General features: G+C 38.2%; 54 protein-coding genes and 1 other annotated feature (1 of these 55 running past the window's edge). Of the genes, 37 read left to right on the top strand and 17 right to left on the bottom strand.

Annotation, left to right across the window (positions count from 1 at the left end):
• The 14 genes from BUB93_RS02050 to dnaA form a co-directional block, all read right to left on the bottom strand.
• Nucleotides 1–680, bottom strand: partial view of a zinc-dependent alcohol dehydrogenase gene (locus tag BUB93_RS02050; RefSeq protein WP_084116840.1) — the 5' portion only. The gene continues 361 nt to the left of window position 1, outside the view; the window shows 680 of its 1,041 coding nt (coding positions 1–680); the start codon lies at nt 678–680; its stop codon lies off the left edge, out of view.
• A gap of 27 nt (nt 681–707) precedes the next feature.
• The gene (gene rpe, locus BUB93_RS02045) at nt 708–1,370 is read right to left on the bottom strand and encodes a ribulose-phosphate 3-epimerase (protein WP_073269413.1); all 663 of its coding nucleotides are present in this window, start codon (nt 1,368–1,370) and stop codon (nt 708–710) included.
• Between the two features lie 18 nt (nt 1,371–1,388).
• Nucleotides 1,389–1,847: an RpiB/LacA/LacB family sugar-phosphate isomerase gene (locus tag BUB93_RS02040; protein WP_073269412.1), complete on the bottom strand. Its 459-nt coding sequence runs from the start codon at nt 1,845–1,847 to the stop codon at nt 1,389–1,391.
• 1 nt (nt 1,848) lies between these two features.
• Nucleotides 1,849–2,907, bottom strand: coding sequence for a galactitol-1-phosphate 5-dehydrogenase (locus tag BUB93_RS02035; RefSeq protein WP_073269411.1), 1,059 nt, complete (start codon nt 2,905–2,907; stop codon nt 1,849–1,851).
• A gap of 13 nt (nt 2,908–2,920) precedes the next feature.
• Nucleotides 2,921–3,568 carry a ribulose-phosphate 3-epimerase gene (gene rpe / locus BUB93_RS02030; RefSeq protein ID WP_073269410.1) on the bottom strand — a complete coding sequence of 216 codons (648 nt, stop codon included), beginning with the start codon at nt 3,566–3,568 and terminating at the stop codon, nt 2,921–2,923.
• 14 nt (nt 3,569–3,582) lie between these two features.
• The gene (locus BUB93_RS02025) at nt 3,583–4,203 is read right to left on the bottom strand and encodes a KpsF/GutQ family sugar-phosphate isomerase (RefSeq protein ID WP_084116838.1); all 621 of its coding nucleotides are present in this window, start codon (nt 4,201–4,203) and stop codon (nt 3,583–3,585) included.
• Entirely contained in the window at nt 4,190–4,630 is a 441-nt protein-coding gene (locus tag BUB93_RS02020) for a hypothetical protein (RefSeq protein WP_073269409.1), read from the bottom strand. Before BUB93_RS02020 ends, BUB93_RS02025 begins: the two co-directional genes overlap by 14 nt.
• 18 nt (nt 4,631–4,648) lie before the next feature.
• A complete protein-coding gene (locus BUB93_RS02015) occupies nt 4,649–5,134 on the bottom strand; it encodes a PTS sugar transporter subunit IIA (RefSeq protein ID WP_073269408.1) in 486 nt (161 codons plus the stop codon).
• 337 nt (nt 5,135–5,471) lie between these two features.
• Complete coding sequence (gene gyrA / locus BUB93_RS02010; protein WP_073269407.1) at nt 5,472–7,919, bottom strand: DNA gyrase subunit A; 2,448 nt, start codon at nt 7,917–7,919, stop codon at nt 5,472–5,474.
• A 12-nt stretch (nt 7,920–7,931) separates the two neighbouring features.
• A complete protein-coding gene (gyrB, locus tag BUB93_RS02005) occupies nt 7,932–9,839 on the bottom strand; it encodes a DNA topoisomerase (ATP-hydrolyzing) subunit B (RefSeq protein ID WP_073269406.1) in 1,908 nt (635 codons plus the stop codon).
• Nucleotides 9,840–9,881: 42 nt separating this feature from the next.
• Complete coding sequence (gene recF / locus BUB93_RS02000) at nt 9,882–10,991, bottom strand: DNA replication/repair protein RecF (RefSeq protein ID WP_073269405.1); 1,110 nt, start codon at nt 10,989–10,991, stop codon at nt 9,882–9,884.
• A gap of 2 nt (nt 10,992–10,993) precedes the next feature.
• On the bottom strand, nt 10,994–11,224 hold the full coding sequence (locus BUB93_RS01995) for an RNA-binding S4 domain-containing protein (RefSeq protein ID WP_073269404.1): 231 nt from the start codon (nt 11,222–11,224) through the stop codon (nt 10,994–10,996).
• Nucleotides 11,225–11,259: 35 nt separating this feature from the next.
• Entirely contained in the window at nt 11,260–12,363 is a 1,104-nt protein-coding gene (gene dnaN / locus BUB93_RS01990; protein WP_073269403.1) for a DNA polymerase III subunit beta, read from the bottom strand.
• Nucleotides 12,364–12,551: 188 nt separating this feature from the next.
• A complete protein-coding gene (dnaA, locus tag BUB93_RS01985) occupies nt 12,552–13,910 on the bottom strand; it encodes a chromosomal replication initiator protein DnaA (protein WP_073269402.1) in 1,359 nt (452 codons plus the stop codon).
• A gap of 425 nt (nt 13,911–14,335) precedes the next feature.
• Between dnaA and rpmH the strand changes: the two genes are divergently transcribed.
• The 23 genes from rpmH (at nt 14,336) to rsmI (ending at nt 33,233) form a co-directional block, all read left to right on the top strand.
• Nucleotides 14,336–14,470 carry a 50S ribosomal protein L34 gene (gene rpmH / locus BUB93_RS01980; RefSeq protein WP_073269401.1) on the top strand — a complete coding sequence of 45 codons (135 nt, stop codon included), beginning with the start codon at nt 14,336–14,338 and terminating at the stop codon, nt 14,468–14,470.
• 112 nt (nt 14,471–14,582) lie between these two features.
• Nucleotides 14,583–14,870, top strand: coding sequence for a ribonuclease P protein component (gene rnpA, locus BUB93_RS01975; RefSeq protein ID WP_423230797.1), 288 nt, complete (start codon nt 14,583–14,585; stop codon nt 14,868–14,870).
• On the top strand, nt 14,867–15,076 hold the full coding sequence (yidD, locus tag BUB93_RS01970) for a membrane protein insertion efficiency factor YidD (protein WP_073269399.1): 210 nt from the start codon (nt 14,867–14,869) through the stop codon (nt 15,074–15,076). The genes rnpA and yidD overlap by 4 nt, the downstream gene beginning before the upstream one ends.
• Nucleotides 15,077–15,131: 55 nt before the next feature.
• On the top strand, nt 15,132–15,806 hold the full coding sequence (locus tag BUB93_RS01965; protein ID WP_073269398.1) for a YidC/Oxa1 family membrane protein insertase: 675 nt from the start codon (nt 15,132–15,134) through the stop codon (nt 15,804–15,806).
• The gene (gene jag / locus BUB93_RS01960; protein ID WP_073269397.1) at nt 15,807–16,433 is read left to right on the top strand and encodes an RNA-binding cell elongation regulator Jag/EloR; all 627 of its coding nucleotides are present in this window, start codon (nt 15,807–15,809) and stop codon (nt 16,431–16,433) included.
• Between the two features lie 31 nt (nt 16,434–16,464).
• Complete coding sequence (gene mnmE / locus BUB93_RS01955; protein WP_073269396.1) at nt 16,465–17,847, top strand: tRNA uridine-5-carboxymethylaminomethyl(34) synthesis GTPase MnmE; 1,383 nt, start codon at nt 16,465–16,467, stop codon at nt 17,845–17,847.
• An 8-nt stretch (nt 17,848–17,855) separates the two neighbouring features.
• On the top strand, nt 17,856–19,754 hold the full coding sequence (mnmG, locus tag BUB93_RS01950; RefSeq protein WP_084116834.1) for a tRNA uridine-5-carboxymethylaminomethyl(34) synthesis enzyme MnmG: 1,899 nt from the start codon (nt 17,856–17,858) through the stop codon (nt 19,752–19,754).
• Nucleotides 19,744–20,454, top strand: a complete 711-nt coding sequence (gene rsmG / locus BUB93_RS01945; RefSeq protein ID WP_073269395.1) for a 16S rRNA (guanine(527)-N(7))-methyltransferase RsmG — start codon at nt 19,744–19,746, stop codon at nt 20,452–20,454. The genes mnmG and rsmG overlap by 11 nt, the downstream gene beginning before the upstream one ends.
• Before the next feature lie 14 nt (nt 20,455–20,468).
• A complete protein-coding gene (gene noc / locus BUB93_RS01940) occupies nt 20,469–21,278 on the top strand; it encodes a nucleoid occlusion protein (protein WP_073269394.1) in 810 nt (269 codons plus the stop codon).
• Nucleotides 21,279–21,421: 143 nt separating this feature from the next.
• Nucleotides 21,422–22,195, top strand: a complete 774-nt coding sequence (locus BUB93_RS01935) for a ParA family protein (RefSeq protein WP_073269393.1) — start codon at nt 21,422–21,424, stop codon at nt 22,193–22,195.
• Nucleotides 22,192–23,043 carry a ParB/RepB/Spo0J family partition protein gene (locus tag BUB93_RS01930; RefSeq protein ID WP_073269392.1) on the top strand — a complete coding sequence of 284 codons (852 nt, stop codon included), beginning with the start codon at nt 22,192–22,194 and terminating at the stop codon, nt 23,041–23,043. The genes BUB93_RS01935 and BUB93_RS01930 overlap by 4 nt, the downstream gene beginning before the upstream one ends.
• 31 nt (nt 23,044–23,074) lie before the next feature.
• Nucleotides 23,075–23,593 carry a hypothetical protein gene (locus tag BUB93_RS01925; protein ID WP_073269391.1) on the top strand — a complete coding sequence of 173 codons (519 nt, stop codon included), beginning with the start codon at nt 23,075–23,077 and terminating at the stop codon, nt 23,591–23,593.
• A 20-nt stretch (nt 23,594–23,613) separates the two neighbouring features.
• Nucleotides 23,614–24,255 (top strand): CvpA family protein, encoded by a 642-nt coding sequence (locus tag BUB93_RS01920; RefSeq protein WP_073269390.1) that lies wholly within the window; start codon nt 23,614–23,616, stop codon nt 24,253–24,255.
• A 28-nt stretch (nt 24,256–24,283) separates the two neighbouring features.
• Nucleotides 24,284–24,469, top strand: a complete 186-nt coding sequence (locus tag BUB93_RS01915; protein WP_073269389.1) for a DUF951 domain-containing protein — start codon at nt 24,284–24,286, stop codon at nt 24,467–24,469.
• A gap of 105 nt (nt 24,470–24,574) precedes the next feature.
• Nucleotides 24,575–24,862, top strand: a complete 288-nt coding sequence (rpsF, locus tag BUB93_RS01910) for a 30S ribosomal protein S6 (RefSeq protein WP_073269388.1) — start codon at nt 24,575–24,577, stop codon at nt 24,860–24,862.
• A gap of 15 nt (nt 24,863–24,877) precedes the next feature.
• The gene (locus BUB93_RS01905) at nt 24,878–25,321 is read left to right on the top strand and encodes a single-stranded DNA-binding protein (protein ID WP_073269387.1); all 444 of its coding nucleotides are present in this window, start codon (nt 24,878–24,880) and stop codon (nt 25,319–25,321) included.
• A 16-nt stretch (nt 25,322–25,337) separates the two neighbouring features.
• The gene (gene rpsR, locus BUB93_RS01900) at nt 25,338–25,565 is read left to right on the top strand and encodes a 30S ribosomal protein S18 (RefSeq protein ID WP_073269386.1); all 228 of its coding nucleotides are present in this window, start codon (nt 25,338–25,340) and stop codon (nt 25,563–25,565) included.
• A gap of 248 nt (nt 25,566–25,813) precedes the next feature.
• Nucleotides 25,814–27,739: a DHH family phosphoesterase gene (locus BUB93_RS01895; protein ID WP_084116832.1), complete on the top strand. Its 1,926-nt coding sequence runs from the start codon at nt 25,814–25,816 to the stop codon at nt 27,737–27,739.
• A complete protein-coding gene (gene rplI, locus BUB93_RS01890; protein ID WP_073269384.1) occupies nt 27,736–28,182 on the top strand; it encodes a 50S ribosomal protein L9 in 447 nt (148 codons plus the stop codon). The genes BUB93_RS01895 and rplI overlap by 4 nt, the downstream gene beginning before the upstream one ends.
• A gap of 30 nt (nt 28,183–28,212) precedes the next feature.
• A complete protein-coding gene (gene dnaB / locus BUB93_RS01885) occupies nt 28,213–29,538 on the top strand; it encodes a replicative DNA helicase (protein WP_073269581.1) in 1,326 nt (441 codons plus the stop codon).
• A 164-nt stretch (nt 29,539–29,702) separates the two neighbouring features.
• Nucleotides 29,703–31,091 (top strand): NAD(P)/FAD-dependent oxidoreductase, encoded by a 1,389-nt coding sequence (locus BUB93_RS01880; RefSeq protein ID WP_073269383.1) that lies wholly within the window; start codon nt 29,703–29,705, stop codon nt 31,089–31,091.
• A 14-nt stretch (nt 31,092–31,105) separates the two neighbouring features.
• Nucleotides 31,106–32,395, top strand: coding sequence for an adenylosuccinate synthase (locus BUB93_RS01875; protein ID WP_073269382.1), 1,290 nt, complete (start codon nt 31,106–31,108; stop codon nt 32,393–32,395).
• On the top strand, nt 32,379–33,233 hold the full coding sequence (rsmI, locus tag BUB93_RS01870) for a 16S rRNA (cytidine(1402)-2'-O)-methyltransferase (protein WP_242945276.1): 855 nt from the start codon (nt 32,379–32,381) through the stop codon (nt 33,231–33,233). Before BUB93_RS01875 ends, rsmI begins: the two co-directional genes overlap by 17 nt.
• A gap of 50 nt (nt 33,234–33,283) precedes the next feature.
• On the opposite strand, the gene BUB93_RS01865 is transcribed toward rsmI, so the two are convergent.
• A complete protein-coding gene (locus BUB93_RS01865; RefSeq protein ID WP_073269381.1) occupies nt 33,284–33,523 on the bottom strand; it encodes an AbrB/MazE/SpoVT family DNA-binding domain-containing protein in 240 nt (79 codons plus the stop codon).
• A 343-nt stretch (nt 33,524–33,866) separates the two neighbouring features.
• Nucleotides 33,867–34,101, top strand: a binding site (T-box leader).
• 49 nt (nt 34,102–34,150) lie between these two features.
• Between BUB93_RS01865 and metG the strand changes: the two genes are divergently transcribed.
• The 8 genes from metG (at nt 34,151) to BUB93_RS01825 (ending at nt 46,479) form a co-directional block, all read left to right on the top strand.
• Nucleotides 34,151–36,076 (top strand): methionine--tRNA ligase, encoded by a 1,926-nt coding sequence (gene metG / locus BUB93_RS01860; RefSeq protein ID WP_073269380.1) that lies wholly within the window; start codon nt 34,151–34,153, stop codon nt 36,074–36,076.
• A gap of 102 nt (nt 36,077–36,178) precedes the next feature.
• The gene (rpmE, locus tag BUB93_RS01855; protein ID WP_073269379.1) at nt 36,179–36,391 is read left to right on the top strand and encodes a 50S ribosomal protein L31; all 213 of its coding nucleotides are present in this window, start codon (nt 36,179–36,181) and stop codon (nt 36,389–36,391) included.
• Between the two features lie 138 nt (nt 36,392–36,529).
• Entirely contained in the window at nt 36,530–37,384 is an 855-nt protein-coding gene (gene prmC, locus BUB93_RS01850) for a peptide chain release factor N(5)-glutamine methyltransferase (RefSeq protein ID WP_073269378.1), read from the top strand.
• Nucleotides 37,385–37,412: 28 nt separating this feature from the next.
• Nucleotides 37,413–38,246 (top strand): PRD domain-containing protein, encoded by an 834-nt coding sequence (locus BUB93_RS01845; RefSeq protein ID WP_073269377.1) that lies wholly within the window; start codon nt 37,413–37,415, stop codon nt 38,244–38,246.
• A gap of 142 nt (nt 38,247–38,388) precedes the next feature.
• Nucleotides 38,389–40,386, top strand: a complete 1,998-nt coding sequence (locus BUB93_RS01840; RefSeq protein ID WP_073269376.1) for a glucose PTS transporter subunit IIA — start codon at nt 38,389–38,391, stop codon at nt 40,384–40,386.
• Nucleotides 40,387–40,622: 236 nt separating this feature from the next.
• The gene (gene nuoE, locus BUB93_RS01835) at nt 40,623–41,153 is read left to right on the top strand and encodes an NADH-quinone oxidoreductase subunit NuoE (protein ID WP_084116830.1); all 531 of its coding nucleotides are present in this window, start codon (nt 40,623–40,625) and stop codon (nt 41,151–41,153) included.
• A 1-nt stretch (nt 41,154) separates the two neighbouring features.
• Nucleotides 41,155–42,903 (top strand): NADH-quinone oxidoreductase subunit NuoF, encoded by a 1,749-nt coding sequence (gene nuoF / locus BUB93_RS01830; RefSeq protein WP_073269374.1) that lies wholly within the window; start codon nt 41,155–41,157, stop codon nt 42,901–42,903.
• A gap of 18 nt (nt 42,904–42,921) precedes the next feature.
• Nucleotides 42,922–46,479 carry a molybdopterin-dependent oxidoreductase gene (locus tag BUB93_RS01825; protein ID WP_073269373.1) on the top strand — a complete coding sequence of 1,186 codons (3,558 nt, stop codon included), beginning with the start codon at nt 42,922–42,924 and terminating at the stop codon, nt 46,477–46,479.
• Between the two features lie 42 nt (nt 46,480–46,521).
• Here the strand turns inward: BUB93_RS01825 and BUB93_RS01820 are convergent, their stop codons facing one another.
• Nucleotides 46,522–47,205 (bottom strand): TetR/AcrR family transcriptional regulator, encoded by a 684-nt coding sequence (locus BUB93_RS01820; protein WP_073269372.1) that lies wholly within the window; start codon nt 47,203–47,205, stop codon nt 46,522–46,524.
• Nucleotides 47,206–47,385: 180 nt separating this feature from the next.
• Here BUB93_RS01820 and BUB93_RS01815 point away from each other — a divergent pair, with 180 nt between their 5' ends.
• The 6 genes from BUB93_RS01815 to cas2 all read left to right on the top strand — a co-directional run bounded on the left by BUB93_RS01815 (nt 47,386) and on the right by cas2 (nt 57,395).
• Entirely contained in the window at nt 47,386–48,606 is a 1,221-nt protein-coding gene (locus BUB93_RS01815) for a reductive dehalogenase (protein ID WP_073269371.1), read from the top strand.
• A 253-nt stretch (nt 48,607–48,859) separates the two neighbouring features.
• Complete coding sequence (locus BUB93_RS01810) at nt 48,860–51,304, top strand: glycoside hydrolase family 3 C-terminal domain-containing protein (RefSeq protein ID WP_073269370.1); 2,445 nt, start codon at nt 48,860–48,862, stop codon at nt 51,302–51,304.
• Nucleotides 51,305–51,714: 410 nt separating this feature from the next.
• The gene (locus tag BUB93_RS01805; protein ID WP_073269369.1) at nt 51,715–52,836 is read left to right on the top strand and encodes an aldo/keto reductase; all 1,122 of its coding nucleotides are present in this window, start codon (nt 51,715–51,717) and stop codon (nt 52,834–52,836) included.
• A 223-nt stretch (nt 52,837–53,059) separates the two neighbouring features.
• Nucleotides 53,060–56,302, top strand: coding sequence for a type II CRISPR RNA-guided endonuclease Cas9 (cas9, locus tag BUB93_RS01800; protein WP_084116828.1), 3,243 nt, complete (start codon nt 53,060–53,062; stop codon nt 56,300–56,302).
• A gap of 12 nt (nt 56,303–56,314) precedes the next feature.
• Nucleotides 56,315–57,214, top strand: a complete 900-nt coding sequence (cas1, locus tag BUB93_RS01795; RefSeq protein WP_073269368.1) for a type II CRISPR-associated endonuclease Cas1 — start codon at nt 56,315–56,317, stop codon at nt 57,212–57,214.
• On the top strand, nt 57,207–57,395 hold the full coding sequence (gene cas2 / locus BUB93_RS01790; RefSeq protein ID WP_084116826.1) for a CRISPR-associated endonuclease Cas2: 189 nt from the start codon (nt 57,207–57,209) through the stop codon (nt 57,393–57,395). The genes cas1 and cas2 overlap by 8 nt, the downstream gene beginning before the upstream one ends.
• Nucleotides 57,396–57,410: 15 nt before the next feature.
• On the opposite strand, the gene BUB93_RS01785 is transcribed toward cas2, so the two are convergent.
• Nucleotides 57,411–57,671 (bottom strand): ATP-binding protein (locus BUB93_RS01785; protein ID WP_159432049.1); only part of this gene is annotated, 261 nt, incomplete at its 5' end.

Here is a 57,671-nt window from a genome sequence, read left to right as displayed (position 1 = left end):
ATTTGCTCCAAGTTTTCTTCTTGAAGATTTACAGTCTTTTCTACACCGAGTTTCTTGGCTATTTCCATCCTTGGGACATCCTGAGTAAGACCTGCAAGTATTACTTTAGATCCACAGGCTTGAGCAGCAAGGGATGCAAGGACGCCTATCGGACCAGGTCCCAAAACAACTGTAGTAGAATCTAATGTCACCGGCGTCTGCTCAGCCACTGCATGAATCCCACAGGCCAATACTTCAACCATAGCGCCTTCATCGTAGGTCATTTCATCGGGCATCTTTATAAGGCTTGTTTCAGGAACTACTATGTAATCTGCAAAGCCTCCGTTTTCCTTTGATCCGATCCCTCTTCTGTTTATGCAAAGATTTGTAGCTTCAATTTTACAGAACCTGCACTCTCCACAAACTTCATAAGTGGTCATTACGATTACTCTATCACCAGGTTTCACATTTTTACAGCCTTCCCCAAGCTTGTCAACGTCACCTGATGCCTCATGTCCCAAAATTACCGGCAACTGAAGCCTGTCGCTGCCGTGCTTCCAGTATCCGATGTCAGTAGCGCATATACCTGCTCTTTTGACCTTAACCCTTACAAATCCCTTTTGCGGTTCCGGAACTGGAAATTCTCTTATCTCCAATTTTTGTTCTTCATTCAAACAAAGACCTTTCATTGTTTCTGCCATTTTGTTAGCCCTCCTATATTTTAAATATTATTTAAAGCTATCTTTCATTTCCTGAACCAATGCTTTGTAGTCTGCATCATCACCTTTGAAAATTGATGATGTTCCTGCAACCAAAACGTTTGCTCCGCTCTTGACGCAATCGGGTATAGTCCCTGAATTTATGTTGCCATCAACAGAAATCAACAGCTCAGGATTGAATTGGTCCGCCATTTCCTTAATAGCAGCAATTTTTTCAAGCTGCGAATATATGAATTTTTGACCTGCAAACCCAGGATTTACAGTCATAACAGTGACCATTTCGATATCCTTGATTATGTATTTTAGCTCCTTGTGATGAGTAGCAGGATTAATGACAACTCCTGGTTTCATGCCATTTTCCCTTATGCTTTGAATGTCTCTATGAATATGCTTTACGGCTTCTAGATGTACGCTCAAATAATCTGCCCCGGCTTTTGCCATGGTAGGGTAATATTGCGAAGGTTCCCATACTGCCATATGAACATCAAATGGTATCTCTGTCGCTTTTTTCATGTCTTCCAAGAGATATATCCCCATCGCTATATTGGGAACGTAAGAGCCGTCCATCATGTCAAAATGTATCATGTCAACATTGGCCTCTTCAAGTCTTTTCAGCTCTTCTCCGTATTTCAGAGAATTGCCGCACATTATCGATGCTGAAATTTTAACCATTTTTTACCTCCGGCATATTTATTTAACCAAGTACTTAGACTCCATATCGTGGAGCTGTGCGATTCTTGGTATAAACCTTCCACCAGTGAATGGGGTCTCTATCCATTTTTTAGTAATTTCCATTATTATTCTCTCGCTTATTACCCTTGCTCCCATGCAAAGAACATTTAAATCCACATCAGATTTTGAATACTGTGCTGTGAACAAGTCATTTACGACTGAAGCTCTTATTCCCGGTATCTTATTTGCAGCTACAGACATGCCTACTCCAGTCCCGCACATAAGTATGCCGCCGTCTACTTCTTTGTTGGCAACTTTAAGAGCTACGCTTTCAGCTATTGGTACATATTCAACAGGATTTTCACCAGAATCAGGACCCACGTCCACGACCTCGATATCCCATGACTTTAATATTTCTATTAGGTTAATCTTTGCTTGAAAAGCTGCATGATCTGATCCTATGGCAATTTTTTTCATATCATTTTACCCCCTCAGGAAAAAACATTATCTTGCCGAACAGAGTATCTCTTTTGAATACTTTCTTAAATACTTCTTCAACTTCAGATAGGTCATATCTATGGGTTATAAGCGGGGTCAAGTCGATTTTGCCTTCCTTCATGAAATGCACGGTCGCATCCCACGCTTTTCCAGGGTAAGGGCCTGTAATTGAATTCCATGAGCCTACTACGAGTAGTTCGTTTCTCATGATGCTTTCAAAATTAAACCTGTCTATCGTAACATCTGCATAAGGAATGCCAAGATATACGACCTTTCCACCTTTTGCTGCGAGTCCTAAAACTTGAGCACAGGTGAAAGGCGTTCCTGCCGCTTCCATGACGATGTCAGTACCTCTTCCATCGGTGTGTCTTCTTACTGCTTCGTAGGCGTTTTCTTCTTTACCGTTAATTACGATATCCGCACCCATATCACGGGCCCAGTCTAGCTTTTCAGGCATTACATCTATGGCGATTATCTGTTTTGCTCCAAATACCTTTGCCCACTGTATGCACATAAGCCCTATTGGGCCACAACCCATAACTGTTACGGTATCTCCAACCTGCATATCACCTTGGTAAAAAGCATGTACTACCACAGCGCTTGGCTCAATCATTGCAGCTTGCTCGTAAGTTATTTCGTCAGGAATGTGGATGCAATTTTCAGCCGGCACGACTATATAGTCCGCAAATGATCCGTCAGCTACAGCACCTATTACCTCAAGACTGTTACATTTTGAATAGTCTGCAGACTTGCAGTACTCGCATTTCATGCATGGAAGTCCAGGACTTACAGAAACTCTGTCACCTTTTTTAAATCCAGTTACTTCGCTTCCCACTTCTTCGATTTGTCCTGAGAATTCATGGCCAAAAGTCAATCCTACTTCCTTTTTGGGACCGAATTTACCGTATCTCGACAAATCCGAACCGCAAATTCCGGTAGCTTTTACTTTTATTAGTATATCTTCTGAATTTTTTATTTCTGGTACAGGCACCTCTTCGAGTCTCAAATCTTGAATTGCATATAATTTAGCAGCCTTCATTTTTAACCCTCCGTTATTTTACACAATTTCTTAAATCAGAAATATTCTTTGCAATATCTCCTTTAAAAGTAAAGGAGCCTGCAACAAGGACGTTTGCACCTGCTTCAACTACTTTAGGCGCTGTCTCCAAGTTAATTCCACCATCTACCTGTATGTCTATATCGTAACCTTTTACCATTTCTGCAATATCTTTTATTTTTCCAATGCTGTTTGGTATAAAGCTCTGTCCACCGTATCCTGGATTGACTGTCATCAAAAGTATCATGTCTGTCTCATCAAGAACGTACTTAAGGGTATCTACGGGAGTAGCCGGAGTAAGAACCACACCTGCTTTGATTCCGAAAGATTTTATAAGCTTTAAGCTTCTATGAAGATGTGTTGTAGCTTCTTGATGAACCATGATTATATCTGCTCCTGCATCGGCAAATCTCGGTATAAGCCTGTCAGGTTCTTGAACCATTAGGTGAACATCAAAGGGAAGCTTCGTCTTGCTTCTTAGCATCTTTATTTGGTCAGGTCCAAATGCAATGTTTGGAACGAAGTTTCCATCCATTACATCAATATGAAGCATTTCAACATTACACTCTTCAACTGCTTTTATTTGACTTTCCAAGTTGCCAAGATCTGCGCCGAAAAGTGATGGGGCTATTTTTACACTCATTTAACAAACCTCCGTTATTTTTTTAGTTCGTCTTTCAAAGCCTGTCCCCACGCTCCTCCTTGATGAAGAAAGTAGGTTTTTTCTCTAGTAGTGCCTTTTAGTTCCATAGCCACCAAAGCAAGGGCATCGCCCATGGCCAACGTAGCAGTTGTGCTGGATGAAGCATTTATCCCAAGATAACATGCTTCCCTGTCGACCTTGATGTCGATTGCTGTTTCGCTTTGTTTTGCCAGAGTAGAGTTCAAGTTGCCAGTAAGAGCTATTATCTTGCAGCCAAGCTGTTTACAGGACGGAACTACAAGCTTTGTCAAAACGCCGGTTTCTCCGCTGTTTGATATAGCTATTATCAAATCTTCCTCACGTACAACCCCTAAGTCTCCATTCTCACACTCATAAGCATTGAGAAAAAAAGAAGGAATATCACAGCAACTCATTGTAGCGGCAATTTTCCGGCCTATAAGACCAGATTTGCCCGTACCCGTGAGTATGATCTTCCCCTTGCATTCAAGAATCATACTCACAGCCTTTACAAATGAATCGTCAACATTCCCCTTAATCTTTTGCAGAGCTTCGATTTCAATGCTAATGATGTTTTTCCCCTTTTCAATAATGTCTTTAGCATTATTGTACATCATTAGCGATCACTCCATTGTTTGTTAGAATTTCTGTTGCTTTATCTTGATTAATGCTATATCTTTCTTCCAATATTTCCAATGACGGTCTCTCTATCCAGTAGTCTCTTTTAGATTTTACATAGATGTATGAAGGAAATCTGGAAATTTCATCTTTCCAATCATTGTATATCAACCTTACAACCTTTTCATTTGTCAACTTTGAATTCCCAGCTGCAAATTCTCCGTATTTTTCCATAACAAATGATTCAAATCTCTCTGGTATGAATTTTTGACCTCCATACCTTCCTACAAAAATAATTGCAGCATAAACAAAAATTATTAATCCTAATGTAGAATAATTTCTAGCTACAAAATTTACTGCAAATTGAAGATATTGTCCAAAAGTCAATTCTTGCCACATTCCATAAAAAAAACCGCTGGTTTCCAAAATAGTTAACCTCCGTTTTTACTCTTCTATCTCCATATTTTCAAGCTCTTCCATTACTAGGTCATAAATCGCGCCGGTGTCCTTCTCAGTTGCTAGTTTTTCTAAAATATCCGGTTTTTGAACCATTCCTATTACCGCCTGAAGCATCGCTAGTTGAGAATGAGGTTCTTTGAGCGCAAGCATAAACATGATTTTTACATCTACTTCCTCATCCATGCCTCCCATAACCTTAAACGGAACTGGATCTTCCAGTATTCCGATGCAAATGGTTTGCTCGACTACATGCTCCACATCTGTATGGGGCACCGCTACGCCAAAACCTTCTGTGGGAAGACCTGTTGCAAATACCTTCTCTCTTTCTTGAATAGCGCTGATAAAGCTCTCCTTAACTAGTCCCTTTTCGAAAAGATGTTTTGCAGCTGTTTCAATAGCCTCTAAATCACTTGCGGCTTTGATTCCTGTCAAAATCAATTCATTCGAAAAAGTTAAACCTAAATCTGCCATAACCTTTCTCCTTTCCATTGCTGTGAAACTATTTTCCATAAATCATTCTATCACTAATACTGTTTAAAATCAATCTTAAAGATGAAGTATATGAACATGTGTATAGGTCTTGAAATTTTGTAATTTAAAATAATGAAATAGCTGAAACCCTTGTATTCTGTATGTTTACATACAGAATACAAGATACCTATATCTCGCATCTCAATACCATTTAATGTAACTAAAGTGCTTATTTATATGTTTGTGGCTTTAAACTCTATTGTCCTATGATGACCCTTGAGAAAAGGATTCTCTCCAATCAAAAAAATCACACTAAGTGTGATTTTTTTGATTGATTCTAAATTTCAATTTCTTCAATTTCTTCTTCGCTTATAACTTCAGCAATCGTCACGATTTTTTCAGATTTATCTAGCTTCATCAGCCTTACCCCTTGAGTACTCCTACCCATAATGGATATTCCTCCTACTTCAAGTCTTATTACGATTCCCTGGTTATTTATCATCATTACTTCCTCATCTTTTCTGCACACCTTGATTCCAACCAGATCGCCTGTCTTAGAGGTTATCTTGTAAGTCTGAATTCCTTTTCCGCCTCGATTTTGTATTCTATATTCATCAGCTTTGGTTACTTTTCCGTACCCATTTTCAGACACGGTAAGGACGAACATTTCATCGTTTATCAGGTCCATTCCTATTACTTCATCATCATCTCTTAAGAATATTCCTCTTACTCCAATAGCTGTTCTTCCTACTGCCCTCACATCATTTTCAGAAAATCTTATGGCATAGCCTTTTTTGGTACCCATTATCATTTCTTTCGATCCATCGGTCAGTTCAACAGCAATAAGCTCATCGTCCTCATTAAGATTTATGGCCAATAACCCAGACTTTCTTGAACTGTCGTATTCTTTTAAGTCTGTCTTCTTTATTATTCCCTTGCGGGTTGCCATGGTTAGGTACCAATTTTCACTAAATTCCCTAATAGGTATTACCGTAGTTACCTTTTCATCATCTTCTAGCTGGAGTATATTTACTATGGCTGTTCCCCTAGCTGTTCTAGAGGCATCCGGTATCTCATAAGCCTTAAGTCTATATACCTTGCCTCTGTTTGTAAAGAACAGAATGTAGTGGTGAGTAGTAGTAGTGAATAAATGTTCAACAAAATCGTTGTCCCTTGTTGATAGAGCTGTTATCCCTTTTCCGCCTCTTTTCTGAGCAGTGTAAGTGTCTGCTGAAATTCTCTTGACGTAACCTACATGTGTCATGGTTATAACAAGGTCTTCTTCTTCTATGAGGTCTTCCATGCTTATATCGTCATAATCCACCTCGAAAGCCGTTCTTCTATCATCTCCGAATTTTTCTTTTATTTCCAACATCTCTTCTTTTATTACATTAAGGATCAATTCTTCACTTGATAAGATTCTCTTGAACTCTGCGATCTTTATCATTAGCTCATCGTATTCTGTCTCTATCTTTTCCCTTTCCAGTCCTGTAAGCCTCTGGAGACGCATGTCCAAAATCGCTTGAGCCTGCTTTTCAGATAGGGCAAACTCCTCGATTAAAGAAATCTTTGCTTCTTCACCATTTTTTGAGCCTCTAATTATCTGAATTACTCTATCTATATTGTCTAGAGCAATTATAAGACCCTCTAGAATATGAGCCCTATCTTCCGCTTTTTTAAGGTCAAATTGGGTTCTTCTAATTATTATCTCTTTTTGATGTTCAACATATTTGGTCAAAATTTCTTTTAAATTCATTATTTTAGGCTGATTTTTATCCAATGCAAGCAATATGACTCCGAATGTCTCTTGCAATTGGGTATGTTTATACAGTTGATTTAAAATTATTTCAGAATTTACATCTCTTTTTAAATCTATGGCAACTCTAATGCCGTTTCTGTCGGACTCATCTCTTATATCAGAAATTCCTTCGACTTTTTTATCTTTTACAAGGTCAGCAATTTTTTCAACAAGCTTGGACTTGTTCACCATGTATGGTATTTCTGTAATAACTATTCTTTGCTTTGAGCTGGATATTTCTTCAGTATGTACCTTGGCTCTAACTTTTATTCTTCCTCTACCAGTCTCATAGGCAGATCTTATCCCTTCTTTTCCGAGTATTATTCCGCCTGTTGGAAAATCAGGGCCCTTAAGAAGCTTCATAAGCTCTTCAATATGACACTCTGGATTGTCTATTTGATGCACTGTTGCATCTATGACTTCATTAAGGTTATGGGGTGGAATGTTCGTAGCCATCCCTACAGCGATCCCTGAAGATCCGTTAACCAAAAGATTGGGATACCTAGAAGGCATAACTACCGGTTCCTTTTGGGTTTCGTCAAAGTTTAAAGTAAAATCTACGGTATCTTTATTTATATCCCTCAAAAGCTCAGTTGATATTTTGCTCATCTTCGCTTCGGTATATCTCATTGCCGCAGCGCTGTCTCCATCTATGGATCCAAAGTTTCCGTGCCCGAAAACCAAGGGATATCTCGTTGAAAATTCCTGTGCCATTCTAACCATTGCATCATATACAGCAGTATCTCCGTGTGGGTGATACTTACCCAGTACGTCACCGACGATTCTGGCACTTTTTCTAAATGGTTTCTCAGGAGTCATTCCAAGTTCATTCATTGCAAATAAAATCCTTCTGTGAACAGGCTTCAATCCATCTCTGACATCTGGAAGGGCCCTTCCTACGATGACGCTCATAGCATAGTCGATATAGGATTTTTTCATTTCATCTTCAATATTTATCGGTAAAACTTTGTTGTATTCATCACTCAACTATATACCCTCCTATATGTCAAGGTTCTTAACCTTTTTCGCATTTCGTTCGATAAATTCTTTTCTGGGTTGAACCTTGTCTCCCATCAAAATAGTAAATATTTCATCTGCTTGAATGGCATCATCAACTGAAACCTGTAAAAGCGTTCGTGTTTCAGGATCCATGGTTGTTTCCCAAAGCTGCTCGGGATTCATCTCACCAAGGCCTTTGTATCTTTGCAAACCGATATTGTTCTCTCTTCCCATTTCGTCCATTAACTTATTCATTTCCTTATCAGAATAAGCATACTCAATCCGTTTTCCCTTTTGTAGCTTGTAAAGAGGTGGCTGGGCGATATAAATAAAACCTTCGTCTATCAATCCCCTCATGTAACGGTAGAAAAACGTAAGGAGCAATGTTCTTATATGTGCTCCATCAACGTCAGCATCGGTCATTATTATAATTTTATGGTATCTCGCAGAAGATCTGTCAAAATCATCTCCTATACCGCTGCCAAATGCTGTTATCATCGATCTAATGGTCTCGGTATTCAATATTCTGTCAAGTCTAGCTTTTTCTACATTAAGTATCTTACCTCTAAGAGGCAGGATAGCTTGAGTTTTAGGATCTCTTCCCTGTTTAGCGGAACCTCCCGCTGAATCTCCCTCAACTATGTATATTTCCGACAATGCAGGATCTTTCTCTCTACAGTCAGCCAGCTTTCCCGGCAGCGCAGTATTGTCTAAAACGCTTTTTCTTCTAGTAAGCTCCCTCGCTTTGCGAGCAGCTTGCCTTGCTCTTGCCGCTGTCAGTGCTTTTTCTATTACTATTTTTGAGACACTGGGGTTTTCTTCAAGGAATGCATAGAAGTTGTCGTTGACTATGCTCTCCACTATTCCCTTAACCTCAGTGTTTCCAAGTTTTGTCTTTGTTTGGCCTTCAAACTGTGGATCAGTTATCTTAACGCTTATAATTGCAGTGAGGCCTTCTCTCACATCTTCACCTGAAAGATTTTTGTCACTCGCCTTTAAATAATTGTATTTTTTAGCGTATGCATTTATCGTTCTTGTCAATGCGGACTTGAATCCATTAAGATGCGTTCCGCCTTCAGTAGTATTTATATTATTTGCAAAAGCGTAAATATTCTCATTGTAATTATCAGTGTACTGCATTGCTATATCTACGATTATCTCGTCTTTAATTTTTTCAAATCCTATAACATTATCATGAAGAGGATCCTTGTTTTTATTTAAATAAGCAACAAAAGATACTATTCCTCCATCATAGCAGTACTTTTCAGTTCTTTTTTCTTCTCTTTCGTCTTTTAGGACTATAGATATCCCCTTATTAAGAAAGGCTAGCTCACGCAATCTGTGTTCCAAAATATCAAAATCATACTCAAGTTCTTCAAATATCTCATGGTCAGGTTTAAAAGTTATAGTGGTTCCTGACCTGTTAGTATCTCCCACAATTTTCAGATCGGACAGAGGCTTTCCTCTTTGATAGCTCTGCTCATAAACATGGCCGTTTTGCTTAACTTCAACTTTAAGGCTTTCTGAAAGTGCATTCACTACCGATACGCCGACTCCATGCAGACCACCTGAAACCTTATATCCTCCTCCACCAAATTTCCCCCCGGCATGAAGCATGGTAAGAGCCACTTCAACTGCGGATTTTTTAAGCTTGGGATGGATTCCTGTGGGTATTCCTCTTCCGTTATCAATTACTGTTATGGAGTTGTCCTTGTTTATCGTAACCTTTATGTTATCGCAATGTCCCTGCAAAGCTTCATCTATGCTATTGTCGACTATTTCGTATACGAGATGGTGAAGCCCTCTGCTGCCGGTGCTTCCGATGTACATTCCCGGTCTTTTTCTAACCGCTTCCAGACCCTCTAAAACCTGGATCTGTTCTGCGCCGTATTTATTGCTTTGTGACATTCCACTGTCCTCCAGTCTTTAATTTTTCTCAAATATTAGAACCTATATCAAATTTCCGCCCTTAATATTATATATTTTTTTCGTTTCGGATTGAAGTTCATTCATAAAATTTATTTCAGTTGATGTTATAACGATTTGGTGGCGACTGAAGCTTTCGAGAAGCTTTTTTTGCCTTTTGATGTCAAGCTCGCTCATAACATCATCTAGGAGCACTATTGCATCTTCTTCTGTCTCTTCTTTGATAATCTGAGTTTGGGAAAGTTTCAAGGAAAGGGCGCATGTTCTTTTTTGGCCTTGAGAGCCAAATGTTTTTGCGTCCAAATCATTGATATTAATTTTGATATCATCGAGATGAGGTCCTATGGAAGTGTAACCTTTTTTTAAATCGTTGTCAAAGTTTTCTTCTAGTTTATCTTTGAATATAACCGACAGTCTCTCTATATCTGAGTTGTTTTTTATAAGATTTGAAAAGTAATAAAGTTTTAACTCTTCCAATTTATCTGAGAGGTTAAAATGTATCTCCTTGGCTATCCTATTTAGCTTTTGTAAAAACACGATTCTATTTATAATTAGTTTTTTTCCGTATTCAACAAGCTGTTCATCCCAAATATATAAAGTGCTCTTAAGTGAAGGGTCTCTTTGCATATTTTTTAAAAGTTCATTTCTCTGTTTAAGTATTTTATTGTAATCTTTTAGTATGCTTCCGTGAACAGGTTTTATGTTTAAAAGCTCATTATCTATAAACCTTCTTCTCTTATCAGGACCGTCGTTGACGATATTAAGATCTTCCGGTGTAAAATCAACTATTAAAAATCTTGAGGGAAGATCATTTTTAGACTTTAATTTTTTATTGTTCACATTAACAATGGTCTTTTCGGATGATTCTGAATTATCTATGATTATCCTGACGGAATCATTTAAATTTTTTCTTTCAAAAAAACCTTCTACAATCCCTTTTTCACACTCCATAGAAACTAGGTCCCTATTAGGGTTTCGAAATGACTTCCCTCGGCTTAAAAAGTATATTGCTTCTAAAAGGTTTGTTTTGCCCTGTCCATTATCTCCAACTATTATATTCATTTTTTTATCAAGGATAATATCCAATGAAGAATAATTTCTGAAATTTAAAAGCTTGAGTCTTTCAAGATGCATTTTTATTCCTCATCTTTAATTACTTTGAATTTTTCTTCGTAATCAGCAATTTCGATTGTGTCATCAGGGTATATTTTTTTTCCTCTTTGGATGCATATTTCCCCATTAACTGAAACAATGCCATCCAATATCATCATCTTAGCGTAAGAACCACTTTCTGCGATTCCTGCAAATTTTAAAAATTGGTCTAATTTTATAAATTCCGTCTTTATACCAACGCTTGTTGCATTCATGTTACACCTTCCTCTGTTATAATATTTAAATATATTTAATGTTCGATGTATCTAACCGGCAATATAAGATATGTGAAGTAATCTCCATCAACGGGCTTTATAACACAAGGGCTAACAGAAGTCGTAAATTCAAGGTTTATCTCTTCTTCGCTTACCGCTTTCAGCGCATCGATAAAATAATTGCAGTTAAAGGCTATCTTCAAAGGATCCCCAGTCATATCAACATCTATGCTCTCATGAAGATTTCCCAAATCGGAATTTGATAATATCTCCAGCACGCTGTCTGAAAAATTCATTTTAATTAAATTATTTTTTCCATCTCTCACCATAAGAGCCGCTCTTTCGCAACTTGACAGTAGCTCCTGAGTATTTACCTTAATCTTTGTAGTGCTGTTAGAAGGTATTATTTGTTTATAATTGATATATTCTCCTTGCAGAAGATTTGAAACCATGCTAGTTTCTCCTATGGTGAAAAGAACTTGGTTTTTGGTAGCAGACAGGTAAACATCTTCTTCTTTCATGGATAAAAGTCTGTATATTTCCATCATAGTTCTTTCAGGTATAACTTCTTTTATTTCTATGTCTGGTTCTGTCTTTGCCTTTCTTAAAGCAAGCCTGTAACCGTCCAGAGCTACTATTTTAAATTCTCCATCTGAAATTTCCAACAGCTCTCCAGTCAATATAGGTATATTGTCGCTTTTGGCTACTGAAAAAATTGTTTCTTTAATTAGGCTTCTAAAAAGTTCCTTTGGGATAAGTGCATTTTTTTCACCTACGACTTCAGGCATCTTTGGAAAATCTTCTCCTGCTTCCCCTTGTATGTTAAATTCAGAGTTTTTACAAGAAATCAAAGTTTTATTATTTTCCTTAAGCTCTATTTTGACTTCATCATCAGGTAATTTTCTAGAAAGCTCTGAGATAAGTTTTGCCGATAATACAACTTTTCCTTCTCTATAGACATTTCCTGAGAGCTTTGTCCTGATTCCAATTTCCATATCTGTACCCATTAAGTATATGTCGTTGTCGATAGCCTCAAATAAAATGCCCTCGAGTATTGGAAGCGTAGTTTTAGTAGAAACGGCTTTTTGTACTGTATTTACTGCATTTACAAGTGAAATCTTGGTAGTTGTGAACTGCATGAAATCATCCCCTTTTTATATATATCTATAAATTAAGATAGTAATAGTAGTAGTAGGTGCTGTGGATTTGTGGATAATGGAGCTTATATGGTGCAGGTTATGAATAGTTGAGGTTGATAAAGTGTTGATAAAGCTGGTTGTAAGTCACCTCAAACAGACAACTTATCCACAGGGCTTAATATTTAGATTCAGTTATTGCCTTTTATATCTTTCATTATTCGATTGATAAGATTTTTAAAATCGAAATTCTCACTCATCTCATTTGCAATCTTATCGATTGCGTGAATAACCGTTGAATGGTCCCTTCCACCAAATTCTTCTCCGATTTTAGGAAGAGAAAGACCTGTCATCTCCCTGGAAAGATACATGGCAACCTGTCTAGGATATGCAATTGATTTTGTTCTTTTTTTAAGATTAAAGTCTTCAACTTCGATATTGAAGTATTTGGCTGTGACTTCCTTAATAAGATCCACTGTTATAATTTCAGGAGTTCTGGCGGATAGTATGTCCTTTAAAGCTTCAGCTGCAAGCTCAACGCTTATATTCTGGCTTGTAAGCCTCGAAAAAGCATTAACTCTTATTAGAGCGCCTTCAAGTTCTCTGATATTTGAATGAATTTTATTTGCGATGAAAACCAGTACGTCATTTCCGATATTTATTTTTTCGGTATTTGCCTTTTTCTTTAATATTGCTATCCTGGTTTCTAAATCCGGAGCTTGGATGTCTGTTATTAGGCCCCATTCAAACCTAGATCTGAGCCTTTCCTCAAGAGTAGGAATCTCTTTGGGAGGGCGGTCGCTTGATATTACTATTTGCTTGTTAGCTTCATGTAGAGCGTTAAAGGTATGGAAAAATTCCTCCTGTGTACCTTCTTTTCCTGCTATGAACTGGATGTCATCTATTAGCAAAACATCAACATTTCTATACTTGTTTCTGAATGAAACGTTGTTCTTGTTTTGAATAGAATCTATAAAGTCATTTGTGAATTTTTCACAAGATACGTAAACTACCTTTTTATTGGACCACTGTTCAAGAGCGTAGTGACCAATGGCATGCATTAAGTGGGTTTTGCCTAGCCCCACGCCTCCATATATAAAAAGTGGATTATATCTTTGGGCCGGAGCCTCTGCCACTGCTACGGAAGCAGCGTGGGCAAAGCGATTGCTTTCACCTATAACGAAGGTATCAAAAGTATACTTGGGATTAAGGTTGCTGCTGTCGATGAAATTATAGTTGTTGTTCATATTGTTTGACTGGCCTCCATTATAAGAGGAAGTCCCTGTGTTTTGTCCACTGGCTGAGGGAATAACAAATTCTACAGCTACATTCTTTCCTGTAACATGTTTAAGGGAGTTTCCTATAAGAACTGCGTATCTGGCCTCAAGGATTCCTTTTGTAAAATCATTTTCCACACCTAAAACAATGGTATTTTCATTGTATGAAAGAGGTTCTATTCTTTTTAACCAGGTTTCGAAGCTTACCTGAGTCAATTCCTCCTCGATTATTTCCAAAGTTTTGTTCCACAAATGTTGCAGATTGTTATCCATTAATACTCCTCCTGTAGAAAACGATAATTGTTGATAGTTTGTAGACAATCCATCTAAACGAATATCAACATCTGAGTTGTAAACAGATGTTGATAAGTAGTTATGAACAAGATTTTATGTTATTAATTAATGTTTCCGATGTTTTTACAAACAAAATAGTATGACATATCCACAAATTATCAATATATTGTGGATATGTCGATAAAACTATAATAAGTTATCAACACCTGTTTATATAATAGCAGAAAGGCCCAGGATTTATCAACAGTTATCTATGAAGTGGGTAAAAAATAATATATCAGCCTGTTAATAAACTCTTATTATTCTTGACATGCCTTGTTTTTGCATATATAATTTTATGGTAAATCCATTATGGGCAAAGTGATATATTTTATATAATAATTAGGTGCAGGGAGGTGTAAGTAATGAAAATGACTTATCAGCCTAAAGTAAGACAAAGATCAAAAGTGCATGGTTTTAGACAAAGAATGAAGAGTGCTTCCGGAAGAAAAGTTCTTAGCAATAGAAGAAGAAAAGGAAGAAAGCGTTTATCAGCTTAAGGCCGCGTAAGTGTGGCCTTTTTCTAAATACGTCCAGAAAGCCGGTATTAGCATGAAAATCAATTCTTTTACAAATCAGCGATTCAGAATCATATACTCAAAAGGAAGGTCTATGGCTAACAGGCTTTTGGTAATGTATTATTTGGAAAACGGTAAGGACGAAACAAGATTAGGGATAACAGTAAGCAAAAAAGTTGGAAACAGTGTAACGAGAAATAGAGTAAAGCGTCTTATAAAAGAATCTTACAGGAATAGTTCTTTTAATAGTGTCAAAGGATATGATATAATTTTTATTGCGAGAAAAGGTTGTGAAGACAGGGATTATAAAGAAATAAGCTCTGCAGTGAACCATTTATTGAAGAAATATAATCGAATCCTTGAAAATGAGCAGATGATATGAAAAAATTAATGTTACTGATGATTAAGTTTTATCAAAAGGCTATATCGCCTCTGTTGCCAAAGACATGTAGGTTTCATCCCACATGTTCTGATTACTGTATTCAGGCGATAGAAAAATATGGGCCATTAAAAGGCTTTGTCATTTGTGCAAAAAGAGTAGGGAAATGTCATCCTTTTCATCCGGGAGGATTTGATCCTTTGAAATGAGAGAAAAGGTTTGTGGTGATAGAAAAATATTAGTTAAATCCCGGGAGGAAAATAAATGTCTTTTTTATATGGATTGTTCGGTAGCGTACTACATTTAATCTATACTTTTGTACAAGATTATGGTATATCAATAGTCGTATTTGCAGTTTTTGCGAAGCTGTTGATGCTTCCAATTACTCTAAAGCAAAATAAATCTATGCAGCAAATGAACAAGCTGCAGCCGGAAATACAAGCTCTTCAGAAAAAACATGGAAACAACAAAGCAAAGCTTAATGAAGAAATGATGAAGATTTATCAAAAGCACAATTACAACCCTATGGGGGGTTGTTTGCCGATGCTTATTCAATTTCCTATAATAATAGGTCTTTTTGGTGTAATGAGAGAGCCTGTGCCTTATGTTTTCAGTGCGGAGGTTTTTGCTACGATAGACAAGTCTTTTTTATGGCTAGCAGACTTGAGCGCTTACGATCCATTAAGAGTAATACCAATAGTAGCGGCTGCAACTACTTATTTAAGCATGTCAAATCTGGCTCAGCCTCAAGCTGGAGGAAACAATCAGGCTCAAGCGATGACTCAGTCAATGAAGATAATATCTCCTCTTATGATAGGTTTCGTATCATGGGGACTTCCATCAGGACTGGGACTTTACTGGATTATAAATAATTTACTGACATACGTACAACAGCTTATAATGCAAAAGGGTAAAGCTCCAAAAGAGGGGGAGAAGTAAATGAAAACGGTGGTTGCCAAAGGCAAGTCAATAGAAGAAGCAATAAATAATGCGCTAACAGAACTAAACGCCACCAGAGAGCAGGTAGAAACAAAGGTACTTGAGCTGCCTTCAAATGGAATAATGGGAATTTTTGGAGTTAAAAGTGCCAAGGTCGAAGTTACCATGAAAGATGATTTCATTGAAAAAGCCAAGTTGTTTTTGGAGCAAATTTTTGAAAAATTCGGGATTGAGGCAACATGCAGAATTGAACTTAATCAACGAAACTTAAACATCACCCTTGAGGGCGAAGATATGGGTATTTTAATAGGAAGAAGGGGCCAAACACTGGATTCTATTCAGTACCTTACTAGCTTAGTTGTAAATAAAAGCTCCGATGAGTATATAAGAGTAGTAATAGATACTGAAAACTACAGAGAAAAAAGAGAAGATACTTTAAAAGATTTAGCTTTTAAATTAGCAAAAAAAGTTGAAAAAAACAACTCAAAAGTAGTTTTAGAGCCTATGAATCCATATGAAAGAAGAATCATACATTCAACTCTTCAGAATCATGAAGTAGTTTATACGTATAGTGAAGGTGAGGAACCTTTTAGAAAAGTAGTTATCGATTTAAAGAAGACCAGCTAAAAGGCTGGTCTTTAATATTAGGAGTGAAAAGATGAATTATTTGGAAGATACCGTGGCCGCAATATCCACGCCGGTAGGCTTTTCAGGCATTGGAATGGTTAGAATGACCGGGGATAAATCTGTGGAAGTAATTAAGAAAATATTTGTGACAAAGTCAACAACTGATTTTGACGATTATAAAAACAGGAGCATAATTTACGGTCATATTGTAGACGAAAAAGGACAGATAGTAGACGAAGTTTTAGTATCAAAAATGCTCGGACCAAATACTTATACCAGGGAAGATGTAATAGAGATAAGCTGCCATGGAGGAATAATCCCTGTAAGAAAGATTTTAGAACTGACTTTGGCAAACGGAGCTAGAATGGCAGAACCTGGAGAGTTTACCAAAAGGGCTTTTTTAAATGGTAGGATAGATCTTACACAAGCCGAAGCGGTAATAGACGTAATAAACTCCAAGACCGATAGAAGCCTTCAAATGTCGGTTAAGCAGCTGGAAGGAAGACTATCTAAGAAGGTTAAAGAAATTAGAAATGATTTAATTGAGATACTGGCACATATTGAAGCCAGCATAGACTATCCTGAATATGATATCGAAGAGATGTCATTTCAGTTGATAAGCCAAAAATCAAATGATATCAAATTTAAGATAGACAAGTTGATACAAACCTCAAAGAACGGAAGAATAATAAGAGAAGGTATAAAGACAGCCATAATTGGAAAGCCAAATGTAGGCAAATCGTCACTTTTAAACGCTCTTCTAGGTGAGGAAAGAGCGATAGTAACTGAATTTGAAGGAACAACAAGAGATACAATAGAGGAATACATAAATATTAAGGGGATACCTTTAAAGATAATCGATACTGCAGGAATAAGAGAAACTGAAAATTTAATTGAAAAGCTGGGCATAAATAAAACAAAAGAGATATTATCTGAAAGTGACTTCGTGCTTCTTTTACTGGATGGTGAAAGGGGAATTGATGAAGAGGATATGGCTCTGTTACAATTGGTTAAGGATAAAAAAGGTTTGGTGGCTATAAACAAAATAGACAGGAAATTAAAAGTAAACAAAGAAGATGTAAGAGATAAATCACATATGGAAGTTGTTGAAATTTCAATTCTCAAAGAGTTGGGAATTGAGGAACTGAAAAACAAGATTTATGATGAGGTAAGCAATGCCGGCATGGATTCGGATGCATATGAAATGGTATCGAACATTAGGCATATAAACTTGCTTCAGGATTCTTCTCAGTCTTTAAATGACTGTCTTGAGGGACTCGATTCAGGCCTGCCTATAGAGATGATATCTGTAGATGTAAAGAATGCATGGGACAAGCTGGGGAAGATGATAGGCGAAACAGTTACAGAAGACATAGTAGATGAAATTTTCAGTAAATTTTGCATAGGAAAGTAGGTATAGAGTTGAGTTATAAAGCAGGAATCTACGATATAATAGTAATTGGGGGAGGACATGCTGGATGTGAAAGCGCCCTAGCGGCGGCCAGGTTGGGACATAAGACATTGCTTATTACAATGAATCTCGACTCTATAGCATTGATGCCTTGCAATCCATCCATAGGTGGTACAGGTAAGGGTCATTTGGTTAGAGAGCTTGATGCATTGGGTGGCCAGATGGGCAAGAATATTGACAAGACGATGATACAGTGCAAGATGCTCAACACTGCGAAAGGACCAGCGGTGCACTCTTTGAGAGCACAGGCAGATAAATTGAAATACCAGCAGGAGATGAAAAAAACTCTGGAGCAACAAGATAACCTATATATAAAGCAGCATGAAGCAGTTGGTTTGGGTGTCGATAATGGTATAGTAAAAAACGTAGTAACTAAAACAGGGGCTGTCTTCGAGGCAAGATGCATAATAATGGCTACGGGAACTTATTTGAAATCTAGAATTATAATTGGAGATGTAAGCTATGATGGAGGACCAAATGGCCTCTTCGGGGCAAATGATCTCTCAGGCAGTTTGATGAATAATGGAATTAAGCTTTTGAGGTTTAAGACAGGAACACCTGCAAGAGTTGATAGAAAAAGCGTCGATTTTCATAAGATGACAATTCAAGAAGGCGATGATAGAATTCTCCCTTTTTCTTTTGAAACAGACAGCATAGAAATCAATCAGGTACCCTGTTACTTGACTTATACGAATGAAAAAACTCATGAGGTCATCAGAGATAATCTTCATCTATCCCCTCTTTATAGTGGAAACATAACCGGTGTAGGACCAAGATACTGTCCTTCCATAGAAGACAAAGTAGTAAGGTTTTCGGATAAGCCAAAGCATCAGATTTTCATTGAACCGGAAGGAAGGGATACAGAGGAGCTATATGTTCAAGGTATGTCTTCAAGCCTGCCAGAAGATGTTCAACTTAAAATGTTGCGCACGGTAGAAGGAATGGAAAATGTAGAAATAATGAGATCAGCATATGCCATAGAGTATGACAATATAGATCCATTACAGCTGTGGCCATCTCTTGAGCATAAGGAAATTGAGGGATTGTTTTTCGCAGGACAGGTAAATGGAACAAGCGGGTATGAAGAAGCTGCCGCTCAAGGTTTAATAGCAGGGATAAACGCTTCATTGAAAATTAGAGATAAAGAGCCTCTAATTTTGGACAGATCACAAGCATACATTGGAGTATTGATTGACGACATAGTGACGAAGGGAACTTTAGAGCCATATAGGATGATGACATCCAGAGCAGAGTACAGGTTGATACTCAGGCAGGATAATGCAGATCTACGCTTGACGGAATTAGGAAGAGAAGTAGGGCTCATTGATGACATGCGATTTGCAAGATATAGGAATAAGAAAAAAATGATATCTGAAGAAATTGAAAGGCTTAAAAATATAACATTGAAGCCTTCGAGTGAATTAGAGGCGTTTTTAAAGGGGAAAAACAGTTCTTTTTCAAATCAGGGCATTTCCCTTTATGAATTGATAAAAAGGCCCGAAATAAGCTATTTAGAGCTTAGTAATCTAGATTCAAACAGACCTGAAATACCAGAAAATGTATATGAGCAGGTGGAAATACAGATAAAATACGAAGGCTACATAAAAAAACAGTTAAACCAAGTTGAGCAATTTAAAAAGCTGGAGAAGAAAAAAATACCTGAAAACATAAAATATGAAAGCATAAGTGGTTTGCGTTTGGAAGCTAGGCAAAAGCTTGGAAAAATTAGACCGGTGTCAATAGGTCATGCATCGAGAATTTCAGGAGTATCTCCTGCAGACATTTCAGTTTTGTTGGTGTATATGGAAAACTACAATAGAAAGGAAACTGCAAAAAATAATGGAATCTAGACAGTTGCTCTATACAGGGCTAAAGGAAAAGGGCTTTAATCTAACAGATGAACAAATCTATTCACTGATGGAATACATGAATCTTGTTTTGGAAGAAAACAAAAAATTTAATCTCACAGCAATAGAAGAAGAAAACGAGTTTATTAATAAGCACTTCATAGATTCTATATTGATGTATGATAACAGTCAGGAAGAGATGTTAGTGGCAGATATGGGAACCGGGGGTGGTTTTCCCGGGATTCCATTGAAAATAGTTCATCCAAATTGGAAAATGACTTTTATAGACTCAACAGAAAAGAAGCTGAAATTTATTGAAGCGGCTTGCAAAAAACTAGGTATAGAGAACGTCGAATTTGTTCATAGCAGGGCAGAAGATGTAGGTAGAGCTGATGAACACAGAGAAAAATACGACTTAGTTTTTTCAAGAGCGGTTGCATCTATGAATGTTCTCAGTGAATATTGTTTGCCGCTTACAAGGCTGGGTGGAAAATTTATAGCCTCAAAAGGTCCTAAATATCAGGAAGAGTTGGAAGATGCAAAAAAAGCTATAGAAGTATTAGGAGGCAAGGTAGATAACATCACTGAAATTATGATGCCTTATGAAGATATCGTAAGATACCTGGTCATATGTAAAAAAATCAAAAAGACACCTTTAAAGTATCCTAGAAGGCAGGGTGTTCCCAGCAAAAAACCATTATAAACTGGAGGAATTCGATGAGTGACGGTATGAAGATTCAGTATGTTGACATAGATTGCATTAGACCTAATCCATATCAACCGAGGACACGCTTTTCAAACGCTTCTTTAGAAGAGCTTGCGATATCAATAAAGAGTTACGGAGTATTGCAACCTATATCTGTGAGGAAATTCAGTGAAAAAAACTATGAATTAATTGCGGGAGAGAGACGCCTTCGAGCGTCAAAACTGGCAGGCCTAAAAGAAATTCCGGTTATTGTAAGCGATATCGTAGACGTAGATTCTGCTACGATAGCATTAATCGAGAACATCCAAAGAGAGGACCTCGACTTCATAGAAGAAGCGGAAAGCTACCAGCAACTTATAAGTTTACATGGGATGACTCAGGAACAGATTGCAAAAAAAGTGGGGAAAAATCAGTCTACTATAGCCAATAAACTGCGATTATTAAGGTTGAATCCATCTGTGAGAGAGATCATATTCAATAATGAACTTTCTGAACGACATGCAAGAGCGCTTTTGAAAATCCCAGATGAAGAGCTTCAGCTGATGGCTTTGAAGAAAATCATCTCATCTGATTTAAACGTAAAGAAAACCGAGGAACTTATTGAAAAAATAAGAGACGAGATATTAATTAACAATTTTGATGAACCTATCACACATGAAAAGAAAGCTAGAGTAAAGAGCTTTATAAATATGAGGATATATACCAATACCATTAAGAAAGCTTATGAAGATATTTTGAAGACTGGAATAGATGCTTCATACGTAGAAAACGATCAGGACGAATACTTAGAGGTTAAAATTAAAATAAAGAAAAACAGATAATAAGGCTCTCACTGAAACAGGTTTTAGAAACAACCTGTAATCAGTGAGAGTTTTTTTAAATGTTTCACGTGAAACATTTAAAACTTCATTGATATTATAGAGATAAGTGTTAAAATAGTAATATGAATTAGTGGAGGATAATAATGACTAAGATAATATCGGTTTTCAATCAAAAAGGCGGAGTGGGCAAGACAACCACCAACATCAACCTAAGTACTTATATGGCGCAACTTGGGAAGAAAGTCCTGGTGGTGGATGCGGACCCCCAAGGCAATACCACCAGTGGTTTCGGCATAGATAAAGAATCTTTGGAGTTTAGCCTTTATGACGGGATGGTAAACGGGTCTGATTTAAATGAAGTTTGCATAAAAACAAGGTTTAAAAACCTTGATTTAGTGCCTTCTAAACCTGAATTAGCCGGTGCAGAAATAGAAATGACAGCTATGAAAAACAGAGAGCTTTTAATGAGCGTTTTTTTGAAAAATGCTGATGGAATATACGATTATGTAATGATTGATTGTCCTCCTTCTTTAGGTCTTATTTCGTTAAATGCGCTTGCAGCTTCTAATTCCGTATTAGTTCCAATACAATGTGAATATTATGCTTTGGAAGGTGTAAGCCAGCTTATGAACACCATAAACCTCGTCAAAAGGGGTCTTAACAACAAACTATCGATTGAAGGAATTATAATGACTATGTTTGACGGAAGAACAAACCTTTCACTCCAGGTAGTTGATGAGGTAAGCGGTTATTTCGGAGATAAGGTTTATAAGACTGTTATCCCTCGAAATGTACGACTTGCTGAGGCGCCAAGCCATGGATTGGCTATACTTGAGTATGATGAAAAATCCAAAGGAGCACAGGCGTACTTCGAATTTGCAAAAGAGTTCATAAAGAGGAAGGGGGATAGGATATGAAAAGCAAGAAAGGTTTGGGAAAAGGCCTGCAAGCGTTGATTCCGGAAGAGAGCGAACAAGGAAGGCAAGGCCTTGAAAGTATGGATATAGACAGGATATGCCCTAACAAGAACCAACCCAGAACAAAGTTTGACCAGGAAAAGCTTGAAGAACTTTCAAACTCCATTAGGGAACACGGGGTTATACAGCCTATTATAGTAACTGCTTATAATGACGGCTACAAGATAGTTGCGGGAGAAAGAAGATGGAGAGCAGCAAAAATGGCTGGGATCAAAGAGGTTCCGGTAGTAATTAGAGAACTTACAGATAAAGGCGTTATGGAGCTGGCTCTTATTGAGAATCTTCAAAGAGAAGACTTAAATGAAATTGAAGCAGCTCTTGCATATAAAGATTTAATGAATAAATTTGATCTAACGCAACAGGATATATCCTTGAGAATAGGGAAAAGCAGAACTTCGATAGCCAATACCTTGAGACTTTTAAACCTGCCAAAGGAAATTCGAGATTTGATAGTAGATGATATAATCACTCCAGGTCATGGCAGATGCATCCTTTCAGTTGAAGGAATATACAGGGAGAGACTTTTGGAGAAGATATTAAAAGAAAAGCTGAGCGTAAGAGAAGCTGAAAAATTTGTTCAAAAGTTAAAAAACGAAAAAAATAACGAAAATACAGAAAAGACCTTAGATACCAAGACGCAGATGTTCTTAAGAGATCTGCAGGAAAAACTGCAAAACAATTTAGGCACAAAAGTCAAAATAAGCGGCAAGAACGATAAAGGGAAAATAGAAATAGAGTACTACAGCAACGATGACTTGGAGCGTCTGACGGAAAGACTTTCCAACTGATGTTTCACGTGAAACAATAGGAGGATAATGAATGAAGGAAAAAACAAGCATTTTTTTAAAGTGGGGAGTTATAGGCAACGGAATGCATGTAACAGTAGCGGCCCTTAACACGTTTATAGAGAAAGAAAATCTGCCGATGATGATGGCAATGACTTTTCTGGCAATGGGAGTATGGTTTGCTGCAGGGTTCATGCTTGGGAAAAGCAGGATTAAAAACAGAGAGACTGATTTTTTAATATTTGGAATAATATGCATTTTGCCTGCACTTATATATGTAATAGGGGCACAGGGTATGCAGTCAATGTCTGAAAGTCTTACGACGGTACAGAATTACAATTTATTTTACTTTGTGGGTGCGCCGATTTTGTTTTGGAACTCCCCTTTTTATCCAATCATGAATTTGTTTCCTGATAGCAACATATATATTCAAATAAATATTAACCTTATATTTGTTGTCTTTGTGGTTTTCATGGGAGCTTATCTTGGAAAAGCATACAAAATAAGTAGAATTAAAAAGAAAAGAAATAAAATAAAATATGCAGATATGTGAATTGACGAGGGGGGTTAGGGATGTCTTGGATAGACATTTTGATTATAGGAGTTTTTGTATTATATGTTATTGCGGATTTTAAAAGAGGACTCGTTAATGCGTTGGCTTCCATACTTTCTTTTGTGATTTCGTTGATAATAGCATCCAGTTTATATAAAAGCGTATATGAGCTAGTCACCGAGAATACAGATATTTACAGTAATTTATATAATTTTATCGCAGAGAACTTTAGAGTAGGGAATTCTTCAGAAGCAAAGGGATTAGAACAGCTGGATTTGAACAAGCTGCCTGTGGGAGCCAGAGATTTCATACAAAATGCTGCTGCTGAAAGCGGAAATATGAACATAGCTTTTGATTTTGCAGCAACCCTTGCAGATATGATATTGTATCTCTTGTGCTTTATAGGCGTGTTTCTTATTGTAAGGCTTATAATTTTTGTAATAGCGGGATTCTTCGATTTTATAGCAAAGCTTCCGGTTTTAAACATCATGAATAAAACAGGCGGAGCGTTTATGGGGATTATCGAAGGCGCAATAGTAAATATCATAATCATCAACTCCATATATTCATTGGCGATACTGTTCAATCATAGCAATATTATAAACGCCCTTAACAATTCTTATATTGCCCAGTACTTTTATATAGGATATTTGTTTTTTTGATTGAGATGAATAGGGAGGAGTTTTGTAAATGGACATCAACCTAGGAGATGTCGTGGAGACAAAAAAAAATCATCCTTGCGGAAGCAATAAGTGGACGGTGGTCAGGATAGGGATGGACATTAAAATAAAATGTTCGGGTTGTGGCAGGATCGTGATGCTCGACAGGGAGAAATTTCAAAAACGAGTGAAAAAAATAATCGGCAATATCAAATAATTTTTGAAATATAGTTGTACTAAAATGTGGTTGTGTTATAATAGAAACACTGCGTGCATCCTTGCTCTCTTTTAGAGAGCCATAAGTCCAAAGGGAGGTGAAAAAATGAACAGTTATGAAACAGTGATTATTTACAATCCTGAACTTTCTACTGAGCAAATTTCAGAAAATATCGAAAAAATCAAAGGTATGATTTCGGCAAAAGGTGAAGTTGAAACAGTTGAAGAGTGGGGAAAAAGAAAACTAGCGTACAAAATCAAGAACAAGTTCACTGAAGGTTACTATGTTTTAATCAACTTTAAAGGTAACAATGAGCTTTTAGCTGATTTAGATCACGGATTTAAAATATCTGAAAACTTTGTACGTCACATGATAATAAAAAAAGATGCTTAATCGGAGTGATAAACAATGAACAAGATCGTACTCATAGGTCGTCTGACAAGAGACATTGAATTGAGATACACCCAAAAGGGCACAGCAGTAGCTACCTTCAGCCTCGCTGTCAACAGAAGGTTTAAACAAGAAGGTCAGCCGGATGCAGATTTCATAAACTGTGTCGCATGGGGAAACCAAGGTGAAAATGCAGCCAAGTATGTTGGTAAAGGTAGCCAGGTCGGTGTATACGGAAGAATTCAAACCCGTAACTATGAAGCAAACGACGGTAGCAAAAGGTACGTAACTGAAGTTGTTTGCGAAGAGATTGAATTCTTAAGTTCAGGATCAGGGCAGGGAAGACAAGGCGGAAGCTATTCTCCAGCCAGACAGGATCAAAATAGACAAGACCAGGATTATGGAGTTCCAATGGATGATTTCCAGCCGTTGGAAGACGAAGATGACGATCTTCCATTTTAAGTAAGGAGGGAAAAACATGGCTAAACCTTTCAGAAGAAGCAGAAAAAAAGTTTGCAACTTTTGCGAAAGCAAATCTGGAGCTATAGATTACAAGGATCTTAAGACATTGAGCAAATACGTGTCAGAAAGAGGAAAGATCCTTCCAAGAAGGGTAACCGGAAATTGTGCTAAACACCAAAGAGAATTAACGGTTGCTATCAAAAGGGCAAGAAGCATCGCTTTGTTGCCGTATACAGCTGAATAAAGAACTGTAGGATCCCTTAACGGGGATCTTTTTATTTGCCAACCATACGAAAACTGATCAAATGAAATAGTGATTTGGAAATGTTGGATCAGATAAGCCGTTTTTATGCCTATCATCCGTGTACATGAATAGTGTATGTGGTATAATATTTATGCCATGTCATTAAGGGAGGGATTAATCTGGACAACAAAAAGTTTACAAACTTTTTTATTCCCAATACAAATATATACTTATGGATAATAGCTATTTTGGTAGCAGTAATATATGCTTTCAACCTAGCAATAGCAATAACGGGAACCTTGATATTGATTTATCTAATATATTACAAAATTAAAGCCGCCACCAAAAGCGAAGAGCGTTGGAAAGAGCTGGTGGAGAATCTGGCATTGGATATCGATACAGCTACCCAGAACATTCTGTTGGAGTTGCCTTTTCCCCTTGTGATTCTCAAAGAAGATGATACTGTATTGTGGTACAACAGTGATTTTAGAAATATCTTGGGTGATAGAAGAAATTTATTGAATAAGAGCCTTAAACAGGTCTTTGAAGACTTAGACATTGAAAAATTCTATCAGCGTGAAGATAAGTTCATCACCTATTACTATGAAGGCAATCACTACAGGGTATATACTAATAGCGTAAAGAATATTAATAGTGAAAAAATCAGGATGCTATACTGGATTGATTATACGGAATACGAGGAACTAATGGATAGATACCTGCTGGAAAGGCCCGTGATAGCCTTTATACAGGTAGATAATTACGATGAAGTGCTTAAAAGCAGCAAAGACAGCTACAAGCCTTTGATTACTGCAATCATAGACAGGAAGATCAATGCTTGGGCCAAAGATATGAATGCATACGTAAATAAATACGATCCGGATCAATACCTCATGATGTTTGAATATGAGTACTTATCAGTTATGGAAGAAAAAAGATTTAATATCTTGGATATAATGAGAGAAACACAATCGGGAAACAAGATTCCAATAACCCTCAGCATAGGTGTGGGGATATCGGATCAGAAGCTTTCTTTTCCTCAATTACAGGAGCTTTCAAAGTCTGCGTTGGACATAGCTCTTGCTAGAGGAGGAGACCAAGCGGTACTTAGAAAAGACGGAAAGCTATCGTATTTTGGAGGGAAAACTCAGGCGGTTGAAAAGCGTACAAAAGTCAAGGCAAGGATCAAAGCTCATGGGATAAAAGAGCTGATGGAAAATTCTGAGAATGTACTTGTGATGGGACACGAGAACCCAGATATCGATTCATTGGGAGCTGCGCTCGGGATTTTTAGATGTGCACGGTTTTTAGGGAAAGAAGCTTCGATAGTATTGGATAAAAGCAATCCGTCTATAGATGTTCTTTATAAGGAATTGATGGAAAATGGGTACGAAACCGCATTGTCTTCTTCTGAAAGTGCAAGGAAAGCTGCCAATGAAGATACCGTTTTGGTAATAGTCGATGTTCACAAGAGAAACCTGGTTCAGGATCCTGATCTGATAGATAAAGTCGGCAAAATAATTGTCATAGACCATCATATAAGGGCAGCTGAATTTATCGAAGAGTCAGTATTGACCTATTTAGAGCCGTATGCTTCCTCGACATGCGAGCTAGTTAGCGAAATAATCGAATACATTGACGATGGCGTGGAGCTGACCGAAATTGAAGCGACTGCGCTCTTAGCGGGGATTTATATGGATACAAAAAACTTTGCTATTAAAACCGGGGTGAGAACTTTCGAGGCTGCATCTTTTTTAAGAAAAAACGGAGCTGATACCCTTAAAGCAAAAAAGCTTCTCAAAGACGACAGGGAGGTGCTGATTGCAAAATCCCAAGCTTTGAAAGAGGCGCAGTTCATCAAGGGAAATATAGCAATTGCAATAGTTAACGATCAATCTGATAAGGCCAATTTGATCACGGCTCAAACAGCAGATGAGTTAATGAACATACAGGGAGTGGAGGCGTCCTTCGTTATAGCCTTGGGAGACAATACAGCTATAATTAGCGGCAGATCCTATGGTGGATTAAATGTTCAACGGATACTTGAAACCCTTGGAGGCGGAGGGCATATGACGGTCGCTGGAGCACAGCTAACAGACACAGATATAGAAACCGCCCGAGAGATGTTGAAAAATGCAATAGACGAATACTTAAAGGAAGGTGAAGATAAATGAAGGTAATATTGCTTGAAGATGTAAAAGGAATGGGTAAAAAGGGAGATGTAGTAAATGCAAAGGATGGATACTTCAGAAACTTTTTAGCTCCTAAGAACCTTGCAGTAGAAGCTACAAAAGATAATTTAAAGAAAAATGATGAAGATAAACAGAAGCAGCAGGCAGCTATACAAAAAGAAATAGAAGAGGCAAAAGAACTTGCAAAAAAATTATCTGATTCAAACTTAGAAATTGCCGAAAAAGCTTCAGACGAGGGAAGATTATTTGGGTCGATTACCAGTAAGGACTTGGCCGAAGCCATTAAGAAAGACTTAGGATTTGACATAGATAAAAGAAAGATCCAATTAAGCGAGCCTATAAGAAATATAGGCAGATTCACAGTTACTATAAAGACTCATGCTGGTATTACCGGAGATTTGACTGTAACGGTTAAAGGGAAATAATTTTAGAGGTGAACAAACTTGTCAGAAAATATGATAAAAGTTCCGCCGAATAATATCGATGCGGAACAATCGGTTTTAGGAGCCATGCTTGTCAGCAAGGATGCAATATCCACAGCGACGGAGTTGATAACTGACAGTGATATGTTTTATAATGCGCAGCACAAGGCCATATTCGACGGAATAGTTGAGCTTTTCAAGGAAGACTTGCCTGTTGATTTAATAACATTGACCAACAAGCTGAAGGATACAAATGTTTTGGAAAAAGTAGGCGGAAGAGGTTATCTTGCGGAGCTTATAGATAATGTCCCGGTATCCACAAACGTGCGGACATATTGTGACATTGTCAAGGAAAAAGCCTTGCTGAGATCTCTTATAAGCTCGTCTATGGAAGTTATAAACGAATGCTATACAAACGGAGACGATGCGGATGAAGTACTTGAAATGGCTGAAAAGAATATTTTTGAGCTGTCTCAAAGACAGAAGACCGGCGATTTTGTCCATATAAAAGAAGCTCTTGTAGGAACGCTAGAGAGCATCGAAGATATTCAAAAAAACAACAATACCATAACCGGAGTGCCTACCGGATTTACAGATTTGGATCATATGACAGCAGGAATGCAAAAGGCGGATTTGGTGCTTATCGCAGCCAGACCATCTATGGGAAAAACTGCATTAGCACTGAACGTAGCTCAACATGCGGCGGTAAAGGCAAAGAAGTCTGTTGCCATATTCAGTCTGGAAATGAGCAAAGAGCTGTTAACTCAGAGGATGCTTTGTAGCGAGGCACATATCAATAGCCAGAATCTAAGGACGGGAAATCTTACGGATAAAGATTGGCAAAAGCTGGCCTACGCTACCTCTGTTTTATCAAGCAGTAAAATTTATATAGACGATACACCTGGAGTAACTGTAATGGAAATGAGATCAAAAACTAGAAGGTTAAAGCTTGAGCATGGTTTGGATATGATTCTCATAGACTACCTTCAGCTAATGGAGGGTTCGAAAAGAAGCGAGAACCGTCAGCAGGAGATATCTGCAATATCTAGATCTTTAAAGGCTTTGGCTAGAGAGATGCAGTGCCCAGTAATTGCCCTGTCACAGTTGAGCAGGGCTCCAGATGCCAGAACAGATCATCGACCTATTCTTTCGGATCTTAGGGAATCGGGTGCAATCGAGCAGGATGCAGATGTGGTAATGATGCTTTTCAGGAACCATTACTACTCAAAAGATCCCGAGGATAAAAATATTGCAGAACTTAACATTGCAAAGCAAAGGAATGGCTCTACAGGGGTAATAAAGCTTTCCTGGCATGAAGAATATACACAGTTCGGCAATTTGGTAGAATATAGGGAGTGACACTAGAGTTTACGAACAATTATATATAAGTAAGAAATAAAGTTCGTTTTTGTATTGATATCACATGTATAATTTGATAATATCTATAATGGATTCTTAGTTTCCAAAAAGCTGATGGAATCCGCCGGATAAAGTGCCGGTATATATTTAAGGAAGTGGAAAACTTGAAAAAATACGATGCTATCATTGTTGGTGCAGGTCCGGCGGGCATTTTTTGTGCAATGGAGCTGATAAAGCAAAATCAGGAGATAGATATTCTCATGCTTGAAAAAGGCAATTCCATTGAGAAGAGAATATGCCCTAAGAGAAGGACAAATAAATGCGTAGGCTGCAAGCCTTGCAACATAACTACCGGTTTTGCCGGTGCTGGGGCCTATTCAGATGGCAAACTGTCTCTTTCTCCAGAGGTTGGAGGAGAACTGCCGGAATACATAGGATATGAGACGACAGAAGAGCTAATCAAATATGTGGATGAAGTATATCTGGGATTTGGCGCAGACAGCAAAATTTACGGAATAGACGACATGGACAAAATATCGGTTATCAGAAGAAAAGCTATCCAAAGCAACCTTAAACTGATAGAATGCCCCATCAGGCATGTAGGAACAGAGGTGGGATATGACATCTACACTAAGCTTCAAGCCTATCTTTTGGAAAAAGGGGTGGAGATTAAGTTTAGAAACCCTGTAAAAGAGATTATTATTGAAGAAGGCAAGGCTATGGGAGTAAAGGCTGATTCCGAGTACTACGGTGACAATATTATCATTGGCGTAGGGAGGGACGGCTCTGAATGGTTTGATGAGATATGCAGGACAGTAAATATAGAAACAGAAGTGGGAAAGGTAGATATCGGCGTTAGGATAGAGTGCAGAAATGAGATTATGAAGGAAATAAATGATGTTATGTATGAGGGAAAGCTCGTATATTATACGGAGACTTTTGACGATAAAGTTAGAACTTTCTGCTCAAATCCAGGGGGAGTAGTTGCCACAGAAATATACGATGATAATCTTGCGGTTGTCAATGGACATAGTTATAAGGCAGATACTTTAAAGACCAATAATACAAATTTTGCGCTTCTTGTTTCAAAAGGATTTACAGAACCTTTTAAATCGCCGATTGCATACGGCAAATATATTGCAGGTTTAGGAAACATGCTCTCTGGAAATAAAATCATAGTACAAAGATACGGCGATTTCAGACGAGGGAGAAGAACAACCGAAACCAGGCTGGTCAGAAACAATATACAGCCAACACTAAAAGATGCAGTGCCTGGGGATTTGTGTTTGGTACTTCCCTATAGAATAATGAAAGACATAGAGGAAATGATAATAGCTCTTGATAATGTGACACCGGGACTCGCCAGTGATGAAACATTATTATACGGAGTGGAAGTTAAGTTTTATTCCAATAAGATAAAAGTGGATGAAAACTTTGAAACAAATATAAAAAGCCTTTATGTTATGGGAGACGGTGCAGGAATAACTAGAGGTTTGATGCAAGCATCTGTAAATGGCGTGTATACTGCCAGAAAAATATCCAATCGGGTTTGAAAGGAGAATATTAAATGAGCAGCTTAGTAGTGATAGGTGCCCAATGGGGCGATGAAGGCAAGGGAAAGATAACGGATTACTTGGCCCAACAGGCGCAAGTGGTGGTAAGATATCAAGGAGGAAACAACGCGGGTCATACAGTAGAAGTAGGAGACAAGCAGTATAAGCTTCACCTGATTCCTTCCGGAATCATAAACGAGGGTAAACCGTGCATAATAGGAAATGGAGTCGTTATAGATCCAAAGGCGTTGCTTGATGAAATAGATTATCTTGAAAATGACGGTGTTTCTACTGATTCTTTAACGATAAGCGACAGGGCGCACATTATCATGCCATATCATAAGATACTGGACGAATTATCTGAAGAGAGTCTTGGAGACAGGAAAATTGGAACGACAAAAAAAGGCATTGGGCCAGCATACATGGATAAGACAAGTCGTGCAGGAATTAGGATTTGCGATCTTTTAGATGAAGGAATTTTTGCAAATAAGCTTAAAATAGCACTGGAAGAAAAGAACAAAGTGCTGACGCTAATTTATGGTCACAAACCACTTGTGTTCGATGAAATATTTTCTACATATATGGAATATGGGAAGAGAATCAAAAAATACATTTCTGATACTTCGGTGGAAGTCTATGACTGGGTTAAATCAGATAAAAAAGTTTTGTTTGAAGGAGCACAAGGAACTTTACTTGATCTTGATTTTGGCACGTATCCATATGTAACATCTTCACATCCTGGCTCCGGAGGGGTTTGCATAGGTTCAGGAGTAGGACCTACGGCAATCAACGAAGTTCTAGGTGTCGTAAAGGCTTATACTACTAGAGTCGGAGAGGGGCCTTTCCCTACAGAGCTTTTCGATAGGACTGGCGAATACATAAGAGAAGCAGGCAGAGAATTTGGAACGACTACGGGAAGGGCAAGAAGATGTGGCTGGTTTGACGGCATTATTTTAAAGTTTGCTGTGAGAGTTAATGGCCTTACATCTTTGGCAATAACAAAGCTGGATACGTTGACAGGGATAGAAAAATTAAACCTTTGCGTCGGCTATGAAAAAGACGGAAAGTTGATAAGTGATTTTCCTGCATCACTGGAAGATCTCGGGAAATGCAAACCCATTTATGAAGTGATGGACGGTTGGGATGAGGATATAACAATGTGTAAGAGCTATTCTGCGCTCCCTGAAAACACTAGAAAATACGTGGAGAAAATTGAAGAAATCAGTGGCATACCCGCAAAGATAATTTCCGTAGGACCAAATAGATCAGAAACAATGATAAGGGACGATGTATTCACAAGCTGATAAGATGAAAAGTGCTTACGGGATATGTTACTTAGTCGCAACGCCTATTGGAAACCTTGAGGATATGTCATTTAGGGCTGTCCGTATTCTGGCGGAAGCAGACTTGATAGCAGCGGAGGATACGAGACATACAAAGAAGCTGCTTAATCATTATGACATAGGCGCGAGACTTATTAGCTATCATCAACACAATGAAATCGATAGGAGCAACCAACTTGTGGAGATGCTCAAAGAGGGTCAGACTATAGCTATTGTTTCGGATGCGGGGACGCCGGGGATTTCAGATCCGGGAGCTATTATGGCTCGCAGATGTCATGAAGAAGGCATAAACATAACGGTGATTCCGGGGGCATGTGCTGCGATAGGGGCTTTGGTAGTTTCCGGAATGAGTACCGACAAGTTTTCCTTTTGTGGTTTTCTGCCTTCAAATAAAAAAAGCAGGAAAAAGGCGCTAGAGGAAATAGGAAAGTTAAAACTTACTGTTATTTTATATGAAGCTCCACACAGACTTATTAAAACTCTAAAAGAACTTGAAGATAGCCTTGGGGACAGAGAAATAACCTTGGTCAAGGAACTTACCAAGTTACATGAGACTATTTGGAAAGGGAGTATTTCCCGGGCAATAATTCACTATGAAGAAAACCTGCCAAAAGGGGAATTCGTTTTGCTGATAGAAGGATCCAGCCAAGAAGAAAAAGGATTTTGGGATACCATGACGTTGGAAGAACATATGGAGCATTACCTTGAAGAAGGCATTTCAAAAAAAGAGGCGGTCAAGCTTATTGCAAAAGACAGAGGAATTCCCAAAAGAGAAGTTTATGATCGTTTTATGACGTGAAGATATTCAAGTAAAAAAGCATCCTGAGGTTCAGGATGCTTTTGATTTTGCTATTTCTTAATATCAGTCATGCAATCAGGGCAAATGTTTTTGCCTTTGTAATTGACGACATCTTTTGCATTTCCGCAGAAAATGCATGCAGGCTCATACTTTTTAAGCACTACATAATTACCGTCAACAAAAATCTCCAAAGAATCCTTGATGTTGATGTCAAGAGTTCTTCTTAATTCAATTGGAATTACAATCCTTCCAAGTTCGTCTACCTTACGAACAATACCTGTAGATTTCATAAAATATCTCTCCCTTTCAAAAAAAAATATAATTGTTATTCAATGACATTGTATCAGATGATTTCTAATTCCACAATGATTTGGAATAAAATGCACCATGAAAACTTTATCAAATGAGAATTTGATCAATCTGATGATATATGTCACAGTCTCTGTATCTATTATATGTAAAGGAATACAATAAGTAAATAGTATTTCAGATATTTTTGTAATTTTATTGGAAAACTATAAAAACTATGTTTTATCGTATAAAAAAGAGGAATCAGACGCATAATTCTATTTGATAGAAAAGTATTGAATTTTAACGTGACTTATGTATAATTAATTATGAACAAAAAAATACGAAAAGATAATGATAAGAAGAGTACGCCTTGTGGAATTATACAGAGAGTCGAGAATGGTGAGAATCGATTTTGAAAACAGGTGGAAGATGGTCTTTGAATCGATCGGATGAAATCTGAGTAGTTCGATACGCGTGACGCGTTAAAGTGAGATGTATGCAAATACACGATGAGGTGCAGTCTGATAAGTCTGCATAAAAAAAGGTGGTAACACGTAAGTTGACTTTCGTCCTTTGGGATGGGAGTTTTTTTGTTGGGAAAGAACAAATGAACGAGGAGGATAAAGATGAAACCAAGTTATTATATTACAACACCGATTTATTATCCAAGCGGCAAGCTTCATATTGGACATACATATACAACTGTTGCCGCGGATGCTATGGCAAGGTACAAAAAAAAGACAGGATATGATGTGTTCTTTCTAACCGGTACGGACGAACATGGACAAAAGATTGAGGAAAAGGCAAAGGAAGAAGGAGTGACCCCTAAAGAATACGTAGACGAAATAGTGAAAGGAATTAAATCACTGTGGGAGCTTATGGATATCGATTATGATCACTTTATAAGGACTACCGACCCTTATCACGAAGAGTCGGTAAGAAAGATATTTAAAAAACTATACGATAAAGGGGATATATACAAGTCTCATTATGAAGGCTGGTACTGCACCCCATGTGAGGCTTTCTGGACTGAAACACAGTTAGAGGATGAGAAGTGTCCTGATTGTGGAAGAGAAGTCAAGCAAGAAAGAGAAGAAGCATATTTTTTCAAGATGTCAAAATATGCGGACAGATTGATAGAGCATATAGAACAAAACCCTCACTTTATTCAACCTGAATCCAGAAAAAATGAGATGATAAATAATTTCTTGAAGCCGGGGCTTCAGGATCTTTGCGTGTCCAGGACGACTTTTGACTGGGGCGTACCTGTAGATTTCGACCCGGGACATGTGGTATATGTTTGGATAGATGCACTGTCCAACTATATAACTGCTCTGGGGTACTTAAACGACAGGCCTCAGCTCATGGAAAAATTCTGGCCGGCAGACGTTCATTTGATTGGAAAAGACATCTTGCGATTCCATACGATCTACTGGCCAATAATGCTTATGGCACTAGATCTACCTCTTCCCAAGCAGGTTTTTGGACACGGATGGATACTCTTAAAGGGAGGGAAGATGTCAAAGTCAAAAGGAAACGTCATAGATCCGGTGGAGCTGTCTCAAAAATATGGAGTAGATTCACTAAGATATTTCGTATTGAGAGAAATGAGCTTTGGAGCAGACGGGGTCTACAATGAAGATGCGTTGGTATCAAGAATCAATTCGGATTTGGCAAACGACTTGGGGAACCTGTTGAGCAGGACTGTTGCAATGGTTGAAAAGTATTTTGGAGGGATAATACCATCAGAGAAGCAGGTTGCTGACATAGACCAAAGCTTGCTTGAAATGATCAGCCGTACTCCAAAAGATGTAGCAAGCCATATGGAAAAAATGGAGCTTAGCAATGCTTTGGCGATTATTTGGAAACTGGTTTCCAGGGCTAACAAGTACATAGATGAGACTACACCTTGGATTTTGGGAAAAGATTCTGAAATGAAAGAAAGACTGGCAGGGGTAATGTTTAATCTTGCTGAGACTCTCAGAGTAGTTTCGGTTCTGATTGAGCCTTTCATGCCTACCACAGCAAAAAAGATGCAGGCTCAAATCAATATCCCTGAAGAAGCACTGACTTGGGAAAGCGCTAGTGAATATGGGGCATATGGCTTCGGGGAAAAAATGTCAAAAGGAGACAACCTTTTCCCTAGGGTAGAAGCAATTGAAGAAAAAAAGGAAGAAACAAAGTCCCAGATTAAAAAAAGCGAACAGAAAAAAGGCAAGAAAGAAGACGACACAATAAGTATCGATGACTTTGCCAAGGTTAAGCTTAAAGTCGCAGAAGTCATTCAGTGTGATAAGCATCCGGATGCAGACAGGCTCTTGGTGTTGCAGGTGAAAATTGGAGAAGAGAGAAGACAAATCGTCTCAGGAATCGCACAATTTTATTCTGCTGAAGATATGATAGGCAAAAGGGTGGTAGTTATAACCAATCTTAAAAAAACCAAGATTCGCGGAATAGAATCTCAGGGGATGATACTAGCAGCGGCAGACAAAAAGGATTTGAACCTCATCACCGTAGACAGAGACATCTCTGATGGTACGGAGGTTCGATAAAAAAATGCAAGGTTTGCTACGAAAAAGTTTGATATTTTCTACAAACCTTGCTATAATGTATGAGATGCATATAAATAGGAGTTTAGAAAAGAGGTGAATGAGATGAAAGAAGGAATTCATCCTAATTACAATAAATCAATCGTTAAATGCGCGTGTGGAAACACTTTTGAAACTGGTTCTGTAAAAGAAGAGTTAAAAGTGGAAATTTGCTCTGCGTGTCATCCATTCTTTACAGGTAAGCAAAAACTTATAGACACAGGCGGTAGAGTAGACAGATTCAATAAGAAATACGGTATCAAAGAAGAGCAGGAATAATCGAATTGACTCGGTTGACGGAAAGATCAAACTAACCCCAACATCGTATAGTGATGTTGGGGTTTTTGACATATGAAAACAAAGACAGATATAAAAAACTAGAATGAAAAATATATTTAGAGGTGATTATACGTAATTATGAACGTAGAAAATTTGCTCATAGAGGCTACCAAGTCTTTAAAGAAAAACGATATTTCCAATCCCAGGCTTGATGCGGAGGTGTTGCTTTCTAATCGCTTGAATTTAGAAAGAGCTTATCTAATTATGCACTGGCAAGAAGAGGTTAGCGATGATGTCGAAAAGGATTTTTTAAAAGATATAGAAAGAAGGTTTTCAGGAGAGCCCGTAGCTTATATTATAAACAAAAAAGAGTTTATGGGACTTGACTTTGTACTTAACTCGAAGGTCCTCATACCAAGACCGGATACGGAAATCTTAGTTGAAGTGGTTATAGAATATCTGAAAAAGATACCCAGAAACAAGCAGGTTTTAGATATAGGCACAGGAAGCGGAGCCATAGCAGTATCAATTGCAAATTATGTAGAAGATGTTAAGGTTTTAGCCGTCGATATAGACAAAGGTGCTCTTGAAACTGCGGCTGAGAACGCCGGCAATATTTTAGATGAACCTGACAAGGTAGAGCTTATCTTAAGCGATTGTTTCGACAAAGTTCCCTCAGATATTAAGTTTGATGCGATAGTTTCAAATCCTCCATATATAGATGAAAGGGAAATGAAACTTCTTGGGAAGAATGTTATAGGGTACGAGCCGAAAACTGCCCTATACGGAGGCGTTGATGGACTTGATTTTTACAGAAAAATTTCACAACAGGCCCCCGATAAACTGGTAAAAGGCGGATTGCTTGCTTTTGAGATTGGTTATGACCAAGGGGATGCAGTGGAAAAAATCATAAGAGAGAACGGATTTTCTGAGGTGAAAACGACGAAGGATCTTGCAGGAATGGACAGGGTAGTTACAGGTGTGTTATCTTAATGGTATTGGCAAGCAAGGAGGCGATTTGATGGAAGGCTATACTGTGAAGCGCGTATTCAACAATAACGCCCTTTTAGTACAGAGGGGACAGGAAGAATATGTTTTGGTAGGCAAAGGGATAGGGTTCGATAAAAAAAGGGGATCCCAGTTGGCTGAAGATGCAGGAGTTGAAAATGTTTTTATACATGTAGACGCCACAAACAAGTCTCAGATGGAACGTCTATTGGAGAACACTGATGAAAAGATATTTGCCCTCGTCGAGGATATTGTTACATTAGCTGAAAATGAGCTTTCGGAGAATCTTCATCAAGACATTCATTTAGCTTTGGCAGACCATATAGCCTTTGCCGTAAAAAGGATAAAAGAGGGAATGAAAATAGTCAATCCTTTTATTTTGGAAACTAAGATGATATATCAGAAAGAATATGAAATTGCGGAGAAAACAATTGAGATGATGAGAAAGAGACTTTTCATAGATTTTTCTGAAGCTGAAATTGGTTTTATAGCACTGCATATAAATGGGGCTAGGATTCATACAAAAGGCGTACCTCCAATAAAATACCTGGATGCTTTGAAGCAGGTCATTGATTATGTAGAAGAAAGGTTAGGCATCTCGATTCAAAATGATTCCTTTTCCGGCGTCAGATTGATTGCGCATTTAAAAGGAGTTCTAGAGAGGTGTGAAAAAAACAAGCCTATTGAGAACATGTTTTTAGACAAGCTGAAAAAAGATTTTCCCTTTGAGTTTAAACTTTCTAAAAATATAGCCTTGATTTTAAAACAAAATATTGATATTATGATACCAGAGAGTGAAGTCGGCTACATAGCCCTTCATATTTATAAATTAAATCAAACCAGATAAAACGGTGCGTGTAACTGATTCGATCAGGCATGAGCTTGTAGTTTAAGAAGCAGATCAACCTAGGAAGTTGTTTTGTTTGTTAACCTATAGGTTCATGCCTTTTTGTTTGTAACTTTTCATAAAAAATCAAAGGAGGAAAGAAATGAGCGAAATAAAGAAAGGTAATTTTGTGCTGCTGCAGAAGATTGGAAAATCATTCATGCTGCCAGCATCTGTTTTGCCGGCAGCGGGATTGATGGTTGCCTTATCGGGCATTATACAAATGTTATCTGGGGAGCAGGTACTCCAGAACAATCCGCTTTTGAACGGTTTGGTGCAGATTTTAAACGGCGGAGGACTGGCAATATTTGAAAATATGCCATTGATATTTGCGGTGGGGGTGGCTATTGGATTCACTGCTGGAGAATCAGTAGCGGGCCTTGCTTCACTTATAGGATATATAGTACTTGATAAGGTGTTGGATGTCATGGGTGCCATTCAACACCTTGAATCACCTATATTTATGGGAGTGATTGGTGGGATAATGATAGGGTTGATGTCTGCTCTAATATATAAAAGGTTTAATCAGACGAAACTCCATCCAATGTTAGGTTTCTTTGAAGGAAAACGATTGGTTCCCATTCTAATGGTAGTGATATCTCTTGTTCTGGGAGTAGTCTTTGGATTAATTTGGCCTGTAATTCAAAACGGAGTGAACTACATGGGGGAATATGCCATAAATCTGAAAATAGGAAATTTCCGATTGGGAGGAGCTATATACGCGCTCGGAAACAGAGCATTGATTCCTACTGGCCTGCATCACATATTTAAGACGCCTTTTACAATGATTTTTGGTCAATATTCCATTACTGAAACAGGAGAGGTATTTACCGGTGAAATAGCAAGATTTTTTGCTGGAGACCCAACTGCTGGATCTATAACTGCTGCAGAATATCCATTTAAACTATTTGGACTTCCCGCAGCTGCGCTTGCAATGTACATGGCTGCATTTAAGAAAAACAAAAAAGCAATAGGAAGAATTATGTTTGCAGCATCTTTGGCAACAATAGTATCAGGAATTACAGAGCCCATCGAGTTTGCCTTTATGTTTGTAGCACCGGCATTATTTATAACGCATATACTGCTTGCGTCTTTTGGAGGATTTTTAATAAATTTGGCAGATGTTAGGCTTACGGAAACCTTTACTTCCTCATTGATAGACTATTTAGTAAGCATATCTACAGGAAATGCTGGAAACCCATTTATGCTGATACCTATCGGACTTGTAATAGGGGCACTGTATTTCGGGGCATTCTACTTCCTAATACTGAAGCTTGACTTAAAAACCCCGGGAAGAAACGATGATGAAAAAGGGTCTGAGGATCACGATATATCTCAAAAAGCATATGAGGTGCTTAAAGCACTTGGAGGTGGTGAGAACATTGTTCATATCGATGCCTGCATTACTAGGCTGAGACTTGAAGTAAAAGATACAGCATTAGTAGACAAAGATAGATTGAAAGAGTTAGGGTCGCCAGGAGTAAGGGATATAGGTGGTGGCGGAGTGCAAGTAGTGTTTGGAACTCAAGCTGAGAGCTTGAAGGATGATATAATAGGAATAATGTCAAATCCAAATGTGGTAAATAGGACTGAACCTGAAGAATATAGAGAATTAGAAGTGAAAGACAGTAAAGAGTCTGAAGCAACTGAGCAGACAATACTCAAATCTCCAGCTAAAGGAAAGATAATAGCCTTAAAAGATGTGCCGGATGCCCTGTTTGCCAATAAAATGATAGGTGACGGATTTGCAGTCTATCCGGAAAGCAAAGAAATTTGTTCGCCTGTAGATGGAGAGATAGTGCACATATTTGATACAAATCACGCAGTAGGCTTAAGAACTGATGATGGCTTGGAAATATTGGTACATATCGGGATAGATACTGTTAAGCTAAAAGGAGAAGGCTTTAAAAGAATAGCGGCCATAGGGCAAAAGGTCAAAGCAGGAGATGTTCTGATAGAATGCGATCTAGAGTTTTTAAAGGAAAATGCAAAGAGCATGATAACCCCTGTAGTAGTGACCAACATGGATAAAGTGCAAAAGATTGAACATATGGAGATAGAATATCTGGAAATAGGATCTGATGTAATGATGGTTAATTAGAGTAAAGGCGGAGAAATCCGTCTTTTTTTAATGGAAAGACTTCAATGCATAAGTTGGAGAATATTTGCATTTTAGAATGATGGTTTGCATATATACTCAGTCGGCAGAGATGTAAACGCAATCAAAGGTAAAAAATAAAGCATATAAATGCAAAAAAACCTTTTAAGAAAAGGAAGATTTGATATAATTGAAATAATGCATATTTTTATTAAAATAAAGAATAAGGAGTTATGGATATGGATTGTTGCGGAGCACAAGATTTAAAGTCGAGATTTAATGACATCCAAGTTGACTTAGCCGAGCTTGACATGATACTGGCAAAATACAAGGATGTAAAGGGCAGCTTGATAACAATACTGCAAAAGGCTCAAGATGTATATGGGTATCTATCTTTGCCTATGCTTGACTATATTGCTGAAGTCACAAAGGTTAACAGTGCAAAAGTATATGGAGTAGCTACATTTTACACTCAGTTCAGGCTAGAGCCTGTAGGAGAGAATCTTGTAATGCTATGCCAGGGAACGGCATGCCATGTAAACGGAGCCAAGACGATCGAAGAAGCTATAGTAGAAGAGCTAGGTGTAAAAGAGGGAGAAACTACTCCAGATGGACTGTTTACTTTAAACAACGTGGCATGTCTAGGTTGCTGTAGCCTTTCTCCGGTTATGATGATTAACGGAGAGACTTACGGGAATCTAACGCCCCAAAAGACAAAAGAAATATTAAAGCAAATAAAGACAGATCATGAAGCGGGAAAGGAGGCATAACATGAAGGCTGTAGTAGGATTAGGAAGCTGTGGCATAGCGGCGGGTGCCGGAAAGGTTTTTGAGCAGTTTGAAAAGGAAATCGGCGCGAAAAACCTAAATATAAACCTGGAAATAACAGGCTGTGTAGGTATGTGCCACCTGGAACCTATAGTGGACATATATGACGACGAGGGAAATATGCACAGATATGTAAAAGTGCCTGCGGATAAGATAGCAGAATTCCTCGACGATATATTAAATAAAGGCAAATCAGAAGGATATCTTATATCGCAAATAGATAAAGAGTCTCAAGAAAAGCAGGTAAAAATCGCCACTGGAAGATGTGGCTATATAGATCCTGAAGACATAGAGGAGTACCTTGCAAATGGCGGGTACAAGGCCATTGAAAAATGTCTTAAAGATTTGAGCCCCGAAGAAGTCATAGAAGAGATGAAGGTATCAGGTCTTAGAGGCCGTGGTGGAGCAGGATTTCCTACATGGTTTAAGTGGAATGCAGCTTATCAGCAAAACGAGACGCCAAAATACATGGTATGCAATGCTGATGAGGGAGACCCTGGTGCGTTCATGGACAGGAGCATACTTGAAGGAGACCCCCATAACCTCATAGAAGGAATGATGATCGGAGCTTATGCAATAGGGTCAGAGGAAGGCATAATATATGTAAGGGCGGAGTATCCTCTTGCAATTAAGAGGCTTGAAAAGGCAATGGATCAAGCGAGAGAAAAAGGCTTGTTGGGCAAAAATATCCTTGGCATGGGCTTTGACTTTGATATGAGGATAAAGGCTGGTGCTGGAGCCTTCGTTTGTGGCGAAGAAACTGCCCTTATAGCATCATTGGAAGGAGAAAGGGGCATGCCTAGGCTAAAACCTCCATTTCCCGCACAAAAGGGCTACTGGGCAAAGCCTACAAATATAAATAACGTTGAGACCTTTGCAAACGTACCTTGGATAATTAACAACGGTGGAGCAGCTTACGCTGCAATGGGAACTGAAAAGAGCAAGGGAACAAAGGTTTTTGCCCTTACCGGAAAGATAAAAAAAGGCGGACTTGTTGAAGTTCCTATGGGGATTCCGATCAAGGATATCATATTTGATATCGGTGGCGGAATACTAAATGACAAGGCATTTAAAGCTGTTCAGATGGGCGGACCCTCTGGAGGATGTATTCCTGCTGAGCTGGTGGACACGTCTGTAGACTACGAATCCATCACAAAGACCGGTGCCATAATGGGTTCTGGCGGAATGGTGGTAATGGATGAGACCACTTGCATGGTGGAAATGGCTAAGTTTTTTCTAGACTTCACAAGGAAAGAGTCCTGCGGAAAGTGTATCCACTGCCGTATGGGGACAAAGAGGATGCTTGAGATACTTGAAAGGATTACTGAAGGCGAAGGTAAAAAAGGAGATATTGAACTTTTGGAATACCTCGCAGTGCAGATAAAGGACGGATCTTTATGTGGCCTTGGCCAAACAGCACCCAATCCGGTCTTAAGTACCATCAGATACTTCAGGGACGAATACGAGGCTCATATAAATGATAAGAAGTGCCCATCAAAACAATGTAAAAATCTCGTTACCTATACAATATCCGAAGAAAACTGCGTAGGTTGCACGCTGTGCGCTAAGAACTGTCCGGTAGATGCCATTACTGGAAGTCGCAAGGAAGTTCATATTATTGACCAGGAGCTATGTATCAAGTGCGGAAAATGTTACGATGTGTGCAAATTTAATGCGGTAATAGTGGAATAAGGGATAGGAGTGAAATAAATGTCTTTGATACGAATGAATATAAATGGAATAGAAGTCCAGGGCACCAGCGATCAGACGATTCTTCAGATCGCCAGGGAAAATGGCATTGAGATTCCGACTCTTTGTTATGACGAGAGAGTTGAGATTTACGGTTCTTGCGGATTGTGTGTCGTGGAAGTTGAAGGAGTGCCTAAGCTTTTAAGATCTTGCGCAACAAAAGCGTCAGATGGAATGATAATAAAAACAAATACCAATAGGACAAAGGAAAGCAGAAAGACCGCTTTGGAGCTTTTGCTTTCAGATCATACAGGAGACTGCAAGGCGCCATGTACCTTGGCATGCCCGGGAAATACGGATTGTCAGGGATACGTTGGACTAATCGCGAACGGTCAGTTTAGAGAAGCCTTGGAACTTATCAAGGAACAGCTGCCTCTTCCTGCGGCAATAGGAAGGGTATGTCCTCATCCATGCGAAACAGCATGTAGAAGACAGCTTATAGAAGAGCCTATATCTATAGCTTGGCTTAAGAGATTTGTAGCAGACATAGACCTTGAAGACAAGGATCTATTCATACCGGAGATTTCTCCATCGACTGGCAAGAAAGTCGGTATAATTGGTGGAGGTCCAGGAGGACTAAGCGCCGCATATTACCTTCTCGGGATGGGTCACGATGTTACAATTTACGATGCCATGCCACAGATGGGAGGGATGCTTAGATACGGGATACCCCAATACAGGCTACCTAAAGACATAGTAGATCAAGAGGTTGCAATCATCGAAAAGATGGGTGCAAAAATGCTGAACAACATGAAGATAGGACGAGATATCGACTTTGAATATCTTCAAAATCAGTATGATGCAGTATATGTGGCAGTAGGAGCCTGGACAAGCTCAAAAATGAGATGTCCTGGAGAAGAACTTCCTGGAGTAATTGGCGGGATAGATTTTTTAAGAAAAGTGACTTTAAATGAACCGATTGAGATTGGCAGCAAGGTAGCAGTAGTCGGTGGGGGAAACACGGCAATGGATGCCTGCAGAACAGCAGTAAGGCTTGGAGCAAAAGAGGTTTACATATTATATAGAAGAACCAGGGATGAAATGCCTGCAGAAGATATTGAAATTATCGAAGCGGAAGAAGAGGGTGTAATATTTAAATACCTTGTTGCGCCTGTTGAGATAATTGAGGAGGATGGAAAGGCAAAGAAGGTCAGATTGCAGAAAATGCAGCTTGGTGAGCCTGATGCAAGCGGAAGAAGAAGACCTGTACCGATTGTGGGCGAAGAAGAAACAATTGACGTAGACCTTGTAATAGGCGCCATAGGCCAGGGTGTGGACCTTGCTGGGTTTGAAAACCTTAAGGCGACCAATTGGAATACAATAGTTACAGATGAGACCACTTTTACAACAAGCATGAAGGGGGTTTTTGCGGGAGGAGATGCAATCAATGATGGCGCAGGAATAGCGATAGAAGCCATTGGCGATGCAAAGAAGGCCGCAATCGTAATTGATGAATATTTAAAAGGTCAAGAGATTTCATTCACTGAGCCATACTGGGTTAAGAGAGAAGATATAACAGAAGAGACTTTCAAAGATAGGGAAAAGGCTAAGAGACCTCACATGGGGCACCTGTCTGCTGAAGAGAGGAAGAAAAACTTCGAAGAGGTTGTTGCAGGATATACTCCTGAGCAGGCAATGGAAGATGCAAAAAGATGTCTTGAGTGTGGCTGCGGAGACGTATTCGAATGCAAGTTGATAGATTATTCTAATAGTTATGACGTAAGTCCGGAAATATACGAGGGAGAAGTTCACTCCCGTGAACATGATGACAACCACCCATTTATCGTCAGAAACTCCGACAAGTGCATACTTTGCGGACTTTGCGTGAGAGTATGTGACGAAGTAATGGATAATGGAGCTTTAGGCCTTGTTGACAGAGGATTTGATACAGCAGTCAAACCGGCACTTAATCTGCCCCTTGCTGAAACGAACTGCATCTCATGTGGGCAGTGCATAAGCGTTTGCCCGGTAGGAGCATTGCAGGAAAGACTTCAAATGACAAAACCGGTACCTGTTGAACAGGTAGAAACAAAGTCAGTATGCTCCTTCTGCTCAGTTGGCTGCAACGTAAGCGTACAGGCTAAGGGAGATAAGATATATAGAGTGCTCCCGGATAAAGACAGTACAGTCGATAAAGGCCTCCTATGCGTCAAAGGAAGATTCGGTTACGATGCATCAAACCAAAAGAGCAGACTTACTAAGCCAATGGTTAAAAAAGAGGGCAAACTGGTAGAAGTTAGCTGGGATGAAGCCATAAGGACTGCAGCTAAAAAGATGCAAAGCCTAAGGATGCTTTATGGCAAGGATGCTGTAGCGGTAGCTGTATCTGACAGATATACAAATGAAGAGATATACCTGGCGAAGAAGCTGGCAAGGGATTACCTGTCTACTGATAATATTACATCATTTAACAGAAATTACGGAGGGATTGAAGAAGTTCTTGGCATGGACGCTTCAACAAATACCTTTGAAGAGTTAAAATCCACCAATATGATTCTATTGGTAGGTGGAGACATAATGAAGGACCATACCATTGCCGCCTTAAAGGTAAGGGAAGGTCTCAGAAACGGTGCCAAGCTTACTGTCGTGAACAACATAGAAACACAGGCTGACGAATGGGCTAACAGAAAGATTGAAACAGAGGACTTGACCCTGCTTAAAGAGATGCTCAAAGCTCTTATAGATATGGGATGCGAACCGAAAAATGCCGAAGGATTTGAAGAACTGAAAAGCTCACTTGCAGCAGTAGAGGTTTCTAGTGATGCAAAAGCAATGGCAAAAGAATACAAAGATGCTCAAAAAGCCATTATCGTATTTGATCAAAATTACGTAACGGCTGGAGCTGCAAGGCTAATTGCGGATATTGCCGTAGTGGCTGGAAAGATAGGACTTCCCAGAAGGGGAATAATACAGCTAAAGCCTAAAAACAACAGCCAAGGTCTTTCGGATATGGGAGTCAATAAAGATAACAAGGTAATTGAAAAAGCCATAGAAGATAAAACCTTGAAAGGACTTATGATTTTTGGAGAGGATGTTGAAGGCAAAAAGACTGATAATCTAGAATTCTTGATGGTTCAAGACCTGTACCTAACACCAACTGCACAAAAGGCAGATGTGGTAATTCCTGCTGTCAGCTGGGCTGAATCAGAGGGAACTTTTACTAACTCTGAAAGAAGGATTCAAAAGATAGCCCCTGCAATAACGGCGCTGTCCGGAAAGTCAAATTGGGAGATAATGACCAACCTTACGGTTGTGTTGGGAGAACAAAATCCCTTTGCATCAGTTGAAGACATAATGGAAGAGCTATCCAAGGCTATACCTGTTTATAAAGGAGCATACCTTGCAAAAAGCGGTTCAATATGGCCGGTTGGCGAATCTGATGTGCTATATATGGATGGATTTGCTACTGAAGATAAAAAAGCCAACCTTTTAGTTGTAGAGGAAGGCAAGATGTTCGAACCGAGAATTTCTACAGATTTTGTGGAAAAAGAGTTTGGAAAAATTACAGAGACACTTTAAGTCAAAAAACCCCTGCCAGATATTTTGGCAGGGGTTTGTATTTTAAGCATCTAGAAAAATCTTACTAGGAATCTTCAGACGGTCGTTGTCATTTATTATTTTGTTGCTAAGATCAAAAGAACCCTTCATTCTCTCTTGTTCGTCATCCAAGTTTATGCCCAGTCCGAAAAGTATCAATTTAAAAATATAAAGCCTGAATTGATCGTTGTTAATATCCATACGGCCCCTTTGGCGCATCCTTCCGATGGATTTAATTGCATTGTGAAAGGAAAATAGGTTTAGTTGTATCGTTTGATGCGTATTGTACTCAGGGGAAAAGGCGTGAGTTTCCAAGATCTTTAAATTGAGGTCGTACTGATAAGATCTGTAGAAGGCATCCTCAATTTCTTCCATTATCTCATCTGAAAAAGACTCTACTATAAACGATTCCACCTTTTCGTCACTGAAGAGCATGCTCATGAATACATGGGTATACACCATGGCGTAGAACAAGGGATCTTCATCTGCTTTGATATATTTGTTTAAAGAACCCAAAAGTTCATCAAAAATTTCGCTTATCATTTTGTAAGCAAGTACTTTTTTACTGTCAAAGTAATATTTAATCAAACCCAGATTTGTTGAAGATTTTGTAGTAATATCCCGTGTAGTAGTTCCGTAATAACCTGACTCGTAAAACAAACTTTTGGCAGCCTGATAAATCTTATCTGCAGCGGATATCTTTTTCATGCTTTCACGCCTTTCAATTGAATATCTCAGTTATATATTCTATCATAATATTTAGCAAACATATATATTTAATTTGATAAAAATAAAGTTAAGCCAATAATTATATGCATAATAAAGTAATCTTATTAAAACTTTGATATACTTAAACGAGAATGATAATCATGGATATGGGGTGAAAAAATGATACCAAGAAAAGAGATGAAAAAAAGCGAAAGTCCAATCGATATAAAAGAAGGTGTGTACGAAAGATTTCCTGTTACCAGGCAGGCATTTGTGACCGTGAGTTTTCAGGATGCGGGAGAAATCGGTTACAATCACTGGATGAACAAAATGATGGAAAACATGGTCAGAAGAATGATGAGCGGCGAAGAAGGAAGAAGGCAAGAAGACAATGCTCTTGACTTAGGGGCAAATGCACTCAACTTGCTTATAGGAGAGTACGGATTTCCGAATTTTCAATTCTTAAAATGGAGTCCCCTGTTTGTGCCGGATATGCTTGCCAATCATCCCGTCAATATGCCAAGCAATGAATTATCAAATATGGTGAAAAAAGCAGCAGTTTTATATGGAGCTGATCTAGTGGGAATTGCCAGTCTTGATCCCAAGTGGGTCTATTCAAAAGATCTATTCAAGTCCTTTGAGATTGTAGATGAAGGCTCCCCCCAAGAGACGGAAGATGCCTTCTTAATACCTAGGAAGGTAAACAAAGCCATAGTAATGGCCGTTGCCATGGATGACGAAATGATAGAAACATCACCTTTGGTAGATGCCAGCACCGCTACATCTCTTGGTTATTCCAGAATGGGTATCACGGCGGTATCCCTTGCGGAGTATATTAGGGGTTTGGGATACCAGGCAATCCCTTGCATGAATGATACTGCACTTAGCATACCCTTGGCTGTTGAGGCAGGGCTAGGTCAGTTGGGTAGACTGGGACTCCTTATAACACCTGAGTTCGGGCCGAATGTCAGGCTGATGAAGGTACTTACAGATATGCCCCTTGAAAATGACCATGCAATAGACTTTGGGATACCGGAATTTTGTGATAACTGCCATTTATGTGCAGAGCATTGTCCGTCCAGTGCTATTAGCTTTGGTGAGCAAAGCTACGATGGGATATGTGATAATAACAACTCTGGAATAAAAAAATGGTACATATCAGCAGAAAAGTGCCTGAGACTTTGGCAGACAAATGGAGCAAGTTGTGCAAACTGCATCGCAGTATGTCCTTTTACCCGGGGCTTTGAATCCATGCAGTGTTTTGAATGTAAAAAATGTGAGACTAAAACCGGATGTGAGCTTCAGGTAAATACCCACTTAAGGGCTAAATACGGTTATTTGGATGTTGACACATGGGGAAATAAGCCAAAGGTGCTAAAGCCAAGGCGCAGAGGACTATAGAAAAAACTTGAGTGAAATAAAATAAAAGCAAATGGACATATGCTTAATCATAATTAATCATGGGAAATAACAGTTATCGGCTTAAACATTGATACCGTTGCTTCGTAAGATATAAAACTAATTGATTACATTGCACTTAATTTAGAAGCTTTTTGTGGTTGATCTGCAGAAAGCTCTTTTATACTGGTAAGATTAATTCTATAAGGATATAAATAATAAAACCAGTGCAAGATAACAGTTGGCGGAGGTTGTAATGAAATACAAAAATTTAATAGATAATATGACTTTAGAAGAAAAAGCCTCACTACTTTCAGGAAAAGATTTTTGGATGTCTAAATCTATAGACAGACTGAATATACCTTCGTTAAGAATGGCTGATGGTCCTCATGGAATCAGAAAGCAGATTGGTAGCGCAGACCATTTGGGTCTAAATGCAGGGCATCCCTCTACATCGTTTCCCACAGCAGCTACATTAGCCAACAGTTGGGACAAAAACTTGGTGGAAAAAGTAGGGGAACTATTGGGTGAAGAAGCAAAATCACATGACGTTGACGTTTGGCTTGGGCCAGGGCTTAACATAAAAAGAAGCCCATTGTGTGGAAGAAATTTTGAATACTTCAGTGAGGATCCCTATCTATCGGGCAAGCTTGCAGCGGCGTTAATAAAAGGAGTTCAATCAAAAGGCATAGCAGCCTGTCCCAAGCACTTTGCAGCAAATAACCAAGAGCTTCTGCGCCTGACAAGCGATTCTGTCTTGGATGAAAGAACCTTACACGAGATATATCTTACAGGGTTTGAAATAGCAGTAAAAGAAGGTAGACCCATGTCCATAATGTCTGCATACAACAAGATTAACGGCGTTCATGCAAATGAGAGCTCTTATTTGTTGAAAGATCTATTGGTTGATAAGTGGGGCTTTGAAGGATTTGTGGTAACAGATTGGGGTGGAAGTAAAGACCATGTAGAGGCTGTTAAAGCAGGAAGCCATCTAGAGATGCCATCGAATGGGGGAGTCAGTGATTTAGAGGTGGTGGCAGCAGTCAAGAATGGCAATCTCGCAATGGAAGTACTTGATGAGCGGGTTGACGAGCTTCTCAGTGCAGTATTTAAAATCAAGAAAGAACAGAAAAAACGAGAAAATGAATTTGACGTGGATGCACACCATGAAATGGCAAGAATAGCAGCAGAAAGATCCATAGTACTATTAAAGAATAATGATAAGTTGCTGCCCTTAAAAGCTGGTATTAAAGTAGCTGTGATTGGAGACTTTGCAGTAATACCCAGATATCAGGGGGCAGGCTCCAGCAAAGTTACCCCGACTAAGATGGATGACACTTTGGAGATGATTGAAAATAGCCATCTGGATTTAATAGGTTATGCCCAAGGATTCGAACGATACGGGAAGGCAAATGAAAGAATGAAAGAAGAGGCATTGAGCTTGGCTAGGAATGCAGATGTTGTCTTATTGTATCTAGGGCTTGACGAGAGCTACGAATCGGAAGGTTTAGATCGCAAACACATGAAGATTAGAGAAAATCAGACTCAGCTGTTGGCGGAGTTAAGATATATTAATGAAAATATTGTAGTTGTCCTCAGCGCCGGTTCTGTCGTTGAAATGCCTTGGTTAGACAATGCGAAGTCTTTATTGTTTTCCTGCTTGGCAGGACAGGCGGGAGCAAGCGCAATTATCAATATCGTTACAGGCAGGATTTGCCCCAGTGGTAAACTTAGCGAGACGTATCCTATTAAACATGAGGATACCCCTACATATAATTATTTCCCGGGAAATGAGCTTACTGCTGAATACAGGGAAGGAATATACGTTGGCTACAGATACTATCAAAAAAAGGATATTCCAGTTAGATTTCCTTTTGGATATGGACTAAGCTATACGAAGTTTGAGTATTCTGACCTTGTATGCTCAAATAATAAAGTTGCCTTTAAAATAAAAAATGTTGGGAAAATCCCAGGAGAAGAAATTGCGCAGCTATATGTAGGGTTAAAAGACAGTAAAATATTTAGGGCATCAAAAGAACTTAAAGAGTTCAGCAAAGTTTATCTAGAACCTGGAGAAAAAAAGGAATTAGAGATAGTCCTTGATGACAAAGCTTTCAGATATTACAATATCAAAACGCATAAATTTGAGTTAGAAACCGGTGAATATCGGATTATGGTTGGTGCATCTTCTGAGGATATAGCATTGAATGAAACTTTGCATTTAGTGGGAACAAATGCTGATAGTCCCTATGATGTGGTGAAGTTATCAGCCTACTACAATGGAGATGTGAGAAACGTTTCTGATGAAGAATTTGAATCATTGCTGAATCGCCCGATTCCAAAATCCAGTTGGGATACTACTAAGAGGCTAACAAGTGAAGACACCATTTCTCAGCTTTATTACGCTAAAGGATTGATAGGTCGGCTTGTTTTTAAAATTCTTGACGGAATCAAAAATCGTTCAGAAAAAAAGGGAGAGCCAAATATAAACATACTCTATATTTATAATATGCCTTTTAGGGCGATTTCTAAAATGACCGTGGGGCAAGTAGATGCGGCTATGATTGATGATGTTTTAGAGATGGTGAACGGGAAATTTTTTATAGGAGCGTTTCACTTAATATCCTCGTGGTTTAATAATAGAAGTGAAATTAAAAAATTGAAAAAGCAGTTGGAAAACATTAAAAAAGAGAACATTTAATGCTCTAGGGGCAAATAAGAAACTCAGATTGCCATACAGATCTGCATCAATCTACCAAGGCATTTATTTTGTCTTTGCAAATATCCAGATAGAAAATCCTGCAACTAAGTCTAGCGGGACTTTTCCTTTGACTATTAAATCTGTTATGAGAATCTTGATCGTAATTGAACACTCTACTTTAAGTTTTTGGCGCTGGTGGCATCAAACCAATTCTCATGTAAGATATCAGTCATCAGAGGTGATTTTGTTTTTTATCAACTTAGGTAATTGTCATAGAGATTAAACCGCTCATATCAAGAATGAGATGACGTAATATTTAAAACAAGTTGTAAAAAAATCTTGACTTAGAGTGTACTCTAGGTGGTAAGGTATATATATGGATTGAGAAAAAACTAGAGGAGACGATATATATGGATACAAAAAAACTGGGATTTGGATGGATGAGGTTACCCATCAAAGATAAGGATGATCAAACAAGCATCGACTATGAACAATTAAATAAAATGGTAGATACTTTCTTGGAAAGAGGTTTTAATTACTTCGATACTGCTTACATGTACCATAACTTTGTAAGTGAGAATGCATTGAGAGAGTCGTTGGTAAAGCGCCATCCGAGAGACGCTTATACAGTTGCAGATAAGCTCCCGATTATGCTTATTAAAGAGCAAGAAGAATTGGAGAAGGTATTTAATGAGCAGCTTGATAAGACAGGTCTAGATTATTTTGACTATTATATGATACATAACCTAGGCGCAGGTCATTATGAATTAGCTAAGAAATTTGACGCTTTTTCATTTGTTCAAAATAAAAAAGCGGAAGGCAAAGCAAAGAAAATAGGTTTTTCCTTTCACGACAGAGCAGATTTGCTTGATGAAATTTTGACCGAGAACCCGGAAGTGGACTTCGTACAATTGCAGATCAATTATATTGACTGGGAGAATGAAAGCATTCAGTCTCGAAAATGCTACGAGGTCGCCATGAAGCACAATAAACCTGTGATAATCATGGAGCCCGTAAAAGGTGGAATATTGTCACAGGTTCCTGAAGAGGTGGAAAAGCTATACAAAAATCATGATTCGGAAATGAGCGTTGCATCCTGGGCAGTAAGATATGCAGCCAGTCTCGATAATGTCATTACCGTTTTAAGTGGAATGTCTTCAATGGAACAGCTGTTGGATAATACAGGCTATATGAAGGAATTTAAACCTCTTTTCAAAGAAGAGCTCGATATTATCGACAAAGCTGTTAAGATAATCAACGAATCGATAACGGTACCTTGTACAGCTTGTAATTATTGCGTGGATGATTGCCCGATGAACATCCCCATACCAAACTATTTTTCACTGTACAATGCGAAGGAACGATTTAAAGACAAAGGGTTTAATATTTTAAAGGTCTATTATGGAAATTACACTAAGAAGTTTGGCAAAGCCTCTGATTGCATCGAATGTGGAAAATGTGAAAAGAGCTGTCCACAGCATATAGAAATTATCAAAAGTTTGAAAGATGTGGCAAAAGCGTTTGAGGTGTAGACTGTAAATTAAATTCAAAAAAGTTTAAATAATGTTTACAAGAAAGAAAAAATGTGGTATCATCTAACTAATCTATTATACCAAAACTTAATATGGTTGCTACAATAAGGTAGTACACCGAAAAGCTCTAACGCCTTGCATGATGCAAGGCGTTATCTTTATGCAAAAAACTTGATTAAAAGGAAATATAAGTATATAATTGTTAATTAAAGGGGTGAACATAATGAATTATAAAATTGGATTGGATATTGGAATTACTTCAGTGGGATGGGCAACAGTGAATTTGGATAGTAATGATGAACCTTATAAAATTATTGATATGGGCGTTAGAATATTTGATGCTGCTGAAAACCCCAAAGATGGAGCATCTTTAGCGTTGCCGCGAAGAGAAGCCAGGGGTGCGAGAAGACGAATTAGAAGGAAAAAACACCGACTAGATAGAATTAGAGCACTTATATTTAGCAAGGATTTACTGACTGAAGACCAATTCAATAATTTGTTTGGTCACAAAAAATTAAAAGATATATATGAGATACGAGTTGAAGCATTAGATAGATTACTTAATCAGGATGAAATCACTCGACTATTGATACACTTAGCTCAACGCAGAGGGTTTAAGTCAAATAGAAAGTCTGAAAAACTAGCAGAGGAAGAATCGGGTAAACTTTTAAAAGCAGTTGAAATAAATAAAAAACTGATGTTAGAAAAAGGCTATAGGACTGTTGGTGAGATGCTTCTAAAAGATCCTAAATTTGCGGACCATAAAAGAAACAAAAGCGATGATTATTCCCATACGGTAGGGAGAGATCTAGTTTTGGAAGAAGTACAAATGATTTTTGATTGTCAAAGAAAATATGGATCAGAAATACTCAATGATGAGTTTGAGTCAAAGTACGTTGAGATACTTTTTACACAACGGTCATTTGATAATGGTCCAGGACTGCCAAGCCCTTATTCTGGGGACCAGATTGAAAAGATGATTGGTATGTGCAGATTTGAAAAGAAAGAGAAGAGAGCTCCCAAAGCAGCATTTTCAGCTGAATACGCCAACTTATTACAGAATATAAACAATATCAGAGTAAACATAAACGGAGAAAGTAGATTTTTGACTGGAGAAGAGAGAAGAGCTATTAAGGAGTTGGCCTTTAAAAGTCCAGCTTTAACGTACGCAAAAATCAGAAAAGAATTAAAGTTCACAGAATCAGTTTTATTTTCAACACTAAATTATGGCAACAAGTCCATTAACGATGTAGAAAAAAGCGCGAAATTTGACTACTTGAAAAACTACCATAAAGTTAGAGTGGCTCTGGATAAAATTGAAAAAAACCGTATATGCGATTATAGTATTGAAGCACTGAATGGGATTGGATATGCTTTTACGGTTTACAAGACAGATCAAAAGATAGCAGATTATCTCAATGATTTTAACATATCCAGGAAGGACCTAGAAGTTTTGCTGCTTCATGTTGGAGGATTTAGCAAATTTGCAAATCTCAGCACCAAAGCTTTAGATAAAATAATACCATTTTTAGAACAGGGCTTTAAATATAATGTAGCTTGTGAAAAAGCAGATTATAACTTTAAGGGCCACGACGGAAAAGAAAAGCAACTTTTACTGCCAGCAGAAATCGATGAAATTACTGAAGTTACAAGCCCTGTAGTGCGTAGGGCAATTGCTCAAACTAGGAAAGTAATTAATAGCATTATCAGACAGTATGGAGAAAGTCCGACTTTTATCGGTATTGAGTTGGCTAGAGAAATGGCGAAGGATTTCTCAGATAGAAATAGAATAGAAAAAGAGATGAAGGAAAATCAAGCTCAAAATGAAAGAATTAAGCAAGAAATAAGTGATCAAGGAGTACTATATCCCTCGGGAATAGATATTGTGAAATTAAAGCTTTGGAAACAGCAAGATGGCATATGCCCATACTCACTTAAAGAGATTCAAATAGATAGGCTATTTGAAGTTGGTTATGCGGACATTGATCATATAATTCCATACAGCATCTCGTTCAATGACAGTTATGCCAATAAAGTTGTGGTTTTAGCAAGTGAGAACAGGCAAAAAGGAAACAGGCTACCTTTGCATTACTTAAAAGGAGATAAGGCAGATAAGTTTAAAGTGTGGGTAAATAATACCATTAGGGATAAAAATAAAAAAATGAATTTTCTTAAAGAAGATATCACGGAAGAAGACAGGAAGCGGTTCAAGGAAAGAAATCTCAATGATACGAAGCATGTTTCTCGATTTATGTACAATTACTTAAACGATTACCTGCTGTTTGCAGAAAATAATACTGGCAAGAAGAAAAAAGTAACCGCTGTAAACGGAGCTGTTACAAGTTATTTAAGAAAACGTTGGGGGATTAGTAAAGTTCGAGAAGATGGAGATCTTCATCATGCAGTGGATGCACTTGTGGTAGCGTGTACATCTGACGGGATGATACAAAAAGTGTCAAGACATTGTGATTATAAAGAAAAACGATATGTTCAACTAGATGAACATGTAGTTGATAAAAAAACAGGCGAAATTATAGAAAAATTTCCAATGCCATGGGAAGGGTTTCGAAACGAACTAGATATAAGGTTGATGGATGATCCCATGAAATTTCTCAATAGTATTGGAGAATTTACAGAAGATAATATTAAACCGATATTTGTATCAAGAATGCCAAAAAGAAAGATAACAGGGGCTGCCCACAAAGAGACAATTTTTAGCCCAAAACTAAAAGATGAAGGATTAATATTGCTAAAAAGACCATTGGAGAAATTGAAACTAGACAAAGATGGAGAGATAGAAAATTATTACAATCCAAACAGTGACCGAAAACTGTACCAAGAATTAAAAGAACAATTGGTGAAATATAATAATGATGGGAAGAAAGCTTTTTCAGAACCATTCTATAAGCCTACAAAAAATGGGGAAAAGGGACCTGTAGTCAAGAAGGTCAAAGTTTATGAAAAAGCATCTTTAACAGTCGATGTGCATGATGGAAAAGGCGTTGCATATAATGATAGCATGATAAGGATAGACATTTTCCATGTGGAAGGTGAAGGATACTATTTTATCCCGATTTATATTGCGGATCGTATGAAAAAAGAACTTCCTAGTAAAGCGGTAGTTGCACATAAACCCTATAAGGAATGGAAAGAAATGAACGATAAAGATTTCATATTTTCATTATACCCAAATGATTTGATTAGAATTGAAGGAAAAAAAGAATTGAAACTATCTGCAATAAGTATTAAGGGAACACTCTCTAAAGAGTACATATGCAAAGAAATACATGCTTATTATGTTAAATCAGGAATTAATAGTGGCGTAATTACAATTATTAATCATGATAATACATACACAATACAAAGTTTAGGTATAAAAACTTTAAAAACTTTAGAAAAATATCAAGTTGACCCACTTGGAAATCACTATAAAGTGGGAAAGGAAAAACGAATGCCATTAAAATAATGAGGTGGTTGAATGGGTTACAGAAATATTTTTATTTCATCGCCGGCCAAGTTAAGCTGCAAGAACAGGCAATTTATTCTTAATACTGACATGGAGTATTCAATTCCTATAGAAGATATCAACTGTGTGATGATCGAAGATCTTAGGTGCAACATAACTGCATATACGCTATCATTACTAGCTCAAGATGGCGTTACAGTTTTTATTTGCAATGAAAAACATCTGCCGATAGGGACAATACTGCCCTTGTGGAACCACTCTAGACAATATAAGATTATTAAAAGTCAGTTGAATCAAAAAAAGCCATTTTTGAAGCGTTTGTGGCAAAGCATAATAATTAAAAAAATTGAGAATCAAGCCGTTTGCTTATCTTTATCAGCAAAAGAAGGAGAACAAAAACTTTTTGCGATTGCTCAAAACGTCAAGTCAGGAGATGTAGGCAATTCAGAGGGGAAAGCTGCTAGATATTACTTTCAGAAGCTCTTTGGTGAAGGGTTTTATAGAGGTGATGATTGTATAACGAATGCTTGCCTCAATTATGGTTATGCCATCTTAAGAGGAGTAGTGGCAAGAAACTTAGCGACTTATGGATTTGAAAATTCTATAGGAATATTTCATCACAGTGAGCAAAATAGCTTTAATTTGGCAGATGACATTATTGAACCATTTAGACCGGTAGTGGATTTGTATGTAAAAATAAATATTAATGATGATCTGGAGGAATTGACACCAAAAATAAAGCAAGGTATATTCAATCTTTTAAACTGTAACGTTTTATCCGATGGACAGGTTCACACAGTATCTTATGGGATTGAACGAATGGTGAAGAGTTTGTCTAACTGCTTTATTAATGATGGTGAAAAGCTTGTATTACCCGAGTTAATGCCTCTTGAACAGCATTTATATGAGTAAATTTATGAGGATGTTGGTTTTCTTCGACTTACCGGTCACGAAGAAAAAAGAGAGAAAAGCTGCGACTGCATTTAGAAATTTTTTACTGAAAGATGGCTATCACATGATACAGTTTTCCATTTATGGACGGGTGTGTTTGGCAATAGAAAAGTACAACTTTTGGCAATCAAAAATACAATAGCCAGTACTAACCTTATTACTTGATTAATGAATTCATCATGCGGTAGCTTTTGCCTGTAAATATGAGCATATGAGAATGGTGCACTAGTCTATCAACGATAGCCGCAGTTAGCTTTTCATCAAACAGGAAACCTTTCCATCTACCAAACTCAATATTGGTTGTTATGATGACGCTTTTAGTCTCATAACATGTAGAAATGATATCAAACAACAATCTGGCACCTTCTTGGTGAAGGGGGAGATACCCCCATTCATCAAGTATGAGCAAATCAGCCTG

Source organism: Alkalibacter saccharofermentans DSM 14828, from assembly GCF_900128885.1.
GTDB classification, from domain to species: Bacteria; Bacillota; Clostridia; order Eubacteriales; family Alkalibacteraceae; genus Alkalibacter; species Alkalibacter saccharofermentans.
The sequence above is the reverse complement of the archived record's forward strand: the minus strand, read 5'-3'. Positions and strand labels throughout refer to the sequence as shown.

Bases quoted from the DNA above. Each gene is read 5' to 3' on its own strand.
- BUB93_RS02040 (WP_073269412.1), bottom strand. From the start codon at position 1,847: ATGAAAAAAATTGCCATAGGATCAGATCATGCAGCTTTTCAAGCAAAG.
- BUB93_RS01840 (WP_073269376.1), top strand. From the start codon at position 38,389: ATGAGCGAAATAAAGAAAGGTAATTTTGTGCTGCTGCAGAAGATTGGA.
- BUB93_RS02015 (WP_073269408.1), bottom strand. From the start codon at position 5,134: ATGGCAGATTTAGGTTTAACTTTTTCGAATGAATTGATTTTGACAGGA.
- mnmE (WP_073269396.1), top strand. From the start codon at position 16,465: ATGAATTATTTGGAAGATACCGTGGCCGCAATATCCACGCCGGTAGGC.
- BUB93_RS01930 (WP_073269392.1), top strand. From the start codon at position 22,192: ATGAAAAGCAAGAAAGGTTTGGGAAAAGGCCTGCAAGCGTTGATTCCG.
- BUB93_RS01935 (WP_073269393.1), top strand. From the start codon at position 21,422: ATGACTAAGATAATATCGGTTTTCAATCAAAAAGGCGGAGTGGGCAAG.
- BUB93_RS01825 (WP_073269373.1), top strand. From the start codon at position 42,922: ATGTCTTTGATACGAATGAATATAAATGGAATAGAAGTCCAGGGCACC.
- BUB93_RS01925 (WP_073269391.1), top strand. From the start codon at position 23,075: ATGAAGGAAAAAACAAGCATTTTTTTAAAGTGGGGAGTTATAGGCAAC.
- rpmH (WP_073269401.1), top strand. From the start codon at position 14,336: ATGAAAATGACTTATCAGCCTAAAGTAAGACAAAGATCAAAAGTGCAT.
- rplI (WP_073269384.1), top strand. From the start codon at position 27,736: ATGAAGGTAATATTGCTTGAAGATGTAAAAGGAATGGGTAAAAAGGGA.
- BUB93_RS01820 (WP_073269372.1), bottom strand. From the start codon at position 47,205: ATGAAAAAGATATCCGCTGCAGATAAGATTTATCAGGCTGCCAAAAGT.
- BUB93_RS01845 (WP_073269377.1), top strand. From the start codon at position 37,413: ATGGAAGGCTATACTGTGAAGCGCGTATTCAACAATAACGCCCTTTTA.
- rsmG (WP_073269395.1), top strand. From the start codon at position 19,744: ATGGAATCTAGACAGTTGCTCTATACAGGGCTAAAGGAAAAGGGCTTT.
- cas2 (WP_084116826.1), top strand. From the start codon at position 57,207: ATGAGTAAATTTATGAGGATGTTGGTTTTCTTCGACTTACCGGTCACG.
- BUB93_RS01875 (WP_073269382.1), top strand. From the start codon at position 31,106: ATGAGCAGCTTAGTAGTGATAGGTGCCCAATGGGGCGATGAAGGCAAG.
- BUB93_RS01915 (WP_073269389.1), top strand. From the start codon at position 24,284: ATGGACATCAACCTAGGAGATGTCGTGGAGACAAAAAAAAATCATCCT.
- BUB93_RS01905 (WP_073269387.1), top strand. From the start codon at position 24,878: ATGAACAAGATCGTACTCATAGGTCGTCTGACAAGAGACATTGAATTG.
- yidD (WP_073269399.1), top strand. From the start codon at position 14,867: ATGAAAAAATTAATGTTACTGATGATTAAGTTTTATCAAAAGGCTATA.
- rpsF (WP_073269388.1), top strand. From the start codon at position 24,575: ATGAACAGTTATGAAACAGTGATTATTTACAATCCTGAACTTTCTACT.
- BUB93_RS01865 (WP_073269381.1), bottom strand. From the start codon at position 33,523: ATGAAATCTACAGGTATTGTTCGTAAGGTAGACGAACTTGGAAGGATT.
- dnaA (WP_073269402.1), bottom strand. From the start codon at position 13,910: ATGGATAACAATCTGCAACATTTGTGGAACAAAACTTTGGAAATAATC.
- prmC (WP_073269378.1), top strand. From the start codon at position 36,530: ATGAACGTAGAAAATTTGCTCATAGAGGCTACCAAGTCTTTAAAGAAA.
- BUB93_RS01815 (WP_073269371.1), top strand. From the start codon at position 47,386: ATGATACCAAGAAAAGAGATGAAAAAAAGCGAAAGTCCAATCGATATA.
- dnaN (WP_073269403.1), bottom strand. From the start codon at position 12,363: ATGCAGTTCACAACTACCAAGATTTCACTTGTAAATGCAGTAAATACA.
- nuoF (WP_073269374.1), top strand. From the start codon at position 41,155: ATGAAGGCTGTAGTAGGATTAGGAAGCTGTGGCATAGCGGCGGGTGCC.
- jag (WP_073269397.1), top strand. From the start codon at position 15,807: ATGAAAACGGTGGTTGCCAAAGGCAAGTCAATAGAAGAAGCAATAAAT.
- BUB93_RS02025 (WP_084116838.1), bottom strand. From the start codon at position 4,203: ATGATGTACAATAATGCTAAAGACATTATTGAAAAGGGGAAAAACATC.
- BUB93_RS01805 (WP_073269369.1), top strand. From the start codon at position 51,715: ATGGATACAAAAAAACTGGGATTTGGATGGATGAGGTTACCCATCAAA.
- recF (WP_073269405.1), bottom strand. From the start codon at position 10,991: ATGCATCTTGAAAGACTCAAGCTTTTAAATTTCAGAAATTATTCTTCA.
- noc (WP_073269394.1), top strand. From the start codon at position 20,469: ATGAGTGACGGTATGAAGATTCAGTATGTTGACATAGATTGCATTAGA.
- rpe (WP_073269410.1), bottom strand. From the start codon at position 3,568: ATGAGTGTAAAAATAGCCCCATCACTTTTCGGCGCAGATCTTGGCAAC.
- cas1 (WP_073269368.1), top strand. From the start codon at position 56,315: ATGGGTTACAGAAATATTTTTATTTCATCGCCGGCCAAGTTAAGCTGC.
- BUB93_RS01965 (WP_073269398.1), top strand. From the start codon at position 15,132: ATGTCTTTTTTATATGGATTGTTCGGTAGCGTACTACATTTAATCTAT.
- nuoE (WP_084116830.1), top strand. From the start codon at position 40,623: ATGGATTGTTGCGGAGCACAAGATTTAAAGTCGAGATTTAATGACATC.
- dnaB (WP_073269581.1), top strand. From the start codon at position 28,213: ATGATAAAAGTTCCGCCGAATAATATCGATGCGGAACAATCGGTTTTA.
- BUB93_RS01810 (WP_073269370.1), top strand. From the start codon at position 48,860: ATGAAATACAAAAATTTAATAGATAATATGACTTTAGAAGAAAAAGCC.
- BUB93_RS02035 (WP_073269411.1), bottom strand. From the start codon at position 2,907: ATGAAGGCTGCTAAATTATATGCAATTCAAGATTTGAGACTCGAAGAG.
- metG (WP_073269380.1), top strand. From the start codon at position 34,151: ATGAAACCAAGTTATTATATTACAACACCGATTTATTATCCAAGCGGC.
- gyrB (WP_073269406.1), bottom strand. From the start codon at position 9,839: ATGTCACAAAGCAATAAATACGGCGCAGAACAGATCCAGGTTTTAGAG.
- rpsR (WP_073269386.1), top strand. From the start codon at position 25,338: ATGGCTAAACCTTTCAGAAGAAGCAGAAAAAAAGTTTGCAACTTTTGC.
- BUB93_RS01995 (WP_073269404.1), bottom strand. From the start codon at position 11,224: ATGAATGCAACAAGCGTTGGTATAAAGACGGAATTTATAAAATTAGAC.
- rnpA (WP_423230797.1), top strand. From the start codon at position 14,583: ATGGCTAACAGGCTTTTGGTAATGTATTATTTGGAAAACGGTAAGGAC.
- cas9 (WP_084116828.1), top strand. From the start codon at position 53,060: ATGAATTATAAAATTGGATTGGATATTGGAATTACTTCAGTGGGATGG.
- rpmE (WP_073269379.1), top strand. From the start codon at position 36,179: ATGAAAGAAGGAATTCATCCTAATTACAATAAATCAATCGTTAAATGC.
- rpe (WP_073269413.1), bottom strand. From the start codon at position 1,370: ATGGTTAAAATTTCAGCATCGATAATGTGCGGCAATTCTCTGAAATAC.
- rsmI (WP_242945276.1), top strand. From the start codon at position 32,379: ATGTATTCACAAGCTGATAAGATGAAAAGTGCTTACGGGATATGTTAC.
- BUB93_RS01920 (WP_073269390.1), top strand. From the start codon at position 23,614: ATGTCTTGGATAGACATTTTGATTATAGGAGTTTTTGTATTATATGTT.